The sequence below is a fragment of the Halolamina rubra genome (genome assembly GCF_000739555.1).
GTDB lineage: Archaea > Halobacteriota > Halobacteria > Halobacteriales > Haloferacaceae > Halolamina > Halolamina rubra.
In genome coordinates this window covers 1-40,747 of sequence record NZ_BBJN01000003.1, presented here as the reverse complement: position 1 = coordinate 40,747, position 40,747 = coordinate 1, and the positions used below count along the sequence as shown (strand labels likewise).

Here is a 40,747-nt window from a genome sequence, read left to right as displayed (position 1 = left end):
CGGCCGGGTGGCTTAGCTGGACATAGCGCCGCACTCATAGGGTATCGAGATTCGGTGCGGTACGCCTTGGAAGATCCGCAGCGCCCACGGGGCCCGCCGAGCCTCGGACCTGGGTCATGCGGAGATCGCGGGTTCGGAGCCCGCCCCGGCCATACAACATTTTGTTGTCATGTGTCGCCTCCCAACCGGGGAGCCGCGGCACTACCAACGTATCACTATCTGGACCTGAAGCCGCGGGGGTGAGCGCCTGATGCCCTGTGGCTGTTCCGGCTGCAGCGGCGACGTCGTCGCGTTCATCGCCCATCCCGAGCACGGCCGCCGGGCCGTCTGTGAGGACCACGTCAACGACTACCCCGTCACAGAGCGGGTGGGACGATGAGCGGCGACGATCACGTCCGCGTCACCCACCGGGTTCCGAGCCACGTTCGCGACGCCGCTCAGGATCGGACCGAGCACGGGGAACTGAGCGAGGAGGTTCGTAGCCTCTACCAGCGGATCGCGTTCGGCGAGGAAGCCGCCGAGCACGACACCGTCCGACGGGAGCTAGAGCGCGTCCGCGACGAAAAGGACGACACGCGGCGGCAGATCCGCGAACTGCAGGCTGAACTCGAAGAGCTCGAGCGCCGCGAGACGCGCCTGGAGGAGAAGCTCTCGAAGCATACCTCGCGCCAGGACAAGTACGAAGGCCACCTCGAGGCGCTGGAGACGCAACTCCGCGACGGGACACACATCTGGCCGGACCATCCCGGCGTCAAGCGCGCGGCGAACACGGCCGAGATGGAACCGGAAGAAGTCATCGAGGAGCTGCAGGAACGGAACCCGGAGGTGCCGGACTACGCGTTCCAAGACGCGATGCACGCGGATCGCGTTTGGACCGGATTCGGCGACGGGGGTGGTGAGTGATGCACGACGCCGTCCCTCACTACTCCACTATGCATATACATACATCACATACACATATGAACTTGGTAAGTTACAGTAGTACGGTCGAACGGGACGGAGGTGAGTCGGCGTGAGCACCGCTGAACCCAAACAGAACCTCACCGAGCAGTTCCTGCAGTTCTACCGAGACTACTACCGAGAGGAGATTGGGACACTCGCCCAGCTCTGGCCGCAGGAACAGCGGTCGCTCTACATCGAGTACAGCGACCTGTTCCGGTTCGAGCGCGACATCGCCGAGGACTATCTCGACGACCCTGACCAGATGCAGCAGTACGCCGAGGAGGCGCTGCACCTCTTCGACCTTCCTGCCGACGTCGACCTCTCGAGCGGCAGCGGCGCGAACGTCCGGCTAACGGACCGGGAGGGGATGCTCGACACCATCTCGATCGCCGACCTCGGCTCGGATCACATCGGTGAGTTCGTCGCGATCACGGGCCAGATCGAGAAGGTGACGAAGGTCACGCCCGATCTCGAGCGGGCGCACTGGGTGTGCCAGCGCTGCATGACGGCGACGCCGATCGACCAGGGCCACACGTCCGTCCAGGAGCCGCACGAGTGTGCTGGCTGCGAGCGGCAGGGGCCGTTCGAGCTCGACGTCGACCAGTCCGACTGGTCCGACCGCCGGAAGCTGAAGTTTGGCGAGCTCCCAGCGGAGCGCACCACCTCACGCGGCCAGCACCGTACCGTCTACGTCGCGGGTGACCTCTGCCACTACGGCGGCGAGAACGGGCTGGCCGACCGCGCCGGCGAGCAGGCGACGATCCTCGCGACGGTCAACGTCGACACGGACAGTCTCACCGGCCAGAACGCGACGACGGAGTCGGACATCTGGCTCGACGCCCACTCGGTCGTCTTCGAGGACGACGACCTCCACGACGTGGACATCGACGCCCATCGCGAGGAGTTCGAGTCGTTCGCTGCCGAGGACAACGCCCCCGACCTGTGCGCCCGGTCGATCGCGCCGGAGCTGCTCGCCGAGGGCGACGACGAGATGGAGGCCGTGATGGACGCTTCGGTCGCCTGGCTGTTCAACGGCTACCGTGTCGACCCCGAGGGCAAGGGCACGTTCCGTGGCGACCTCCACTTCGCGCTGATCGGCGACCCTGGCAAGGGGAAGTCGACGCTGCTGGCTGCGCTGAACGACATCGCCCCCAAGTCGGTGTTCCGGTCGGGGACTGGGCTGTCGAAGGTGGGGCTCACCGCTGCGGCCGTCCAGGAGGAGTTTGCCGGCACGTCCGAGTGGACGCTGGAGCCGGGGGTTCTGCCACGAGCCAACGGGGGCCACTGCATCATCGACGAGGTGGACGACGTCGTCGACGAGAAGACGAAGGCCATCCACGACGCCCTCGAGGGCGAGCAGATGGTCAAGGTCGACAAGGCTGGGATCGAGGCCGACCTCCCGAGTCGGACGGCGCTGTTCGCGAGCGGCAACCCGACCGACGGTCGGTTCGACCGCTACGAGCCCATCGCCGAACAGATCGACCTGGATCCGGCGCTGATCTCGCGGATGGACATCCTGCTGTCGGTGCAGGACATCCCCGATCCGGATCACGACGCCGACGTCGCCGACCATATGCTCGACACGTTCGACGAGCTCTCCCGCGCCGAGATCGCCGAGCGCGGTGGGCAGGTCGAACAGGTCGAGGAGTCGACAGCCGAGGGCCCGGTTCCAAAAGAGGTGCTCCGGGCGTGGGTGGCCTACGCTCGAGAGAACGTCTTCCCTGTTCTCACCCAACCGGCGAAGGAGAAGCTCAAGGAGTTCTACGTCGAAGTGCGCGACCTCAACGGCGGCCACTCCGAGGACGACGGCGACGACCCGATCCCGGCGACGCCGCGGACTCTTGAGGCCGGCATCCGCCTGGCCGTCGCCTTCGCTCGCGTGGGCCTTTCCGAGACTGTCGAGGTCGAGCATGCCGAGCGGGCGATCGACCTCTCTCGCCAGGTGGTCGGGATGAACTACGACCCCGAGTCAGGCAAGTTCGACGCCGGCCGCGTGGACACAGGCAAGCCGAAGTCCCAAGAAAACCGCCGGAAGGCGTTGAAAGCCCTGATTAAGGACCTACAGCCGGACGACTCCGCCGACGGTGTGGATACCGGCGATCTCCTCGACAAGGCCGAAGAACAAGGGCTGAACCGCGAGAAGTGCGAGAAAGATCTCGACTACTGGGACAAACGTGGTGAGATCTATCACCCGTCGATGGGTGAGGTGAGGTGGTCCTGATGGCGGATGGTCTCAGCACCCGCGAGCAGTACGAGCGCGTGGTCTCGATCGTCGACGCCAACACCGGCGGCAAACAGCGACCGATGGCCGCTCTCAGCACCATCCGGACGGTCGCCGGCTACGCAGGGATCGGCGCGGAGGACGTCGGCAAGCGCCTCGATCGCGCAGTCGCGAACGGCGACCTCGTGATCGTCGAGGGTCGCGTCTGCCAGGCGGAAGAGGAGCCCGTCCGGGCGGCGATCCGCTACGAGGGCAAGCGCGAGCACACGCGGAAGGATCGCCTCGCGAAGCTGAACCAAGCACTCCAGGGGGTGCTCGACGATGAGTGATCACAAGTACTCCGTCGACGACGGCCACTGGGACGAGGACGACGACCAGGAGGACGCCGAACCGACACTCGAGGTCACCCGCCACACGGTCACCATCGACGACTGTCGCGATGCCCACGACTACGAGCACGGCCTCGAGTGGACGTTCTCCATCGAGGACGGCGTCGTTACAGGCATCTACAAAGGCCACTGGCTGGAGGGCCGCACGCAGTCTGACCCGATGCTGTCGCCGTCGTGGGCCGAGGTGCCGACGGTGATCAAGGCGCACCTGGCGATGGAGCTCAACCTCGAGGGTGGGTGGGCGATCGAGACAGATCTGCCGGAGCACTACGGGGGTGACCGATGAGCTCCCGTAAAGGTGACCGCGCCGAGCGGGAGCTCTCAAACTGGCTCGAGGACGAGGCCGATTGGTACGCCCAGCGGACTGGATCATCGGGAGCGGCGACGGACCGCGCTCGACCGGACGTGATCGCCAGCCGTGATCACCGCCACAGTCGCTGGGGCCGCGTCGCCATGATCGAGGTGAAGGCCGTCGACGACGGCACGGTCCACCTCGACGCGCACGAAGTCGAGGAACTCCAGGAGGCAGCCAGCCGCGCCGGCGCCGGTGCCTGGGTAGTGATCCGGCCGAACTTCAACCGCCACGACCAGTGGCATGTCTACCCGCTCCACGAGCTCCACGAGACCGACGGCGGCAACTACTCGGTCCGCAAGAGCGACCTCCCCGGACGCCCCCTCGAGGAGGTGTTCGGCGCCGATGCGTGATCCGGACGCCCCGGCCTACGTCTCGCGCAAGAAGCTCGAGCGCTCGGACACCGCTGACGCGACCTGGCACTCCGACGAGGACTGCCACCAGGTCGAGGCGATGGACGAGGTCGTCGAGATGACCGTCGCCGAAGCGAAGGAAGAGTGCGCCCGCCAGGCACAGTGCTGCTCGACCATGCCCGCGCTGGAGGACCTCGACTGATGGAGCCACTGAGCGTCGACGCCGACCTGCCGCCGGCAGCCCGCCACGTCGCCCACGTCCTGCAGGAGCGCGGCCCATGCACGCAACCGGAGCTGGTCGAGATCACGACTCTCCCGGAGACGACCGTCGACGACGCCCTCGCCCGGCTCGTCGAGGAGGGGCTCGTCGATGTGACCCAGCGCTGGGGCGACGCCCGCGGACATCGCTACGAACTCGACTGACCCTCCCCATGTTCCCCCGAGATTCGGGGCAAGGCGGATCGTTTTAGGCCTTCGTGCCCACCGTCCAGATAGTTACCAGCCGTTGGCCAGTCAGCGACAAACCGGAGAGACGGGCCGTAGCCACTCCTGCCGCCGACCTGTACCATGCCAGAACACCCCTCAGAGTACCAAGAGCACGTACTGAACGCTCCGGACGTCTGCAGCAACTGCTTCCGACTCGTCCGCGTCGAGCGGGAGCGACCGGCGTCGGGCTTCCGCCCGGCGGAGACCTTCTACGCTCGCAACCAGGCGACGACGAGCGTCGAGCACGCACCCGCCGACACGGTCAGCGAGTCCGAAGCGGTCTTCTGCGCCTGCGGCGCCGAGTCGGCGTTCGACCGGATCTGGAGCTGGCGCGACGTCAATCGCGAGCGGTTCCACGAGCTCCTCAAGCACCTGCTCCGGAGTGCCGAGCGCAAGGGGCTCTCGATCGCCCGCCAGCCGGCCGCGGCCCACGCCCTCGCAAGCCACGAACAGCGCCACGAGCGCGACGACGCCCAGGTGCGCGTCGAGTGTGACGTCGACGCCGCCCTCGCCGACGGCCTGTTGGCCGGACTGCGGGTCGCCAACGTCCGCGCCGGCGCCGACGCCACGACTGTCTAGGCCCATGATCCCCCAGCGTGTCCGCTGTTCTCCGCTCCACCGAGAGGAGCGTATCGCGGACGTCGTCGACACCATCCTCCGAGCCGACGGCGAGCTGCTCTACCGCGTCGACATCGACGGCCACCACTACCGCGTGCTGGCTGCCGAGACCACACCTGCCCGACCTCTTCATGACTGAGGCCCTCACCGACGCACAACGCGAGTTCCTGGAGTGCCTCCCAGCGACGACGGCGGAGGTAGTGGACGAACTGGGGATCAAGCGCACGTCGGTGAAAGACCGCCGCGACGGCGTCCGCGACAAGGGCGTGGAGCTCGACTTCGACCAGAGCACCCACGTGTGGTCGATCGCCGGCGACGATGTCGACACCCAGGGCGATGACACTCCCGCCCTTCCGGACCTCGAGGACGTCGACGCCAAGGGCGACCCCGACGAGTCGGAGCTCACCGATCGCGAACGCTACGTCGCTCGCGAACTCCAGACCGGCGCCACGGTCGAGAGCCTCGCCGACGACCTGGACGAGCGCGAGTCGATCGTCGTCGAGTACCTCCGCGATCTCAAGCGCCAGGGCTGGGAGGTCTACGTCGACGAGACCGCGGAGCACGTCGCCATCGAGGGCGACCACACACTCCGATCGAGCGAGCACAAGGGCACACGAACGCGGAAAGCAAACCGGTGGTGGGAGAGCCGCCACAACGCACTCGCCCGTCGGTTCAAGGCTCTCGACGATCCCACGGCGGAGCTCGAGGCGACGCCGGGCCGGGAAGACTGGGTCACGCACCTGACCGATCTCCACGCCGGGGACTACGTCCGACAGGACGACGGCGAGGTCGTCTACAAAACGGCCATCGTCCCGGACGTGATCGACTACACGACCGAGCAGTCGATCTACCTCGCGGAGAAGCACGGCGCCGAGTACGACGTCGCCCACCTGCTGTGGGGCGGCGATATGGTGACCAACGAGGGGATCTACGAGGGCCAGTTCGAGGACCTGGACAGCTGGCTCGACGAACAGGTGGACGTCCTCCATGACCCGCTGCTCCGGCAGGTCAAGGCGTTCAGTAACCGCTTCGACACGGTAAACATCGTCTGCCAGGCCGGCAACCACGGCGACATGCGGGCGTCCGGGACGTCGAAGCAGGCCAACGCCGACCTACTCGTGTTCAAGTCCATCCGGAACACGGTCGCGGCGTTCCAACGCGAGTACGACGACCTACAGAACGTCAACTTCGCGATCGGACAGGCCCGTGGCTACCGGAACTTCCCGATGCGTGGCGGCCAGCTGACCGGCCACCTTCGCCACGGCGAAGACCGCGACCCGCAGGCGTCGACGAGCGCGCGACTGAAGGAGTGGATGTCGACACTCCTTGAGCACGACTACGACATCGCCTACCTCGGCCATCACCACGTCACCGGCATGATCCCCTGGGACGGCCCACCTATCGTCGCGACGGGGTCGCCGAAGCCAAGCGGGGAGTTCGTCGAGCGCCTCGGCGTCGGCGTTCCGAGTCGGTACCAGTCGATCGCGACGGTCCACGGCGTCAGCGACGACGGCATCACTGGCTTCTACCCCGTCGACGACCGGAAATTCGAGCCTTCATGAAGTGGGTCGACCAGCGCCGGTACATCGCCTTCCTCGTGCCGGGGCTGGCCGTCCGCTGCGCCGGCGACGAGCAGCTCTGGCTGGCGGATCCCACCACCCGCGATGCGTGGATCGCCGCCGAGCACCCCGTCGACCTCCGCGACTACCGCTGACCATGCCCCACAAACGACACACACGCGAACCAGCGATGCTCGACTCGTGCAGCAACTGCGGCCACGTCTTCCGAGCGGGCCGTCCCCACGACTGCAGCTCGGAGGGAGATGCCCAGGCCCCATGAGCACCCGCATCGACCCTCGCCCGTGGTACTGCGTGGGCGCCGCCGTGGACGAGTACAAGACGATCCTCACTGCCAACCCTGACCGCCTCCCGATGCTCAAGACGTTCAAAATCCTCCGCGCCCTGCTCGTCAACGTCGGCATCCTCACGTTCGGCGCCTACGCGATGTACCTCGGCGGCGAACCCACGCTCATCGGGCTGGTGACACTCCTGACGTTCGTCGGCTACAACGGGCTCGAGGCCAGCGACTACGCCTCGCTCGTCCGCGCCGTCGACGAACTCCGGAACGGTGGTGACTGACCGATGGAGCTCACCCTCGCCCAGCTGATCACGATCGTCCTCGGCGCCGTAGTCCTGGCGTCGACGGACCCCGCCGCACTCAGTCGCCTCGGGATGGCCTGGCTGTCGAAGAAGCTCGGCGTCAAGCCCCGCGACATCACCAAGGTCGACAACGCGACTGACGGTGACGCCGATGAGTGACCAACCCCGCCGCTTCGAACTCGTCCGCGACGAGGACGTCTCCGGTACCTCGGGAACGGGCGTCGTCGCCAACGGCGTCTTGTTCCCCGAGCCCAACGGCCGAGCCGTCCTGGGCTGGGACACCGACGTAAACAGCGTCGCTGTCTACGACAGCATCGAGGAACTCGAGGAGATCCACGGCCACGAGGGCCGCACTCGAGTGGAGTTCGTCGACGACGACCCATCCTGATCGCCCCGGAGCCATACGCCACGGCGCCGGGGAGCATCACAACCCGCAACCCACCAACCACAACCGATGCACACCACTGTGACCTCACGATCGCACCGAACGATAAGTACCGCCGAGTGGTCGGCCTCTACGGTCACGAGGAGGGCCTCGACGCCGCCGAGGACTCTCCGGCCGACTCCTACGAGGACTGGCCGGACGAGCATCGCGACGCCGCCGATGGCTACGTGGAGGTCGTCGACAGCGCTCCCGAGCCTGAAGATGTCGGCCTCGACACCGACCACGACCCGCTCTCGTGGAGTGACATCAGCCCTTCGCAGGATCCGGACCTCCTCGCGAAGATCGCGACCTACTTCGAGGGCATGGACGCCGACGAACCGAGCGACCTCCTGCGAGCGAAGTGCCGCCTCCTGGACGTCGACCTCTACGCCAAGGCACAGACGGCCGCGCGGCAGGAACTTCTCGAGTAGCGTCTCCCCCACACCATGACTGAGGACCTCACCAGCATCGACGGCGTCGGGCCAGCGATAGCGGAGCAGCTCCGCGAGGCCGACTTCGAGACCCCCGGCGACGTCCACGGCGCCGACGTCGACGAGCTCGCAGAGGTCCACCTGCTCGGTGAGGCATCCGCCCGGGCGATCCTCAACGAGGACGGTGGCGCGTCGAAGGGCCGAGACTTCGCCCTCAGCGAGGGGGACCACGAGGAGATCCTCGAGGCGGCCGAGACGGGCATGTCGATCCGCGGCTGTGCCCGCGCCGCCGGGGTGAGCCTCTCACAGCTCCAGCGCTACCTGGACGCCCACCAGGATTTCCGGGTCAGCTTCGAGCGGGCGCGTGCGCGAGGCGAGTCCGAGCTGATCGAGGGCGGCCTTCGCGACGACGAGGTCGACACGTCGATGGCGAAGTTCCTGCTGGCGAGCTCCTACGACTACAAGAAGACCGAGCGTCGCGAGGTCGAGGCGGACGTCGACCAGACCACGACTCACGAGCTCGGCGAGGACGAGAAGGAGATGGCGCTGGAGACGATCCGCGAGCTCCAGGAGCGTGAGTCTGCATGAGCGTCGAGCAACAGATCGCCGACGTCGCGACCGGCGACGATCCGGCGGGCAAGCGGGCGCTACTGAACCCGTGGGATCCCGACACGCCGGCGACGCTGCTCGACGCGGCGAACGAACTCTGCCGGGGCTACATGCGCGACGAGCGGGACGACTACCACCTGCTCGGCGACCACCACGGCGAGTGGCTTCGCCTCCTGGACGACGAGCGGAACCTCGTCCTCAACTGCCACCGTGACGGGCTGAAGACGACGGTCGTCCTCTGCTACCTGACGCTCCGGCTGGAGTTCGACGCCGGGTTCCGCGCTATCTGGGCGATGAACAACAAGACGATGGCGAAGAAGAAGACGGACCTCGAGTTCAACCGGTTCGTCGAGCGGAACCCCTGGCTGACCAACCTCCAGTCCGAGGACCGCGTCACCGACACCATCGACCTGAAGGAGTTCCCCAACGCGGCGACGCTGACGGCGACGTGGCTCGACGGCGGCGTCGACGGGGATCGCGCGCACCTGCTCGTCCTGGACGACCTGATCAAGGTGCGCGGCGACGGCGAGGCGGACGACGTCCGCGAGTGGGTCGAGGGGACGGCGACGCCGATGGTCAAGGACAACGGGCGGACCGTGATGATCGGCACCCGCAAGCGCGAGGACGATCTCTACCAGCACTACCGCTCGCTGCCTGCCTTCGCCGTGGCGGAGTTCCCGGCGATCCTCGAGTACTGGGAGGACGGCAACGCGACCGCGCAGGATCTCGACGACCGTCGGCCGCCGGCGGAGTACTACACCCAGGTGCCGGACCCCTGGCACGACGGCCAGTCCATGCACGTCCTCTGGCCGGAGGCGCGTGGGGCAGAGTGGTTAGCCGAAAAGCGCGCCGAGCGTGCGGACTTCCGCTTCTGGCGGGAGTACTGCCTCGCGTTCATCGGCGCCTCGGGCAACCTCGTCGACGCCGACGCCGTCAACGCGGCAGTCGACGACGGTGGCTGCTCGATCCGCAGTCGCGACCCGCCCCAGAAGTACCGCGCCGGCAAGGGCGAGGCGATCGTCGTCACGCACGACCCCGCCAACAGCCCCACCGGCGACGACTGTGCCTTTACTGTCTGGCTCCGCCGGCGTGGCGGCGAGCGCGTCCTCCTCGACGCCCGCTCCGAGCCGGGGCTCTCGCCCTCGCAGGTCAAGAGCCAGCTGCTGGCCTACGACCAGCGCTACGACCCGGCGGCGATCGCGATCGAGTCCAACGGGATCCAGGGGTACATCGTCGAGGACGCGATCGAATTCGATCCCCAGCTGGCTGCGAAGGTGACGGGGCTGGACACTGGGACCCAGAAGCACTCCTGGGAGAACGGCATCCCGCGGCTGCGGCGACTCGTCGACAACGGGATGCTGCACTTCTACCGCGATCACCGACCGACGGAGGACTTCATCACGGCGATGGAGTCGCTCGAACTCGACGACGGCCGCCTCGAGGGCCACACACCCGACCTGATCGCGGCGTGGTACATGGCGGAGAAGCTGCTCCGCCGGCTCGACGGCCGTGATGAGGGCGACGACGTCGATGACGAGGACGACACCAACGGAGTGAGCTACCTGTGACTGAGGAACCCAACGACGACAGCGGTGGCGAGGTCTCGCTGTCCATCTCGACGCTCGACGGCGGCAACACGTCGGCGATGGACAAGGCAAAGGAAACGACCCAGCTCGACGAGCGTCGCATCGCGACGGACGTCGGCAGAGGGATCGTCCCGCCGTACAACCCCGAGACGCTGGCGGCGTTTCAGGAGCTCAACGAGACCCACCAGGCCTGCCTGCGGATGAAGGCTCGCTACGAGGTGGGCTACGGCTTCGACATCGTCCCGCACCCGCAGGCTGACGAGCCGGACCCAGAGGGTGATGCCTACCAGGCCGTCGAGGACTTCTGGCGCGGCTCGGACTCACGCTGGCAGCTCGGGCCCGAGGGCACGGCGACGTCGACACCCGAGGAGGTGCTCGAGCTCTCCCGCCTGGACTACCACGGCGTCGGCTGGGCCGCCCTGGAGATCCTCGTCGAGGGCGACGGGACGCCGGTCGGGCTCGCGCACGTCCCGGCAACGACCGTCCGCGTGCGCAAGACCACGACCACCACCGAGACCGAGGACGGCGAGGAGGTCGAGGAGATCGAGAGTGGCCACGGCTACGTCCAGATCCGGCAGGGCCGGCGCCGGTACTTCGGCGAGGCCGGCGATCGCTACGGCGAGGATAAGCGCTTCGTCGACGCGAAGAACGGTGACGTAGCTGACTCCGCCGAGAAGCTGGACAACGAGCCGGCCAACGAGCTCATCTTCGTCCCGAACCCGACGCCGCTCAGCCTCTACTACGGGATCCCGGACTGGGTCGCGGCGATGCGGACGATGGCCGCTGACGAGGCCGCCCAGGAGTGGAACCACGACATCTTCGACAACCTGGGCATCCCCCACTACGCGGTCAAGGTCTACGGCGGCACGCTCACCGAGGACTCGAAGGACGAACTCCGGGAGCTCACGCAGAACCTGAAGGGCGAGCCCCACCGGACAGCCATCCTCGAGGTGGAGGACTTCGAGTTCGAGTCCGACAACCCGCTGCAGGAGGGCGACCCTAGCGACGTCGAGATCGAGTTCGAGCCGCTCGGGGCGACGGACTCCAACGACATGGAGTTCCACCAGTTCCGCGAGCGCAACGAGCACGAGATCGCCAAGGTCCACGAGGTGCCGCCGATCCTGATCAACGTGACGTCGACGTCCAACCGCTCGAACTCCGAGGCGCAGGTCCAGGAGTTCGCGGAGGGCGTGATCGCGCCGGAGCAGGCGAAGTTCGAGGCCCGCCTCTACAAGATCCTCCACCAGACCGCGCTCGGCGTCGACGACTGGACGATCAACTTCGAGCTCCGCGGTGCGGAGAACCCCAAGCAGGAAGCCAACCTATCCGAGAGCCGGGTTCGGGCGATGCGGCTCGCCGGCGTCGGTACCGTCAACGAGGCACGCGAGGAGCTTGGCCTCGAACCGTTCGACGAGGACGTCGGCAACATGACGCTCGCCGAGTTCGAGAGCGAGATGAACGACGACGCCGACGGTGACGGCGAGAGCGAAGCGGCGAAGTCCGCCCATGCGCCGCCGGAAGAGAACAAGGTCGGCGAGCGCGAGTGGTCGACCGTCCGGAGCCGCCTCGAGACCAAGAACGCCATCGAGCAGGCGCAGTTCAACAGCAGCAACCTCGAGGAGGGGCTGTACGATCTCGAGCAGCAGGAGCTCTACCTGAGCTTCAAGCGACCGGACGGCGCGAACTCCCTGTACGTCTACGTCGACGTCCCGCCGTCGATCTGGGCGTCGCTGAACAGTGCGGGGAGCCACGGCAGCTACCACTACAACCACATCCGGATGGAGTTCCCGTACATGGAGATCACGAACTTCCACGACCGACTACCGCAGGGACCGGCGCCGGACTCCGAGGACGTCCCGGAGGACATCCCCTCGATGTAGGCGACCCACGCGGTGCGATCTATCCCCGAGTGGACGGCGCGCGGTTCGACTCCGGGCCGGGGACCTTCGCCGGGGGCAGGGCGGCCCGGCACTCCGACGATGACTGATTCTTCAACCGACCGAGAGCGCGGCGAGAAGCGTGGCGTGGTGTCGACCGACGACGTCGACGCCGGCGACGCTGACGCCGACGCCAACGACGACGCGGAGGACTGACACATGACCGACCGAGGCGAACAGATCTCCAAGCGGGTCGACTACGTCGCGAAGGACGCCGGGGCCCAGACCGCAACGGGCGTCGTGATGGTCCCCTACACGGTCGACCACCACGGCGACTGGGAGCGCCCGGGGACGATCCGGGACTTCGCCGACCAGTTCGACGCGTTCGTCGACGCCGGCGAGGCCGACGGCGGCATCATGCACGCCGTCTGGCCGTCGGACTGGATGACCCTCGAACGCAACGAGGTGCTCGAGGAGGCCGAGACGATCGGCGGCAAGGAGGTGCCGGCCGAGGCGTGGGTCCAGACCTGGCAGTACAACGACGACGAGCTCTGGAGCCTCGTCGAGGACGACATCCTCGGCGGTCACTCGATCGGCGCCGATGCCGTCGACTGGGACTACAACGGCGAGGACCCCGAAGCGCTCCCCGAGGAGGTGGACATCCCCGACGAAGTGGACGTCGACGAGTACTTCGAGCTCGAGGATGGGATCGTCCGCGAGGTTTCCGCGGTGGACATCCCTGCAGTCACGGACGCCCAGATCCTCACGGCGTCGAAGGCCCGGGCGGCGACCGCACGGAAGCGGGTTGCCGACCACCTCGGCAACTACGACGCGTTCCTCGAGGAGATGCTCGAGCGCGGCCACGACGAGGCGGCCGCCGAGCGGGTGTGGGACGTGCTCGACCGTGCGGTCAACGTCGAGGGTGCCGGCGAGCCCGGTGCGAACAAGAGCCTCACGGACGCCGCCAGGGCGTTCGTGAACGAGCTCACTCGCGGCGCGCTCGGCTCGAACCAGTCTACTGGCCCGCAGGTACAGGCAGCCAAGGACGCCTCCGAGGGCGACACCTCGGACGATGGCGGCTCCGAAACGGAGGCCGCTGACGACACCACCATGAGTGACGACGAGCCCCCGGAGTGGGCTAAGGACCTGATCGAACAGACCAAGGAGAACGCTGAGCGGCTGGACGAGATCCAGTCCAGCGACGCAGAGAAGGACGACGATCCCCTCGAGGACGCCCCGGAGTGGGCGAAGGAGGTCGTCGAACAGACCGAGAAGAACGCCGAGCGGATCGACGAGATCTCGAAGCAGACTGGGGCGACGCAGTCCCAGCAGCTCGGCGGCGCGGAGCAGAGCGGTGGCGATGCCGGCATCGACAAGCGGGCGGCGTGGTTCACGCCGCAGAGCAAGCAGCACCTGCTGGCGGAGCAGTCTGGAGGTGACAACTGATGGCTACTCGAAACGGCGGCATGACCGGGGTGCGGAAGGACAATGAAGAGGCGCTGAAGGACGTCGCACCGGGCGACCTCTCCGGCGGCGTGATGCCGCGGGATCTCTTCGACGACTGGTACCAGCGGGTGCAGGACACTTCGCGCCTGCTGGACATGGTCCGGACGGAGGTCCTTCCGCGGCCCAAGATGGAGCTGGCCCGCATCGGCGTTGGCGATCGGATGCGTCGCGGCGCCGCCGTCGAGGAGGGGACCAGCAACGGCTCGGCAGCGGTCAACACTGACGGCATCGAGATGGACGCCGAGAAGGGCGTCCTCTCGTGGGACCTCCCCCGCGAGACCGTCGAGGACACCATCGGCCAGGTCGACGAGATCGTCCTGGACAAGATGGCCAACCAGTGGTCCATCGACACGCAGGACCTCGGGATCAACGGCGACTCAGGGAGTGCCGACGCCTTCCTCCAGCAGAACAACGGCTGGCTGAACATCCTCAACGGTCGCACCGACACCAACACCTACGACCACCAGGGCGGCGCGATCGACACGTCGCTGTTCCACGAGAGCCGCGCAGCGCTTCCGAACAAGTTCAAGCGCAGCGGCGAGGTGCAGGAGCCGGTGTACATGATGAACCTCTCGCACCTCGAGAACTACGAGTACGACCTCACCCAGCGTGAGGACCCGCTCGGCGCCGCCGTGCTGTTCTCGGAGGACGACATCACGCCGTTCAACTACGACGTCTACGGCTTCGCGGCCTGGCCTGAGGACACCGCGCTGCTAACCTACCCCGAGAACCTCATCTACGGGATCTGGCAGCAGACCGAGATCGAGGTGCTCGACGCGACCGACAAGACCGCGGAGAACGACCTCTTCGCGCGCTACTTCATGCGGACGCGTGACGACTTCCAGGTCGAGGACGAGGAGGGCGCCGTCCTGATTAACAACCTGCCGACCGCCTGAGGTGACTGACTGATGGCAGAACCCACAACCAACGCGGCCGTTCGGCGGGCCTTCGAGGGGCACCGGATCGTCCGGCGTGTCAGTTCGGACCCGGCGACAGCCGACCTCGAGGGCGGCGAGATCTGGTACCGAACGGATCTGGACGAGTACCGCGGGTACGAGGCCGGCACCGGCGTCGTGACCCTCAGCACCACCGCCGTCTGATCATGCCACGAGCACGCTACACGGCTGACGGCGGCACCTACCGCGTCGGCGGGATCAGCTTCGACCCCGGCGACGAGTACGAGGTTGATCACGAACTCGCCGACTACCTCAGTGATCACGACGACTTCGTCGTCAGCGTCGAGAAGGAAGCCTCTCCGGAGGAGGACGACGGAGACGCAGACGAGACGGACAGTGACGAGAACCAGGACGACGACGGCGACGAAGATGGCTTCGACGCCGAGGCGTTCGTCGATCGGACGCCGATGGACGATGTCGTCGACGACATCCACGCCGGCGAGGCCGACGAGCACCTCGACGAGCTCTCCGAACTCGACGACCTCCGCGTCGGTGTCCAGGACGCCATCGGCGAGCGCCGCGCGGAACTGGAGGGGTGACCCATGCCCTCGACAGAGGAGACGATCGACATCGAGACCAGCGGCAACGCCGTCGCGCTGCGGCTGCTCGGGGCGTCGATCGTCGACGTCCACATCCGCGGTGACGCGGCCGCCGACTACGTGGTCGACGTCCGCAAGAACGGCGGCTCGTGGATCCAGAACGTTCGAGCCGGGTACTCCGGCAGTGCCGACTACGACGACGTTCTCGAGACCGGTGCCGAAGAGCTCCGCGTCCGCTGTACGAGTGGTACCGGCGCCGCTGACCAGGCAACGATCACGCTGATGGGGAGCTGATCCGGCATGCCCGAGGGGTACTGCACGCTCGAGGACCTGAGAATCGCCCTGCAAGAGGCGGAGCTCCCTGGCGACCTCTCGCAGGACAAGCAGCTGGCCGTCCGCGCGATCGCGGCCCAGACCGAACCCCTGGAGAAGGAGCTCAAGCGGCACTGGTACGCCCCGAGCGGTGCCGACATCCTCGATGAGGCAACCGACATCGACATCCCGACCGGCCCAAAGACGCGCGACGACGAGGAGGACATCCCGACTGGGTCGGCGTTCCTCGTCGACGACGAGGGGCCGAAGCCAAAGACGTCCCAGGGCGACTACGCCAAGATCACGCTGGCGCGCCGTGACGCCGAGTCGATCGAGGCGCTGCACGTTCGGCAGGCGGACGGTACCTACGAGGACTGGGCAGCGTCGTCGGACTATTCCGAGGGGTCGTGGCCGCCGTCGGGCGAGGACTTCTACCTCCGCGTCAACAACGGGGGCTGGTCGCGGGTCTACCTGGACACGACGAACCTCCTCGAAGAAGACGAGGACGACGAGTACGTGCTGGACAGCTTCGCCAACGCGGTCTACCTCGAGTGGTCCTACGGACACGAAGGCATCCCCGACAACGTCCGGCGAGCAGTGGCGCTACGTGCTGCCGCGATGTTCGTCGACGAGGCTGCGATCCAGATCCCCGACAACGTCCGCGTGAGCAGCGTCGACGCACTGGCGGACAAGTTCGAGACTAGAGCCGACGAACTCCTGGAGGTCTACCGCTGATGGCCACGCTCGAGTCCGGGTTCGAGGGCAAACTCCGCGAGGCGCTGCTGGACGAGCTCCAGAAGCAGATGCTCGCCGACGACGGCCCGGTGTGGGGGGCTGTCGAGCGCTCCCACGAGGTCCTGATGGAGTACGGCCGCCGGCACGACTACGACGTCGGGCCCGTGATCGAGGCGCTCGCCGAACCAGCGATCCAGCGCCAGCCCGATCGGATCGTCGCGACCTGGGGCTGGTACCATCCGGCGGCGCCACACTTTGCCTGGGGGACTTCGGACCACACTGTCGACGGCGACCCTGTCCTCGCGTTCGTCTGGGAGGATGCGCCGCAGTCGGTCCACGAGAAGTGGCCCGACACCGACCGCGTCGACGGCGACCCGGTCGTGTTTCTCCCCGAGGCGGACGTCTCCGGGCTCCCTGAGTCGCGGTTCGTCCGCGAGGGGATCGACTGGCTCCGACGTGAGGTGACAGGATGACTGCCGAGGTCGACTGGGTGCTCGAGCAGTTCGAAAGCGTCGTCGACGCCCAGCCGGACAGCCACCCGCTCTACCGCGTCGATCGCGACCAGTCCCACGTCTACGAGACCGGGGAAGACCTCGACATGCAGACACCGATCCGGGAGCGGACGGGCGAACTGAAGAAGGCCAACTACGTCGGCGTCTCCCACGCCGATACGTCGACCAGCCCGATCGGCACGGAGTTCGACCTGGAGGTCGAGCGCATCGTCTCGGTGCGCGTCGAGGGGCTGCACCACAGCGAGTGGGGGCACGTCGATCCGGCTGGCTACGGCGGCGGCGGGTATGGCGCCGGCGGCTATGGTGTCAACCTGGGCGCTCGCTTCGACGACGCGACCGGCCTCGTGGCCGATCTGCAGGCCGCCCTCTGGACCGAGCGGCAGTGGCCCAACGTCCCGCGCGACGGGACGGAGTACACCCACCTGCTGGTGCGAGACTACGGCCCGCGACTCGACGAGTACGGCGACTACTACCGCTACGACTTCGAGGTGCTGTTCGACGGGTTCGAGGACCTACCGTAACGCGATTTTCCAACTTAACCATGTACGATACATCCACATACCGAGGTGAACAGGCATGACGGGCGCGGCGCCGGCGACCTGGCCTGGCTCCACGAGCCCGTCGACGACTACGCTGGGACGCCGAGCGACGCCGACTACAAGCCCGCCGGGAAGGACGTCACGATCGACAACCTCTCGATCGAGAACGCCCTCGAGCAGTTGCGGAACTTTAGCGCCGAGGCGGTCGACCAGGTGGCGACGACGTTCGAGGGCGCCATCAGCATCAGCGGCACGCTGACGCCGGGGACGATGTGGCTGCTCAACCACGTTTACGGCTCGCCGCCGTCGCAGTCCGGCTCGGGGCCCTACACCTACGAGTGGGCGCCGGACACGCAGCGCGCTCAGTCCGCCCGGTTCTACACCGGCCTGGACTACCTCTCGGGCTACGCCGAGCGAGCCCTCAAGGGCGTCGTCTTCCCGCAGTTCGAGATCACCAACCAGATCGGGGAGACGTCGACGTTCTCGGCGACGGCGTTCTACGCCGACGAGGAGTTCGCCTCGAGCGCGACGCCGGGCTCGGAACCGACAGTCGGCGACCCGTTCGTGTTCCACGGCGGCAACTTCAGCTACGGCGGCAGCTCCCTCGTGAAGATGCAGGAGGCGACGCTGTCGATCGAGACGAACGCCCGCCCGCAGCGTGGGTGGGAGCGCAAGCCCGTCGACGCCGTCCTGGGCGGCATCAACTACACACTCTCGCCGTCGAAGATCGTCACCACGACCGATCTGCTGACCGACGCCTACGGCAACAGTTCGGCGCCGGCGACGAGTCCCAACGCGCTCTCGTCGACGACGGCCACGCTAGATCTGAGCAACGACAGCGACGACCTGGCCCTCGACTGCGCGGGCGTCAAGACGGAGTCCTACGACTGGGAGAGCATCGGCAACCCCGACGAGGACAAGACCGAGGCGCCGGAGCTCAGCCCGACCGAGGTTCGGCCGGCGTTCACCACTGATCTCGCGGAGGCCCGCTGATGCCCGCGGACACCACCACCTACCGCGTCGACGAGCTCATCGACGAGCTGGACGAGCAACTCGACGCGATCGCCGACGAGGCCGCCAGCACCGACGATCCCGAGCAGCGCCAGGCGCTCGACCAGCAGGGGATGAACCTGGAGCAGCAGCTGACCGCGTTCGAGGAGTTGGCCGAGGAGCACGGTGAGCGTTCGGAGCTCACCATCGCCGAGTTCACCGCCGACGAGCGGATGCGCTTCGGCGACCTCCTCGAGGCCGCGCGTGAGCAGGCCGAGCAGCGTGCCGGGTTCGAGGCCGGCTCGAGCATGCGGGAGGTGTACTGGGTCGGCGCCGGCGTCGTCGACGCCCCATGGCTCGCCGGCGACGAGAACATGCAGGAGCGCATCGCGAAGACGCGCGCGGCGGCGGACTGGGACGTGATCCAGCACCTGCGGTCGAAGGTCACGGAGGCCAACACCAAGGGAAATCCGGAGCGGAAGAGCTACGCCGAGCGGCGCGCGGCGAGAGCGCAACAGAACGAGCCCAGCTGACGTTCATGATCATGCTCGTCGCTCGCGAGACTGGATCGGCACCAAGCGAGATCCGCGAGTCCTGGACCATGCAGGAGATCGAGGAGTTCGTGATTTGCCTGCCCGGCATCCGCCGGTTCGGCCACCCGCTGTTCGCCGCTAGAGGTGAACCCTGATGGAGTTCGACACTACAGCCCAATTCGACGCGATCGTCTCCGAGCGCTCGCTGTCGGACGCTCGCGACGACATCGAGTCCGAGCTGGGCGACGTCGAGGTGCAGGTGGCCGCCCAGGTCGACGGCGGCAGCAGCGGCGGCGGCAGTCGCTCGATGGTCGACGAGTTCGAGACCGAGCACCAGCTGAGCGAGCGGCGAAACGAACTCCTCGAGGACCTGCTCGACGCCCAGGAGCAGGACACCTACAACCGCGCTGCTCGCCTGGGTGGCGGCCTCGGCGGCGCCGCGCTCGCCGGCATGCTCGGCGTCGGCGCGATGGGGCTGTCCGCCCTCTCGCAGTTCGAGTGGCCCGAGATGCCACCGCTGAAGCCGCCAGACATCTCGCCCGTGCCCGTCGACGCGCCGTCGTCGATCCCGGTGGACGGCCCCGACTCGATCCCCGTCGACGCCCCCGAAGCCATCCCGGTGGACGTCCCCGAGCTCGACCCGCTCGAACTCGAGAAGCCCGACTGGATCCCGATCCCGATCGCCGGCCCAAGCTCTTCGCCCAGCGGTGACGGTACTGGCGACGGCACCGGGACTGGTGCGCCGGCGCCGACGCCAGACATCGACGAGATTCAGCAGCCCGGTCCTGGGCCTGGGGCTGCTCCAGCGCCGACGGGTAACCCGAACCCACAGCCCCAGCCGACCGGTGACGGCGACCTGCTTCCCGGGCTCAACGTTTCCCCTAGAGATGTGGCGATCGGAGCTGGAGGTGCGGCTGGGGCCGGGCTGCTGGCAAAAGCCATATCTGGCGCTGGCGATGCTGCTGGCGGCGCGGCGAGCTTCTTCGCCGGGCTCCCGGCCAACCTCGCTGCCCGCTCCGCCCGACGTTCTCAGGAGCGCCCGCGCGACCAGCAGACGTGGTTCGATCGACTCGTCGGCGACGCCCTCGAGGGGACCGGCCTCGGCGGGACGTCGACAGCGGCCGGCGCGGCAAGCGCTACCGGAGCGACTCAACTACTCACCCAGTCCGGCCAGCAACGCACTGACCCTGGTCGCGAGCGCTCTCAGCAGACGAAGATCGAGCACTCGCCGACGTACAACGTGCAGAGCCTTCGGGAGCTCGAGCGCCAGCAACGACAGGCGCGACGTGAGCTGGAGCAGCGGATCGACGATCTCCAGAACAGCCTGACCGGCGGCGTCAGGTAGCGTCCTTCGAGTGAGCTTCCTGGTACTGGATGAGTCGCGCTACTGCCCCAAACGCGAGGAACGACATGGCGAGGACCAGCATGTCCGGCTGGGTCAGCCCGAGATACATCCCGAGAACGGCGGCGCTGCCACCGAACACCCCCAGCCAGTTTCGCCGGGCGAACGCGACGACGTCCATGCGGCGACCAAGCACCCCCACCAGAATGAACCTTCCCCCATATGTCACTCCCAGCTGAAGACAAGTTCATCCGCCTGCGCATCACCGGTGATCCAGACGGGACCGGCACCCGCGAGGCGGTGTTCGAGTGGACGACCGGCGACGATCAGACGCCGTTTTCCATAACTGAGACCAAGCGCACCGAAACGCGCACCTTCGGCGGGACGCCGCTCACCTTGTTCAGCGATCTCACCGGCGTCGATCTGCCGACGGAGAACGCCGACGTCGCACTCGACTTCGGAAGCTCCACGTTCGCCCTCGAGCTCGGCGGCGTCGTCTACGCCGAGCAACAGCTGCCGGACGGCTCGGAGTGCCGGTGGGGAGACGGCGACGGCGGCTCGGGCACGCTCACCAAGACCGACGCCCAGGGCTGCCTGCCGGCGTACAAGTCGACCGTCCTCAGCTACTGGCTGCGAAACACGCGGCAGTCCTCCGTGGGGGACCCGCTGGACGAGTCCGACGCCGGCGAGCCGGCCACGCTCGAGACGCTGCAGTACCGCCCCGACGGCGTGTTCGACCCGATCGACGTCATCCTCGAGTCGCCGTCGATGAGCTACTCCTCGGGCACGCCCACGGTCGCCGACATCCAGCTGACCGCCGTCGAGGTGGCGAGCCTCGACCAGGCGCTGGACGCCCTCGCCAACGACGGTCGATAGCCCATGATCAGACGCCTCTACCGCACGCCCATCCCCGAGGGATCGTTCCGCAGCACTGGCGAGACCGCGCGCTCGGAGCTCGCGAAGCTGTCGGCGCTGACCGGCAGCGGCAGTGTCGAGAACACCGGAACCTCGCCGGGCGAGCTCACGCTCCAGGTGCAGTACCGCGGCCAGTACGCCGGCCGCCTCGCCCTCGAGCTGGCGGAGCTCCTCCACAGCGATGCGTTCACCGCCCTCCCCTACGCGCCCGAAAGCGGCAGCGCCGAGGACGACGGCTACTACAGCGCCGAGTCCGTCTCGCCCGGCCGGATCAGGCCCCAGACCGACCGGGCCGTCAACGTCGACGCAACGCTGGCCCGCGACGGAACGCCTGGGGACAGCATCCAGGGCGTCGCAACGAGTCAGGCGCAGGTCGCAAACGACTTCGGCAGTGATCAGACCACCCACATCGGGATTCCCGCGTCGGCGTCGATGGTGCGGTGGTGGGACGGCACCGCCGGCATCGAGTGGCCGGCGCCGATCGACACCCACACTGCGGAGTTCGGCACTCTCGAGATCTACGACGTCGACGCCAGCAGCTTCAGCGACCCGACGCTACTGTACAAGCCAGCCAGCCTCGACGCGATCGGCGACGTCGACGTCGGCGTCTGGGACACCTACGGCGCCAGCTCGAAGACGGACAGTAACGGCGTCGTCCAGTGGCAGCGCGTGTTCTCACCCCAGCACGACCCCCGCGGTGCGATCGTCCTCGAGAACGGCATCCTCCGCCTGACGCTCAACGACGTCGACGAGACGCTCACCGCGGAGTTCTGGACCGGCTACGGCGGTGGCGGGTACGGCGACGGGGACTACGGCGAGTCGACGTGGGACACCATCGACCTCCCGGCGTCAAACTGGGCGCCCGTCGACGTCGACGTCCGCCACATCTCGCCGGCTCGCCTCGAGGCGCGGATCCTCTGGAGTGACGGCAGCCAGCGCTATCCGCTGGACGCGATCCTCACCCGCGGCGCCGACAAGGTGCTGTTCGCCCGAACACCCAACGCGACGAGTGCGACGCCGTCGACGCTCGTCGACTACCTTGACCAGATCGCGAGCACGACGATCTACGACGCCGGCGAGCGCCAGACGCTGGTCGCTCGCGACGAGGTGAGCCAGTAATGTTGCATGCCCATACCTTCATGGTTGAAGGCATGTTCGGGATTGGACATGGGCCTCACACGACGGGTCTTACTCGCGGCGGCGTCGGCGATCACGACCGGCGACGCCGAGGCTGCGACGACGACCGAGACGCAGTCGGGATTCGGGTACGGCGAGGGTGCCTACGGGGAGGCCGGCTACGGCGGGATGCCCGCCGACTGCTTCATCGCGACGGCCGCCTGCGGCACCGACGGCCACGACGACGTGGTCGCCCTGCGACGGTTTCGCGACGACGTCCTCCTCCAGTCCCGCCCTGGCCATCTGGCCGTGCAGACCTACTACACACTGTCCCCGCCGATCGCCCGCTGGATCAGCCGGTCCCCCCGCCGGCGGGCTGCCGTCCGCCGCCTGCTCGTAACGCCCGCCAGCCGACTCACCACCGCCGCAACCGATGACTGACGAACACTACAACCAGCCCGCACAGGGTACCGAGAACTGGGACGACCCGCTCAACGAGAACTTCAGCGACCTCGGCGTCGAGGTCGCGAACGAAGTGGCCACCTGGAGCGACCTGCCCGCGACGACGGAGGTCAGCCAGAGCTCCGACGGCCAGTGGCCCGTCTACCGCGTCGAAGCTGACGACGTCTTCGTGCGCGTCACCGACAGCGCACAGGAGATCGTCGGCGGCCTCGGCAGCACGGATCACAAGCTGCCCGAGCAGCACGTCGAGAAGCTAAGTGCAGATGAAACACAAAGCGCGACCCCTGTCGAACCTGATTACGAGCAGGGGAGCCGTCATACCCAGCTCGGTGCCCATGCGAATCCTGTCTCGCCTAATATCCACTACCACGGGGCACAGTCGCGTGGTAACTTCCGCGTCCGATTCCAGAACGGGGACACGCTCGTTGCTAACCAAGCCAACAGTCCGTTTACGGTGTATCGGTCTACAGACCGAGGGGATACTTGGACGCAGAAGGGAGACCTCAACAGTAGGCCAAATGATGCGCTCGTCGAACTAAGTACCGGCACACTCATCGCTGTCTTAGATGACCAGACAGTTCAGCGGTCGACGGACGGCGGGAGCACTTGGACGCAGGTCGACACGCTCAACCAGAGCGACGGGCAAGTGCGCCCCAACGGCATCACCGAAACGCCGAACGGAACGGTCCTGTACGGCGAATACGGAAACACCAGTGGGGACACGTACCGCATCCGACGCTCCGCCGACGACGGCCAGACGTGGACCACCGTCCGTTCCGAGTCTATCTCTGGCGGTTCTGCACAGTTCCACTCGGTGATGGTTGACCCCCACGACACGGGCAAAATCGTTGCGTTCGTAGACGAGGTTTACCGGACACTCCTCTCCACCGACGACGGTCAGACGTGGACTGAGTTATGGGCGGACGACCGCGCCAAGCCGCTCAATTATATGTTCTTCGAGAACTCGATTGGGTGGGCGCAAGACCGCGGGACGAATAACGGCTGGGTACGCCGCCTGAGCCGTTCGGACTTTTACAACGGCAATCTTGGTCAACTGGAGCATATCGCCCGACCGACGAAGGATGTGGCACCGTACGAGGCGTGGCGAGTTGACCACGATATGTGGCTGCTCAGTTATGCCGCAGGGGACCGAAACAACGACGATTCATCGGAGCCAGTCGCACCGATGTTCTGGGCTGTCTGGGAGGATGGCCGCAGAGCCGCACCGTTGGGGCTGTTTTCACCAGCAGACCAAAAACTGGGCGTGCCGTCAGGCAAGGTCGAGGTACCGACACAGAAGTTTGACAGCCACGCAAACAGCCGGACGTATCTGAGCGTCGATGACTCTCAGTGGTCGCGTTCCAGCGTCCCAATCACAGTGACGCTTGGCGGTGGGGTTGGCAATCAAATGACCAATTCGCTCATGGACGCGATAATTCCCTACGAGGGGCGTGTCCAAGGTGCTGACTCTGGTGGTAGCGTACACAACATATTACGATGGGCGCAGAACCTCGTTCTCAGGAATCCACAAGCGCCGAACACGCCCGAAATACTCCTTCGTGATGATGATGAAATCTGGTTCCGACGAGACGGGTCCATTACAATGGTGTACGATGATGTCTGGCTGAATCTATACGGGAACGGTGTGAAGGACATCAGAAAAGGCGGTTCGTCAGCCCCCGGCCTCCGCTTCCTTGATGGTGCGGGTTTCTTCGTTGATAACAACGGGGAAATAGTCGCCCGCGACGAGGCAGGCAATGAAACCATCATTACGTGAACTTCGTGATAACGAACGTCGCTGTCTATTAGTCACTTCTGAAACCCACCTACCGCCCGTTGTCTTCCTGAGGGGCTGAAAGAAAGGTTGCGAAAAAAGAGGGCGTCGGCGCCGATCTACAGCCGGCGGATCGCCTTCTCGGTTCGCTTGCCTGACTCCGCGAGGTAGTTCTCGGCCGTCTGGTAGCTGGCCCAGCCCATCATGCTCTTCAGCGAGACGATGTCGATCTGCTTGGCCGCCCAGTGGCTCGCGCAGGTCGCCCGCAGCGCGTGCGGGTACGTCGAATCAGGGTCGACCTCCACGTCGGCAGCCTCGGCGGCTCGAGTGACGCGCCGGTTCACGACGCCCCTCGACGCTTCGAACTCGTCGAAGCGGTCGAAGTAGCGCTCGAGGACGATGCGAGCTCGCGTCGACGCCTCGAGCGGGATCTCCCGGGCCGCCGCCTCGGTCTTCGGCGACCACATCATCCGCTCGGCCTCGTCGATGCCGAGGCCGGGGTTGTGCTCGACCATCTGCTCGGCGGCGCCGCGGCAGTGGCCACAGATCCCGCCGTCACGGCCGTCAGTGCAGGACTCGTGCCGCGGGATCACGATCATGCCGCGGTGCCAGTCGATCCAGTCCTCCGTGAGGTGGGCGATCTCGCCGGCGCGCATCCCGAGGCGACCGGCGAGGAAGATGACCAGGCGCGACTCCAGCTCGAAGTAGTCGCCGTCGAGCCGGTGCGTCCCCTCGACCAGAAGTTCGAACTCGCGGTCGTTCAGGGCGTCCTCCTTGCTGTGCCGAGTGTCGTCGCTGTCGGCACGGTACATCCCGCCCTTCGGGGTCGGGGCGTCGACGCTCATCGGCGCCCCTCCGTCGACGGCGCCGTAGCTGTGGGACTATGCTTATCCGTACCGCTGTCGAACGTCCGAGTGCTTCGTTCCATGGCTGGGGCGAAGCAGCGGTCCGTGTCTCCGCACGGGCCGTTTCTGACGAGGACATCCTCGCCAGCCACGGCGTTACCCTGCTTCTTCTCAGGCGAGGCGACGCTCGAGTAAAAGCCTGTTCCCGATCCATGCTCAGCCACATCCACACCGACCGTACCGTCCTGCCGAGTGACGACGATCGCGACCAGCACGAGGTGGCGCAGTGACCTATCTCGTCGAGTCCTTCGAGGACCAGGACCTGTCGGCGTACAGTGGCGACACCGGCGCCGGCTCGATCGTACAGGGTGGCGTCGACGGCAGTTACTGTCTCAGTCTCACCGACGACACGACTGGGACTGTGGAGGTCATCGCCGACCCGTCGCAGTTCGCCAGCGCGCCGACGCGTGGCGACGACTTCGACGTGTTCGTCGGCAACACTGGCCACGACATCCGGGTGACGTTCTTCCGCGAGGACGCCAACAACTTCTTCGAGGTCGCGTGGAACGAGACCTGGGGGCGGTACGAACTGGACGTCGTCGACGGCGGGTCACGCACTAACCGCGTCGACGAGATCGGATCCTCAACTGGTCCGGGATCGTTCTCGCGATGGGCGATCACCTCGAGCTCGTCGTCGGTCTCGATCGAGATCTTCGACGATACCGGCACCAGTCTGGGCACGCTGTCGACGTCGAACTACAGCATCACTGGCGCCGGATGGAGCTTCATCACGAGCGGCGACTCGGGGTCCGGTTTTCTCAACGGTGGCGAGTTCGACTACCTCCACCACTCCGACGCGCCAGCAGTCCCTGACACGCCGACGGTCACGAGCCACACCGACACGTCGGTCACGATCGACTGGCCGAGTGTCAAGACTGCCGACTCCTACAACGTCGAACGCAGCGAGTCCGCGAGCGGGCCGTGGTCGGTCGTTGGCCAGCCAACCGGTAGCGGCTACCAGGACACGGGCCTAGAGAACGGCGAGGGGTATCACTACCGCGTCACGGCGGAGAACCCCAACGGCAGCTCCTCGGCGTCGGGGAGCGTCAGCCAGACCACGGACCTGCCAGCGGCGACGGTCGACTCGGTCAGTCGCACCGCCAGCAACGAGCTCACCGTCCAGTGGTCCCGCAACGACGACAACGCCGAGGGCGAGTGGGAGATCTACCGCTCGACCGCCAGTGGCCAGCTGGGGACGCTCGTCGCCGATGGTCTGGCGCTGTCCTCGCGAGAGTACACCGCGGCCGGCCCGGACGATGGTGAGCGCTACTACCTAACGGTCCGGCGGGTGACACCCGATGCGACCGCCGACGCCCAGGGCTCGGCTGTCACCGAGCTGCCCGCGCCGACGGGCGTGACCGTCGACGGCGTCACTGGTGACCAGATCTCCCTCAGTTGGACGGATAACGCCAACAACGGCGACTACCGCGTCCTCGTCTCTCGCGACGGTGGGTCGACGTGGACCACCGACGGGGACAATCTCGGCACCAACGCGACCAGCTACACGACGACGAACCTCCTCGACGGCGAGCAGTACACGCTGGCGGTCGAGGTCACCACCGAGCACACGGACAGTCGGAGCGGCACCGTCGACGCCACAACCGAGCTCCCCGACGAGGACCAGCCCGTCCTGGGGAACGGTGTCGAGGACGAGGTCGCCGTCGATCGCGAAACAGCGGTCAGCGACTACGGCGACGTCCGCCTGCAGATCCGGGAAACGGGTACGTCGTCGTGGGACTCGACCGCCACCGGCTTCGCCGAGCACCTGCTCGATCATGCGACGCTCTCGGACCAGTTCGCCAGTCGCGAAGACGGCGAGGAGTACGAGGTCCGCTGTCGGACTGAGACCGAGCACGTCACTGGCTCCTGGACGGATCCCGTCGCGATCGTCACGAAGTTCCCTGGCGCCGACAACCTGCGCGTCGACACGGCCGCGGAGACGTCGGTGGCGTTCCTGTGGGACGACAACGCCGACAACGAGGACGGCTTCCGCATCCAGCGTCGGGAACTGTTCCGCGATGGACCAGGCCGGTGGCAGGAGCTGGCTGATCTCGCCCCCAACACCACGAGCTACACTGACGATGCGGCTCTGCCGAACACCAGCTACGAGTACCGCGTCGAGGCCTACACTGACGACACGCAGGCGCTGTCACCGACGCTCGAGGTCACGACCGCCGACGACGGCGTGCCGACCGACGGCATCCCCGCTGAGGGGTGGCACGTCGTCGTCGAGACCGCTGCCGGGGCGCAGGTGGCGCCGACGATCGTGGGCGAGCCGGTTCATCGCCCCCGGCTCAATGATCTCCCGACGGTCGAGATTCCCGTGCCCGACGCAGCGCGGTGGGGTGACTCGGCGGAGTGGGAGCGCCAACCCATGCGGGTCTACTACGACGGCGAGCGCCTGCCGATCGAGCAGGTCCAGCGCGTCCGCCAAGAGCCCGGTCAGGCCATGCTGGTCGGCGTCGGTGGCGTGGCGCTGCGAGAGCGCGTGGCCGTCGACGTGATCGAACAGGACGCACACCTGACCGCCGAGGGGCTCATCCAGGACACACCCTACGCAGCACACGTCGACGACCCCGCGGCGACGACGACAGCCGATCTGCTCCAGCAGAGTGCCGACTCCGAGAGTGAGTGGGACGACCGCTTGGCGACGGCAGTCACCGCAGATGGGCTTTACGAGACCACCAGCACGGGGCAGCTTCAGACCCGCCAGACGGCATACCTCGGCGAGGCTGAAGACGGGTCCTATCAGAACGGCGACCGCGTGATCGACCAGAACTCGGACAAGTGGTCGGCCAACGAGATCATCGCGTTCGACGGCGCCGGGGCCGCAACGTACCACCAGACCGATGTGACGACGGATCACGACATCCCGGCCGACCAGGTCGGCATCGCAGTCCGGTCGCAGGTTCCGAACGACGGCCATCCGGGATTCACACTGACGATCGACGGCGTCCTCGTCGAGAACGTCTCCGCGGATGCGTTCACCGGCAGCGAGACCGAGCCCGACTGGTTCGACGCCAGCGTGACTGGCGACCTTTCGGGGCCGCTGTCGGCTGGCTCCCACACTATCGAGGTGGACTTCGACGACCCCAGTGACGCCAGCAACCCCAGCTTCTACCTTGATTGTGTCCTGCTCTACGACGTCCGCGCCGATCCGGGGCTGGGCAACTCGGTCATCGACGGGGTGCTCCAGAATGTCCATGAGTACCCCAGCGCCGTCCCGATCCAGACCGCCGACGCCCAGTCCGTCCGCCAGGTCGTCGGCGGCCGCCTCGAGGCCGACATCAACGACACCTCCGGCGCACAGGCCGTCGCGATCAGCAACGACTCCGGGGCGACCTGGATCGAGGCCGCAAACAGCAGCACGGTCGAGGGGGCGTTCGCCGATGGGTCGACGTCCATCCGCGCGCGGTTCACCCTCGGCGGCTACGATGCCGACCCGTCGACGTCTCCGGCCGGGCGGACGGCACCGCAGGCGGTCGACCTCTACAGCCTCTATGCAGACCTCGAGGACACGCCGCTACTCGCGAATCGCTCCTGGGACCAGACGCTACTGACCGTCCTGCAGGACATCGCCAGCTACGGCAACTTCATCTTCGAGGTAGTCTGGGACGAGTCGGCGGGGTCGATCGCCGTCGAGTGGACCCAGGCCGGCCAGCGAACGGCGACGGTCGACCCGTCGCTGGTGGACTACCAGGTCGAGACGGACTACAGCAGGATCCACCGCCGCGCCGTGATCTACGGCACGGGCGTCCCGGAGGCGTCGACGATCACCGCCCAGCACGACACCTGGGTCGGCCTCGAGCACGACTGGCTGCACGAGACCGGCGAGGTGGTCGAGAGCGTCGCCGACGGCACCACCTACGAACGGTCGGTCGACTACGAGCTCCGGCCGAACGAGGGCGAGCTCAAGGCGCTCTCGACGGGCAACATCGCCGACGGTGCGGAGCTCCGCGTCAGCTACGACAAGCGCATCCGCGGCACGTTCGAGAGCGGGGACTACGTCGGCGAGTACGAGACCTTCGTCGACGACGTCCCCGCGATCACGACGACGCGCAACGCCGATGCCGCGGCGCTGGCGATCGTCCAGGAGGCGAGCGATCCGCTCGTGACTGCAAGCGTGACGATCGACCGCGAGCCAGGCGTCTCGCTGGTCGAGGCGATCGACCTCGAGCAGCTGCCCGTCGACGAACCGCTCGAGGTGTGGTCCGTGGACAACCAACCCGGCCGGGTGACGATGCAGCTCGGCTCGCGCGAAGAGGTCAGCGAGACCGTCTCCCGGATCCAGGAGCGGCTGGGTGCAACGTCGCGGAAGGTCTGAGCAGGTTCCACCACTATGATCGACACCCCCATTTCGGTAGTCGCACCGCTCGTCGCAACCGCCGCGCTGCTCGGCGTCGCGTGGGCGCTCCGACAGCCGCGCTCGGGCCGCCTGCTTGGGCCCGCGGCGGACTTCTGGGAGTACGGCCGGCGGCTCCTGCTGCCGCTGCTGGACCGCCTGCTGCGCCGACACGCGCCCGGCCAGCACTACGCGGCCTACCAGCTCTCCCTTGACGAGGTCGTCGGGACGATCGACGCCACGCCCGAAGCGGTCGAGCAGCTTCTTTGGGAGAGCGGAGCGAAACGGATGCCGCTCGCGGCGCTGAAGACCCTCCCCGACGGCCGCGTCGAGCGTGGATCCTGGGCCTACCGCGACTCGCTGCTTGCCTCGAAGCAGATTCACGTGATGCTGTTCTCGGCTGGCGAGGGGCGGACGCTTGTCGCGGCGCACGAGGAGGCCAACGCACTCAACCCAGCGGTCGCGATGGATCACTACCGGGGCCGCGGATACGACGTCCCCGCCGGCGAGCGCGCTGTTCGCGAGCGCCTCGACGAGGGCGTGTGGGCAGAAGAGTAGTCAGTCGTCGACGTCGATCTCGTACACTGGCGCGTCGTTGCTGGCGGCGATCGACTCAGCGTCGGTGTCACTCCCATGCAGCCGCACTGCCGCGGAATCGTGTTCGTTCCGCGCGAGCACGTACTGCTTCTCGCCGACGTGGACGATCGCGTCGACCTCCGCGGGTTCTCCGTGGAGGTGGAACTCCCCGTTCTCACTCATCGTCGGCCCCCTCCAGGAGCTCGTCCCGTGCCTGCTGGAGTTCCTGGACGTCGTACTTCTCGCTGGCGCCCTGATCGCCGTGTCCCTCCTTCGCGAGTTCTCGGAACGCGCCGCGGATCACCGGCTCCGGCGCGTCCGGTGAGACACCCAGGATCTCGTGCGGTTCGCGATCGAGGCCGTCATCTGCGGCGCCGGCGACGATCGGCTCCTCGCCCTCGCCCGGCGGGAGCTGCGCGGCGGCGAACTCGTCCTGCCCGGTCACGACGGGGCGATCGCCGCGCTTGCGCGTCTCCTTGATCCAGAGGTAGGCCGACCGCAGGTTCGCAGTCTTGCTCTCGTAGGCGTCGCATGCCACCGCGTGATCGACGCCGTCGGCCGTCCAGCGGACGACGACGCCCGGATCACCGCCCGAACCAGTCACATCGTCGAGGCGCCAGTGGTCGACGTCCATGCGCTCCATCTCTTTCTTCAGGTCGCGTTTGGACTTCCGGAACCCGGTGGAGAACTTCGAGGCGGTGTCGCGCTCGCCGGGCGACGTGCGTTCGAACCCATCCGGCCAGTCGACCTCGTAGGCGCTCTTAGCCATCTCGCTCCACCCCCAGCGCGGCAGCCAGCTCGTCGAGCGCCTCGTCGATCGCCTCCTGGTCGACGCGATCGCGGGCCTCGAGGAGCTCCCGGAACGCCTCGCGAGCTGCGGTGGCGTCGACGCCGCCGACCACGCCGATCTCTTCTCGCCCGCGGTCCGTGATCTCGTAGAGCCCCCGCGTCACTTGACGCACGTAGCCCGCCCGCCCGAGTCGGGTCAGCACCGTGTTGGTGTCGCCCTTGTCGAGTCCGGTCTCGTTTCGGATCAGGTAGGGGTTGGCGCGGCCGTCCGCGAGGACCTCGAGCACCTCCCGGTCGCGGTCGTCCAGTTCGTCCATATCCTCCGTTGCAAGGCTCATGCCTTAACGCCTGATACTCTACGTAGTTACTTAGAACTTCTCCCACACTTACGGAGTAAGAACTAAGTAAGTAGGGCTTGTAGGTGTAACTGAGCACGGGACGTGGCCGCTGAGAAGTGGCCCGGGGCGCTGGCACGCCCCTGACCGTGCTGTCAGAAACAGCATGACCGACAACGAACGCGACACCCAAGACGGTATCGACCTGCCGAGTAGCGCCTACGAACTGGGCGTCGACGCGACCGGCGCGACGCACTATCACTCTGCCATGGCCCACAAGGTGTGGGTTGTCGAGAACGACGAGATCTCGATCAGCTTCGACGTCGACGACATCCAGGACTACCGCGCCCATGTCGCCGACACCCGCGGCTGGGACGAGATCCACCTCAGCGACAAGGGCGCCGCCGGTACGCTCGTCGACCTCGTCGAGGAGGCGATCGAGGGCGGCCGCAACGGGGTGAGCGCCTGATGCCGCCGACGATCACCATGAGCGACGGCACTGAACTCAGCCCGAGCGATCTCGACGACACGCTGCTGCGCGCGCTGCGCGAGCCCATGTTCGTCTGTGTCGCCCACCCAGACGCTCGGGGTGAACACGAGGTCGTCGTCTACAACGAGGACCGGGAGTACTGCGTCAACGTCGACGTGGGCCACTGCACCTGCCCGGCCCAGCAGTACCACCACGGCCCCAACGAGCCGTGCAAGCACCGGATCCGTGCTCAGTTGGCGCTCGGCGAGCGCGAGGTGCCCGAGTGGGTCCAGCTCGAGGCCGTCGACATCTCGCTCCGGAAGCGCCTCGCCGAGATGGAGGTAGACCGATGACGGCGCTCGGAGCTGGCGAGTCGGTGGACATGGAGACCCGCGTCGACGGCGGTCCGACGATCACGCGGGACACGCTCGTCGACGACGCCTACGCGGTCAGCGGAGCGGGCGGCGAACTGAGTCGCGACGAGATCCGCCGGCTGGCCGAGCTGGCTGGCCTGGAGGTGGACGATGCCTGAGCGCCTCCCGTTCGACGAGTATCACGACGCTCGTCGGAAGCACGAGCGGCTCGCCGAGGCCCGTGCAGTCGCCGGTCCCGAGCCAGCAACCGATATGGAGGGCCGTCGATGAGCATCGCTGCTCGATCGCTCCGGTGGCTTGGCGGCAAGGCCGAGGTCCGTCGCGACGGCTCGAGTGTGATCCAACCGCGCTACTGGCTGCACAAGGTGATCGGTGCGAAGCTGCACTGGCTGGCCGACCGGCTGGAGGGCGACGATGTCTGAGGAGGACGTCTACCAGGAGGCGATCGAGACCTGGGGCGAGGACGTCCAGGTGCAGATCGCGATCGAGGAGGTGAACGAACTCGGCGCGGAGCTCTCGCGCCACCTGCGCGGCCGGGGGAACTCCGCCGCGATCTGCGAGGAGATCGCCGACGTCGAGATCATGCTCGAGCAGCTCCGGCACGTGTTCGGAGACAGCCCGGTCGACACCGCGAAGGACGCCAAGCTTGGCCGCCTCCGTGACAGGATGGAGGCCGACGATGAGTGACGAGACGGCGGTGGAGGTTCCCAAGGAGGTGCTGGAGGAGCTGGTCGAAGCGTCCTCGGCGCTCCTCGAGGCCAGGCAGCCGGACGAATACGGGCGGACCGAGGAGGAATCCCGCGCCAACCTACGGGATCTCGCGAGCGCGAAGGACGACGCCGAAGCAGCACTGGCGGAGGTAACCGACGATGAGTGAGCTCCTCCGCGTCCTCGCCGAAGAGGACGTCGACGACGAGGCGCTCCAGGAGGCCGCCGCTGCTGCCCACGCCGTCCTCGAGACCCGAGACATCGGCGTCGAGGGCGTGGCGCCGGTGCTACACGAGGACGCGCGAGACGCTGGCCAGCGGGCGATCGACGAGGCGGTCGACGGTCGCGACGCCCCGCGACTGACGCTCGTGCTGTCACCACCGACCGGCACCAGTCGGCGGCTGCGGATCCGCCCGCATCCCGATCCGGGACTCCCGGCGCTACTCCGCGAGGACGAGCAGGACGGCTGCTCGTGGCGGACGCAGGGGTCCGAGGCGCTCGAGGGGGTCGAAATCGACGGCGACGTCTGGCACGAGGCAGATGCCGACGGTGTCGAGCCGGAGGTGGGGCCATGAGTCGGCGCTCCTTCGCCGATCCGAGCACCGAGTTCGAGCTCGTCGCGTCGCGCACACCGATCTCCGAGGACGGCTACAAGATGGGCGAGCCGAAGCTCGTCCGCTGTAGCGAGTGTGGCGCCGACGTGTTGCTGACCGAGGATCCCTCGCCAGGCATCGACGAACTGAGCCACTCGCCTGGCTGCAGCCAGCGGTTCGTGCGCTCGCGCTGGTGGCAACAGCAGTTCCGCAGCGACTGAGCGCACGTCCTTCTGCAGTCCTTAACCAACAATCCAGCCAGTTGCAACGCTGGTGTTGGTTAAGCCTCTCCGGCACTGCGCACCTGTTATAAAACTCCGGGGAGGGGTGTTGCGTTTGCAACCCCCCTTCTCGGACTTATACGGTGCACCGCCCCGTCGGTGAGGGTATGCGTGGCCCGGCACCGTCCGGAAGTCCGATCGGAACCGGCAGATTCCACAGCTGGCGGGAGGTTTATCAGCGATCGGAACCGGTCGGAACCAACCGGAATACCGCTTTTACGGTGTGGTGTGTCGGGTCACGTATGCGCCGCGCTGTCCCCGTCGACGATCGACGCTCGGCAGCCGCGGCGCTGCCCGGTGGGCGAGTCAGTCAGAAGCGGAGATCACTCGGCGTCGTCGGCGGGCTCGAGCTCGGAGGCGTCGAGCTCCTCGTCGAGGTAGGCCTCGCCGGCGTCGGTGATGCCGAAGAGGCCGTGGTGGACCTTTTCGAGCAGACCGTACTTAGCCAGCTTCGCACACCGTTCGCTGGTGTACTGGCGAGTGGGACCGCCGAAGTCGGAGATCGCCTTCGGCGTGAGGTTGCCACGGTCCCGGATCAGTTCGAGGATCCGGTCGTCGGCCGGAGTCATCCACTCCGCTGGCTGACGCATCGTAGTCGTGTCTGCTGTTGCGGTGCTCATAGGCCCACCGATAAGGGAGTGTACAGCACCCGAGTTAATCAGTCCTTCCCCATAGAGAAAGCAGAGATTAACAACTGTCAGTAAGCTATTTAGGGGAGGCAGGTATAGACGAAGGTGACCCACCAAAATGCCGACGCGTTGCAGCGCGTCGGCGGTGGGTCGGCCCCTACCCTGGGGCTCAACGCAAGCAACCCGGAGCCGACCCATGTCCGAATCAGACACGCGGGGTAATCAGCGTAACCCCACAGACCGCGGTAGTAGTACCGAGAGCGACACCAATCGTAATGCAGCGCCTACCGGAACCCACGCGACGGATCTGACTGCGTTCCAGCGGGACATCCTCGCGATCCTCGCTGAGGAGGCACGCTACGGCCTCGCGATCAAGGAGGCCCTCCAGGAGTACATGGACGAGGAGGTCAACCACGGCCGCCTCTATCCGAACCTCGATGAGCTCGTCGACGACGGGCTGGTCGAGAAGAGCGAACTCGACAAGCGGACGAATCTCTACGAACTCACCACCGACGGGGCGCACGTTCTGCGGAATCACGTCCAGTGGCTCGGCCGCGCGTTCGACGGAGGTGACGCCTGATGGAGCACGTCGACGACGCTCACTCGTCAGTCCAGAACGCGCTGCAGGCCGTCGCCAGTCTCGAACTCGGCTCTCTCAACGAGACCGAGCGCGAGCACGCCGGCGCCGCGATTCTGCACCTCCGCGATCTCGACGAGGCGCTGGCCCAACGGTCGGCGATCGACGCCGAGCAGCTCGGGATGGGGGTGCCTGGTAACCGTCGCGAGCTCGAGACCGGACCCCACGAGCACGAGGTGGAGGCCGATGCCTGAGCAGGTCAGCAAACTGTTCGCCCGGCTGGCCGGGCTCGCCGACGCCGAAGGCGCCGTCCCTGAAGATGGGTCGGGCATCGACGGCGTCTGGATAACGATCGTCCCTGCAATAGACCGCGATCGCGACTGGACGGTCGCGATGAACGCCGACACCGAAGAGCGCCACAACGCCGAGGACGTCCCCGCCGAGGGAGACCGCACCTCGCTCCAGCCGGGGACTGCGATGGTGTGGCTCGGCGAATGGCCCGCCGGCGTACTGAACCCGCACGGCGGCCAGATCGTCGTCGAACAGGCCGATGCGGGGCCGCAGAGTCTCGAGGACGAATTGATCGCCGACGTTGACGCGCGGATCGAGGAGGTGGGCGCCTGATGCGCTGCCCCGACTGCTACGGCCGGACATCGACGCCGGGGCGCTGTCCGAACTGCCGTGCCGAGCACAACGCCCAGGCCGTCGATCACGACCACGACGCCGATCCCACCTGCGCAGGCTGTGGCGAGTTCGCCCCCAACGGTGGCTACTCCGACGCCCGCCCAGGCATGTGGTTCTGCAGCGGTTGTTCGGGCCTCGAGCTCCGCCAGTCCCAGCGCGCTGCCGTCGCCGCGGAGACGCCCGACGCCCTCAACGGCGCCGTTCGCTGGGCCGTCAGCAACGGCGCCGACGACTACCCGGACACCGATCCGGGCGCGCTCGAGGCGGGGTTTGAGACGGCGTCGACGCGCGTCGCGGCCGACGGTGGCCAGCAGCTCTGCGGCCACTGTGAGGAGCCGCTCGACCGTAAGGCCGACGACCCGCCGCTGACGTTCGAGGGCGAGGACGTCCACTGGGACTGCCTCGACGAGGCGATGGAGGCGGCAGACGATGCGGATTGGGACACCGACGCCGAGGTCGCTGCTGACGGAGGTGAGGCCTGATGCACGCCGCCAGCCTGTTCCTTACCCTCAACGAGGCACGCGACCCGACGATCGAGTCGAAGATGGACGGCGAACTGCCGGCCGTCGACGCAGAGGGCGTCCAGTACCTGGACGGTCGCGAACTCTACTTCGGGACCGCCGCGGACTACGTCGAGGAGCAGATTCAGAAGGTCCACATCGACCACGGAAAGATCTCCACCTCTCGCGAGGACGTCATCAACCGGAAGATGGTGGAGTTCTACGCCGACGTCGCCACCGACCCCGGCTTCATCGGCGTCTCGTCGGTTAGTGACGGCGAGTGGCTGGTCAAGCGCATCGCAGCCAAGACCGGCGTCGAAGTGACCGAGACGCGCGTCGACGTCGACGAGTTCGCCGCGCGGATCCGCGAGGAGGCCGAGGCGCCCAACGCCTGGAACGTCAGCCGCCAGGAGGATTACGGCGGCGGGATGGAGGAGACCTCCATCGACTACCACCGCTCGGCGGACCTCGAGGCTGCCCAGAGCGGGACCATCGGCCTCGGCTTCGAGTACTTCTGGGACGACACGCGCGTCGAGGGGATCGTCTACGAGAGCGGCTACGTCGCCCTCTACACCGACACCATCGCCGAAGTGTTCGGCGCGTGGGTCCGCGAGGAAGTGCTTCCACACCTCTACATCCCCGACGTCGACGACGAGGAGACCGACCAGGCGACGCTCACCGAAGACGAGCAGGACAGGGCCGAGGTGGCCGCCACCGACGGCGGTGGCGAGGACCAGCAGAGCCTCGACGACCTGGACACCGTCAACGATCCGGACGGGGGTGGTGCCTGATGGCGGCCGACAGCGCCGACGCGGTCGACACGCCCGACCGCTACGAGCGCCTCGCAGAGCTCGTCGACGCGATCGAGAGCGAAGGCACCCAGGTGACCGACACCGACACGCGGATTTTGCACGACGACACCCTCCGCGCGACGATCGAGGTCGAGATCGACGAGGGGCGTCTGGAGTCAGCCCACAGGCCGACGCTACGTGGCGCGCGGCCACCCACGGTCTCGATCGAGATGCAGGGGGCCGAAAAAGCGCTCGAGGATACCGACATGGACGCCGAGGAGATCGTCGACGAACTCGAGGAGGAGGCACCCGAGGCCCCTCGGGAGTTGTTGTCGGTCAGCGGCGTCGGCGAACGGAAGGCGCGCCTGCTGGCCGGCCACGGCTACAAGACGATCGAGGATCTCGAGGCTGCCAAGCAGTCCGATCTGACGGAGGTCAGCCGAGTCGGTCCTGCACTGGCCGCGCGGATCAAGGCCGATGTCGGCGGTGCCGATGTCTTTGATCACCTCGGGGATGGCGAGCAACACGAATGCAGATTCGCCGATGAGAGTGAGGACCAGAACACCGACGAGACCAACGACTCTGCCGTTGGCGAGCGGGAGGTCGAGCCCGATGTGGACGACGAGACCGTTGACGCGGTTGAAGACGCGACCGACGACGAGGACGAACAGGACGACCAGGCGGCCGCAGGCGAGTCCGCCGCCGACCCACTGGCCAAAGAGATCATCTCGATCCTCGAGGCCGAGGGTGAACTCCGGAGCAGCGACCTCCGGGATCGCGTCGACGGCAACCAGACCGAGTTCTACGCCGCCTGCGACGACCTGAAAGAGGCCACCCGGCTTACCGTTCGCGACGATCCGGACGACGGGCGCCGGAAGCTCTACTCGCTCGCCGATGATCAGGACGACGGCCCCGAGTGGAACGGTCGCGATCCGGAGTCGATCGTCGCCGACAGCAGTCTGCCCGCGCGTGTCGTCCTGGAGGACATCCTCAACGCCGTCGCGGATGCGTCGACGGTGATCGAGGCCGCCGAGACGCTGGACGTCGACGTCGACAACCTCGAACCCGTCTGCTGGCACCTCACCTTAAAGCAGCCCGACAGCCTCGAGATCGTCGGCGACATCGAGGACCGGATCAAGACCGTCCAGGAGGTGGCCGATGTCGAGTAGCACCGACTCGGCTGCCCGCGACGAGATCGAGGAGGTGATCCGCCGCCACTCCGCGGACCTCGACGCCGAGGACCTCCGGGACATCGCCGACCGGCTCGAGACGACTGCCCAGAAGTGGGAGGGGGTGAGCCTCTGATGGCGGACGCCCAGTCGTCCGGCGCCGGGTGTGCCACGCACCGCTGTGCCAACTGCGACCGGCTGTTTCCGAACGCCCCCCACGGTACCGACTGCCCGCGTTGCGGGAGCGTCGCGCTCTGCACGTTCGACGACGTGGAGGTGTGTCGATGAGCATCGCCCCCACGCGCTGGATGTCGTACATCATCGTGGCCGCGGGCACCGTGACGCTGTTCGGCGCGCTCGCGACGATCCTCCACCACGCCGAAGAGATTGGGCTCGCCGCCGCCGCGATCGCGCTCGCCATGCTCGGCCTCATGAGGTGGTCCCGGTGATGCCGAAGATCACCGCCCACCTCGGCGCCGTTCGCTGGCCGATGCGTGGCAACGCCGTCGAGCACCCCCACCACGCCTGGCTGCGCGGCGAGGAGCTCGACATCGCCGAGGCGCCCCACGGGCACGCTCGCGTCCCACGGCACGACGAGGCCCGCTACGACCGAGAGTCCGAGACCGTGATCTTCCGGCGCGGGAACCGGCTCGTCACCTGCTACAGCGTTCGCGAGGAGATGATCACCAACGACCACGGCGAAGCGGTTCGCCAGGCCGTCGAGGCGCAGTTCGGCCCCGTCGAACAGACTCGATCAACCACTGAGCGGTTTACCAAATACGACCGATGAGTACGAGACACCAACCAACGGACGGCGACCCCGAGCGGAAGAGCGAGAGTGAGAAGGACGAACTGCTCGAGCGCCTGGCCGAGCGAGTCGCCGACGACGATCCGGAACTGAGTGCCGCCCTCGAACTGGCGAGTCAGGCGTCGCCGGAGGAGAGCAACTGATGGAGGGCGTCAACGTCCAGGTCGGACCGGCGCTCCTCGACGACCTGCTTCCCCTCGAGGAGCTCCGCGCGTTCGTCCCGGTCGTCGGCCTCGAGCAGCTGGTCGTCGAGTCGCGAAAGGACGCGATCGACGAGCGCTTCCTGTTCGGCGGCCTCCTGACTGAGGACCTGATCGCACTGTCGGCAGCGCGAGCGGTCGGCATCGTTCAGCGCCTCGCAACGGACGCACTCGACCATGTCCGGGCCGTCGTCCTCGACGTCGACGTCGACGCCGTGGGCTTCGGCGATCGCCCGGTCGCTCTGGTCGGAGAAGACGGTGATGTAGCGAGCGGCCTTGTCGGAACCGGTGACCCAGCCGTGGTGATCCTCGAGGAAGGCCTGGTTGACGTTCTGGCTGGCGAGATAGCTGGCCGAGGACTTCCGGAACCGCGTGGGCGTCGGCGTCGCCGGCAGGTCGAGATCGACACGTCGGGCGGCGTTTTTCAACGCGTCGCGCAGGTAGTTCCGCGAGACACGCTCGGGCCGGTCCATCCGCGTCCAGAGGTAGTCGTCGCGATCGCCGGGGTGGCGCTCGAGCCAGTCGCGGACGAAGGGGACGGAGCGGACGATCGTCGGCGATCGACTACCGTTCTTCCCGTTCTCGATGGTGACAGTCAGCCCGTAGTCGCCCTCGGAGATGTTGCCGACCTGGAGCTCGTGGAGCTCGGAGGTCCGCGGGCCCAAGTCCCAGCAGAGAGCGACCAGCGCCTCATCGCGGACGTTGTTACAGCCCTCGAGCATCGGCTTGATGTGATCGTCCCAGCGCAGCATCTGCGCGGGGTCGGGCGCGGGATCGTAGTTGCTCGGGTAGCCAGCGGGCACCCAGTCGAGACACTCCGGGAGCTCGTCGACACCGAGGGAGTGGCGGCCGAAGGCGCGGAAGGCCTGTCGGTAGCCACGGTTCGTCTCGGGGTTGTCGTAGGTGCGGTTGATCCAGCGGACGACGTCCTCGGCGGCGTCACGATCCTCGAGGGCGGCCGCGAGCGTGCCGGGCTCAGTCTCGCGGGCGATCTTGACGGCGCGCATCAACACGTCGCTGTGGTGGCTGTCGGAGACGCCGGCGTTGCCGACGAGCTCCATGTGGTGGTGGGCGTCGAGGATCGCCTCGGCGTCAGCATCACCGAGGCCATCCCGCTCGCGACAGCGCTCAACGTTGCGCTTGATGGCTGTCTTCGGCTGGTCGGTCATACGACTACGCTCACCTGCGGGCCATGTAAACATCATGTTCGGAGCCCGCCCCGGCCTTCTCACGGTTCTCGACGACGACGAGCGAACGGTGTGAACGAGGAGTCCGAGAACCGTTGTCGGGCCGTCGCGGGCGGAGAACCCGGAACGGTCGCCGTGAACGGCGCCTCGCG

62 protein-coding genes and 1 tRNA gene are annotated in these 40,747 nt (G+C 67.1%); 56 read left to right on the top strand and 7 right to left on the bottom strand.

The window, feature by feature from the left end; genetic code table 11:
- The first annotated feature begins 1 nt into the window (after window position 1).
- The 32 genes from ACP95_RS15470 (at window position 2) to ACP95_RS00660 (ending at window position 20,414) form a co-directional block, all read left to right on the top strand.
- Window positions 2-152 (top strand) — tRNA-Met (locus ACP95_RS15470).
- 98 nt (window positions 153-250) lie between these two features.
- Complete coding sequence (locus tag ACP95_RS16415; protein WP_272913158.1) at window positions 251-379, top strand: hypothetical protein; 129 nt, start codon at window positions 251-253, stop codon at window positions 377-379.
- Entirely contained in the window at window positions 376-903 is a 528-nt protein-coding gene (locus ACP95_RS00785; protein WP_049979384.1) for a hypothetical protein, read from the top strand. Before ACP95_RS16415 ends, ACP95_RS00785 begins: the two co-directional genes overlap by 4 nt.
- Before the next feature lie 109 nt (window positions 904-1,012).
- Window positions 1,013-3,163 (top strand): AAA family ATPase, encoded by a 2,151-nt coding sequence (locus ACP95_RS00780; protein ID WP_049979383.1) that lies wholly within the window; start codon window positions 1,013-1,015, stop codon window positions 3,161-3,163.
- Window positions 3,163-3,492 (top strand): hypothetical protein, encoded by a 330-nt coding sequence (locus tag ACP95_RS00775; protein WP_154018399.1) that lies wholly within the window; start codon window positions 3,163-3,165, stop codon window positions 3,490-3,492. The genes ACP95_RS00780 and ACP95_RS00775 overlap by 1 nt, the downstream gene beginning before the upstream one ends.
- Window positions 3,485-3,838, top strand: coding sequence for a hypothetical protein (locus tag ACP95_RS00770; protein ID WP_049979381.1), 354 nt, complete (start codon window positions 3,485-3,487; stop codon window positions 3,836-3,838). Before ACP95_RS00775 ends, ACP95_RS00770 begins: the two co-directional genes overlap by 8 nt.
- Window positions 3,835-4,257, top strand: coding sequence for a hypothetical protein (locus ACP95_RS15050; RefSeq protein WP_082224514.1), 423 nt, complete (start codon window positions 3,835-3,837; stop codon window positions 4,255-4,257). Before ACP95_RS00770 ends, ACP95_RS15050 begins: the two co-directional genes overlap by 4 nt.
- Window positions 4,250-4,459 (top strand): hypothetical protein, encoded by a 210-nt coding sequence (locus tag ACP95_RS00760; protein ID WP_049979379.1) that lies wholly within the window; start codon window positions 4,250-4,252, stop codon window positions 4,457-4,459. The genes ACP95_RS15050 and ACP95_RS00760 overlap by 8 nt, the downstream gene beginning before the upstream one ends.
- Window positions 4,459-4,680 (top strand): MarR family transcriptional regulator, encoded by a 222-nt coding sequence (locus ACP95_RS00755; protein WP_049979378.1) that lies wholly within the window; start codon window positions 4,459-4,461, stop codon window positions 4,678-4,680. Before ACP95_RS00760 ends, ACP95_RS00755 begins: the two co-directional genes overlap by 1 nt.
- A 144-nt stretch (window positions 4,681-4,824) precedes the next feature.
- The gene (locus ACP95_RS00750) at window positions 4,825-5,322 is read left to right on the top strand and encodes a hypothetical protein (RefSeq protein ID WP_049979377.1); all 498 of its coding nucleotides are present in this window, start codon (window positions 4,825-4,827) and stop codon (window positions 5,320-5,322) included.
- 4 nt (window positions 5,323-5,326) lie between these two features.
- Window positions 5,327-5,500 carry a hypothetical protein gene (locus ACP95_RS15465; protein WP_154018398.1) on the top strand — a complete coding sequence of 58 codons (174 nt, stop codon included), beginning with the start codon at window positions 5,327-5,329 and terminating at the stop codon, window positions 5,498-5,500.
- Window positions 5,493-6,923 carry a hypothetical protein gene (locus ACP95_RS00745; protein WP_049979376.1) on the top strand — a complete coding sequence of 477 codons (1,431 nt, stop codon included), beginning with the start codon at window positions 5,493-5,495 and terminating at the stop codon, window positions 6,921-6,923. The genes ACP95_RS15465 and ACP95_RS00745 overlap by 8 nt, the downstream gene beginning before the upstream one ends.
- Window positions 6,920-7,075: a hypothetical protein gene (locus tag ACP95_RS15460; RefSeq protein WP_154018397.1), complete on the top strand. Its 156-nt coding sequence runs from the start codon at window positions 6,920-6,922 to the stop codon at window positions 7,073-7,075. Before ACP95_RS00745 ends, ACP95_RS15460 begins: the two co-directional genes overlap by 4 nt.
- Before the next feature lie 121 nt (window positions 7,076-7,196).
- Entirely contained in the window at window positions 7,197-7,499 is a 303-nt protein-coding gene (locus tag ACP95_RS00740) for a hypothetical protein (protein ID WP_049979375.1), read from the top strand.
- A gap of 3 nt (window positions 7,500-7,502) precedes the next feature.
- Complete coding sequence (locus ACP95_RS15455) at window positions 7,503-7,679, top strand: hypothetical protein (protein ID WP_154018396.1); 177 nt, start codon at window positions 7,503-7,505, stop codon at window positions 7,677-7,679.
- Window positions 7,672-7,908 carry a hypothetical protein gene (locus ACP95_RS00735; protein ID WP_082224516.1) on the top strand — a complete coding sequence of 79 codons (237 nt, stop codon included), beginning with the start codon at window positions 7,672-7,674 and terminating at the stop codon, window positions 7,906-7,908. The genes ACP95_RS15455 and ACP95_RS00735 overlap by 8 nt, the downstream gene beginning before the upstream one ends.
- 116 nt (window positions 7,909-8,024) lie before the next feature.
- Complete coding sequence (locus ACP95_RS00730) at window positions 8,025-8,375, top strand: hypothetical protein (protein ID WP_049979373.1); 351 nt, start codon at window positions 8,025-8,027, stop codon at window positions 8,373-8,375.
- A 15-nt stretch (window positions 8,376-8,390) separates the two neighbouring features.
- Entirely contained in the window at window positions 8,391-8,963 is a 573-nt protein-coding gene (locus tag ACP95_RS15045; protein ID WP_082224513.1) for a helix-hairpin-helix domain-containing protein, read from the top strand.
- Window positions 8,960-10,552, top strand: a complete 1,593-nt coding sequence (locus ACP95_RS00720) for a phage terminase large subunit family protein (protein ID WP_049979372.1) — start codon at window positions 8,960-8,962, stop codon at window positions 10,550-10,552. The genes ACP95_RS15045 and ACP95_RS00720 overlap by 4 nt, the downstream gene beginning before the upstream one ends.
- Complete coding sequence (locus ACP95_RS00715) at window positions 10,549-12,450, top strand: phage portal protein (protein WP_049979371.1); 1,902 nt, start codon at window positions 10,549-10,551, stop codon at window positions 12,448-12,450. The genes ACP95_RS00720 and ACP95_RS00715 overlap by 4 nt, the downstream gene beginning before the upstream one ends.
- A 216-nt stretch (window positions 12,451-12,666) precedes the next feature.
- Complete coding sequence (locus ACP95_RS00710; protein ID WP_049979370.1) at window positions 12,667-13,893, top strand: XkdF-like putative serine protease domain-containing protein; 1,227 nt, start codon at window positions 12,667-12,669, stop codon at window positions 13,891-13,893.
- On the top strand, window positions 13,893-14,849 hold the full coding sequence (locus tag ACP95_RS00705; protein WP_049979369.1) for a hypothetical protein: 957 nt from the start codon (window positions 13,893-13,895) through the stop codon (window positions 14,847-14,849). Before ACP95_RS00710 ends, ACP95_RS00705 begins: the two co-directional genes overlap by 1 nt.
- A gap of 12 nt (window positions 14,850-14,861) precedes the next feature.
- On the top strand, window positions 14,862-15,053 hold the full coding sequence (locus ACP95_RS00700; RefSeq protein ID WP_049979368.1) for a hypothetical protein: 192 nt from the start codon (window positions 14,862-14,864) through the stop codon (window positions 15,051-15,053).
- A gap of 2 nt (window positions 15,054-15,055) precedes the next feature.
- Window positions 15,056-15,448 carry a hypothetical protein gene (locus tag ACP95_RS00695; RefSeq protein ID WP_049979367.1) on the top strand — a complete coding sequence of 131 codons (393 nt, stop codon included), beginning with the start codon at window positions 15,056-15,058 and terminating at the stop codon, window positions 15,446-15,448.
- A 3-nt stretch (window positions 15,449-15,451) separates the two neighbouring features.
- A complete protein-coding gene (locus ACP95_RS00690; RefSeq protein WP_049979366.1) occupies window positions 15,452-15,742 on the top strand; it encodes a hypothetical protein in 291 nt (96 codons plus the stop codon).
- A gap of 6 nt (window positions 15,743-15,748) precedes the next feature.
- On the top strand, window positions 15,749-16,495 hold the full coding sequence (locus ACP95_RS00685; RefSeq protein WP_049979365.1) for a hypothetical protein: 747 nt from the start codon (window positions 15,749-15,751) through the stop codon (window positions 16,493-16,495).
- Entirely contained in the window at window positions 16,495-16,968 is a 474-nt protein-coding gene (locus tag ACP95_RS00680) for a hypothetical protein (RefSeq protein ID WP_049979364.1), read from the top strand. The genes ACP95_RS00685 and ACP95_RS00680 overlap by 1 nt, the downstream gene beginning before the upstream one ends.
- The gene (locus tag ACP95_RS00675; protein WP_049979363.1) at window positions 16,965-17,528 is read left to right on the top strand and encodes a hypothetical protein; all 564 of its coding nucleotides are present in this window, start codon (window positions 16,965-16,967) and stop codon (window positions 17,526-17,528) included. The genes ACP95_RS00680 and ACP95_RS00675 overlap by 4 nt, the downstream gene beginning before the upstream one ends.
- 45 nt (window positions 17,529-17,573) lie before the next feature.
- Window positions 17,574-18,539: a phage tail tube protein gene (locus tag ACP95_RS00670; protein WP_049979362.1), complete on the top strand. Its 966-nt coding sequence runs from the start codon at window positions 17,574-17,576 to the stop codon at window positions 18,537-18,539.
- Entirely contained in the window at window positions 18,539-19,069 is a 531-nt protein-coding gene (locus ACP95_RS00665; protein WP_049979361.1) for a hypothetical protein, read from the top strand. The genes ACP95_RS00670 and ACP95_RS00665 overlap by 1 nt, the downstream gene beginning before the upstream one ends.
- A 5-nt stretch (window positions 19,070-19,074) precedes the next feature.
- A complete protein-coding gene (locus ACP95_RS15450) occupies window positions 19,075-19,224 on the top strand; it encodes a hypothetical protein (RefSeq protein ID WP_154018395.1) in 150 nt (49 codons plus the stop codon).
- Complete coding sequence (locus ACP95_RS00660; RefSeq protein WP_049979360.1) at window positions 19,224-20,414, top strand: hypothetical protein; 1,191 nt, start codon at window positions 19,224-19,226, stop codon at window positions 20,412-20,414. The genes ACP95_RS15450 and ACP95_RS00660 overlap by 1 nt, the downstream gene beginning before the upstream one ends.
- Here the strand turns inward: ACP95_RS00660 and ACP95_RS00655 are convergent.
- The gene (locus tag ACP95_RS00655; protein WP_049979359.1) at window positions 20,407-20,592 is read right to left on the bottom strand and encodes a hypothetical protein; all 186 of its coding nucleotides are present in this window, start codon (window positions 20,590-20,592) and stop codon (window positions 20,407-20,409) included. The two genes, ACP95_RS00660 and ACP95_RS00655, sit on opposite strands and share 8 nt — an antisense overlap.
- 41 nt (window positions 20,593-20,633) lie before the next feature.
- Between ACP95_RS00655 and ACP95_RS00650 the strand changes: the two genes are divergently transcribed.
- The 4 genes from ACP95_RS00650 to ACP95_RS00635 are packed head-to-tail and all read left to right on the top strand — an operon-like array spanning window position 20,634 to window position 24,681.
- On the top strand, window positions 20,634-21,287 hold the full coding sequence (locus ACP95_RS00650; protein WP_049979358.1) for a hypothetical protein: 654 nt from the start codon (window positions 20,634-20,636) through the stop codon (window positions 21,285-21,287).
- A 3-nt stretch (window positions 21,288-21,290) separates the two neighbouring features.
- A complete protein-coding gene (locus tag ACP95_RS00645) occupies window positions 21,291-22,445 on the top strand; it encodes a hypothetical protein (protein WP_049979357.1) in 1,155 nt (384 codons plus the stop codon).
- Between the two features lie 48 nt (window positions 22,446-22,493).
- Window positions 22,494-22,883: a CFI-box-CTERM domain-containing protein gene (locus ACP95_RS00640; RefSeq protein WP_049979356.1), complete on the top strand. Its 390-nt coding sequence runs from the start codon at window positions 22,494-22,496 to the stop codon at window positions 22,881-22,883.
- Window positions 22,876-24,681, top strand: coding sequence for a WD40/YVTN/BNR-like repeat-containing protein (locus ACP95_RS00635; RefSeq protein WP_049979355.1), 1,806 nt, complete (start codon window positions 22,876-22,878; stop codon window positions 24,679-24,681). Before ACP95_RS00640 ends, ACP95_RS00635 begins: the two co-directional genes overlap by 8 nt.
- A gap of 116 nt (window positions 24,682-24,797) precedes the next feature.
- On the opposite strand, the gene ACP95_RS00630 is transcribed toward ACP95_RS00635, so the two are convergent.
- Window positions 24,798-25,523, bottom strand: coding sequence for a site-specific integrase (locus tag ACP95_RS00630; RefSeq protein ID WP_049979354.1), 726 nt, complete (start codon window positions 25,521-25,523; stop codon window positions 24,798-24,800).
- Window positions 25,524-25,809: 286 nt separating this feature from the next.
- Between ACP95_RS00630 and ACP95_RS00625 the strand changes: the two genes are divergently transcribed.
- On the top strand, window positions 25,810-29,907 hold the full coding sequence (locus ACP95_RS00625; protein ID WP_049979353.1) for a fibronectin type III domain-containing protein: 4,098 nt from the start codon (window positions 25,810-25,812) through the stop codon (window positions 29,905-29,907).
- Between the two features lie 15 nt (window positions 29,908-29,922).
- Window positions 29,923-30,483, top strand: coding sequence for a hypothetical protein (locus ACP95_RS00620; protein ID WP_049979352.1), 561 nt, complete (start codon window positions 29,923-29,925; stop codon window positions 30,481-30,483).
- On the opposite strand, the gene ACP95_RS00615 is transcribed toward ACP95_RS00620, so the two are convergent.
- From ACP95_RS00615 to ACP95_RS15930, 3 genes are read right to left on the bottom strand one after another with little or no spacing between them, the layout of a single operon-like run.
- Window positions 30,484-30,684: a hypothetical protein gene (locus ACP95_RS00615; RefSeq protein ID WP_049979351.1), complete on the bottom strand. Its 201-nt coding sequence runs from the start codon at window positions 30,682-30,684 to the stop codon at window positions 30,484-30,486.
- On the bottom strand, window positions 30,677-31,270 hold the full coding sequence (locus ACP95_RS00610; protein WP_049979350.1) for a J domain-containing protein: 594 nt from the start codon (window positions 31,268-31,270) through the stop codon (window positions 30,677-30,679). The genes ACP95_RS00615 and ACP95_RS00610 overlap by 8 nt, the downstream gene beginning before the upstream one ends.
- Complete coding sequence (locus ACP95_RS15930) at window positions 31,263-31,628, bottom strand: hypothetical protein (protein ID WP_202593743.1); 366 nt, start codon at window positions 31,626-31,628, stop codon at window positions 31,263-31,265. The genes ACP95_RS00610 and ACP95_RS15930 overlap by 8 nt, the downstream gene beginning before the upstream one ends.
- 163 nt (window positions 31,629-31,791) lie before the next feature.
- Here ACP95_RS15930 and ACP95_RS00600 point away from each other — a divergent pair, with 163 nt between their 5' ends.
- From ACP95_RS00600 to ACP95_RS00570, 8 genes are all read left to right on the top strand, one after another.
- Window positions 31,792-32,094 carry a hypothetical protein gene (locus ACP95_RS00600; RefSeq protein WP_049979349.1) on the top strand — a complete coding sequence of 101 codons (303 nt, stop codon included), beginning with the start codon at window positions 31,792-31,794 and terminating at the stop codon, window positions 32,092-32,094.
- A 17-nt stretch (window positions 32,095-32,111) separates the two neighbouring features.
- Window positions 32,112-32,447: a hypothetical protein gene (locus ACP95_RS00595; protein WP_154018394.1), complete on the top strand. Its 336-nt coding sequence runs from the start codon at window positions 32,112-32,114 to the stop codon at window positions 32,445-32,447.
- Window positions 32,444-32,626, top strand: coding sequence for a hypothetical protein (locus ACP95_RS00590; RefSeq protein ID WP_049979347.1), 183 nt, complete (start codon window positions 32,444-32,446; stop codon window positions 32,624-32,626). The genes ACP95_RS00595 and ACP95_RS00590 overlap by 4 nt, the downstream gene beginning before the upstream one ends.
- A gap of 108 nt (window positions 32,627-32,734) precedes the next feature.
- Window positions 32,735-32,890 carry a hypothetical protein gene (locus ACP95_RS15445; protein WP_154018393.1) on the top strand — a complete coding sequence of 52 codons (156 nt, stop codon included), beginning with the start codon at window positions 32,735-32,737 and terminating at the stop codon, window positions 32,888-32,890.
- Complete coding sequence (locus ACP95_RS00585) at window positions 32,883-33,155, top strand: hypothetical protein (protein WP_049979346.1); 273 nt, start codon at window positions 32,883-32,885, stop codon at window positions 33,153-33,155. The genes ACP95_RS15445 and ACP95_RS00585 overlap by 8 nt, the downstream gene beginning before the upstream one ends.
- Window positions 33,148-33,345 (top strand): hypothetical protein, encoded by a 198-nt coding sequence (locus tag ACP95_RS00580; protein WP_049979345.1) that lies wholly within the window; start codon window positions 33,148-33,150, stop codon window positions 33,343-33,345. Before ACP95_RS00585 ends, ACP95_RS00580 begins: the two co-directional genes overlap by 8 nt.
- A complete protein-coding gene (locus ACP95_RS00575) occupies window positions 33,338-33,751 on the top strand; it encodes a hypothetical protein (protein WP_049979344.1) in 414 nt (137 codons plus the stop codon). Before ACP95_RS00580 ends, ACP95_RS00575 begins: the two co-directional genes overlap by 8 nt.
- Complete coding sequence (locus ACP95_RS00570) at window positions 33,748-33,990, top strand: hypothetical protein (RefSeq protein WP_049979343.1); 243 nt, start codon at window positions 33,748-33,750, stop codon at window positions 33,988-33,990. Before ACP95_RS00575 ends, ACP95_RS00570 begins: the two co-directional genes overlap by 4 nt.
- Window positions 33,991-34,373: 383 nt before the next feature.
- Here ACP95_RS00570 and ACP95_RS00565 read toward each other — a convergent pair whose 3' ends face one another.
- Window positions 34,374-34,670, bottom strand: coding sequence for a MarR family transcriptional regulator (locus ACP95_RS00565; RefSeq protein WP_237560367.1), 297 nt, complete (start codon window positions 34,668-34,670; stop codon window positions 34,374-34,376).
- A gap of 205 nt (window positions 34,671-34,875) precedes the next feature.
- Between ACP95_RS00565 and ACP95_RS00560 the strand changes: the two genes are divergently transcribed.
- From ACP95_RS00560 to ACP95_RS15425, 10 genes are all read left to right on the top strand, one after another.
- Window positions 34,876-35,259, top strand: coding sequence for a PadR family transcriptional regulator (locus ACP95_RS00560; protein WP_082224512.1), 384 nt, complete (start codon window positions 34,876-34,878; stop codon window positions 35,257-35,259).
- Window positions 35,259-35,510 (top strand): hypothetical protein, encoded by a 252-nt coding sequence (locus tag ACP95_RS00555; protein WP_049979341.1) that lies wholly within the window; start codon window positions 35,259-35,261, stop codon window positions 35,508-35,510. Before ACP95_RS00560 ends, ACP95_RS00555 begins: the two co-directional genes overlap by 1 nt.
- A complete protein-coding gene (locus ACP95_RS00550) occupies window positions 35,503-35,880 on the top strand; it encodes a hypothetical protein (protein ID WP_049979340.1) in 378 nt (125 codons plus the stop codon). The genes ACP95_RS00555 and ACP95_RS00550 overlap by 8 nt, the downstream gene beginning before the upstream one ends.
- Complete coding sequence (locus ACP95_RS00545) at window positions 35,880-36,422, top strand: hypothetical protein (protein ID WP_049979339.1); 543 nt, start codon at window positions 35,880-35,882, stop codon at window positions 36,420-36,422. Before ACP95_RS00550 ends, ACP95_RS00545 begins: the two co-directional genes overlap by 1 nt.
- Window positions 36,422-37,231: a hypothetical protein gene (locus ACP95_RS00540; protein ID WP_049979338.1), complete on the top strand. Its 810-nt coding sequence runs from the start codon at window positions 36,422-36,424 to the stop codon at window positions 37,229-37,231. Before ACP95_RS00545 ends, ACP95_RS00540 begins: the two co-directional genes overlap by 1 nt.
- Window positions 37,231-38,400 (top strand): helix-hairpin-helix domain-containing protein, encoded by a 1,170-nt coding sequence (locus tag ACP95_RS15925; protein WP_049979337.1) that lies wholly within the window; start codon window positions 37,231-37,233, stop codon window positions 38,398-38,400. Before ACP95_RS00540 ends, ACP95_RS15925 begins: the two co-directional genes overlap by 1 nt.
- Window positions 38,390-38,536 carry a hypothetical protein gene (locus ACP95_RS15435; RefSeq protein WP_154018392.1) on the top strand — a complete coding sequence of 49 codons (147 nt, stop codon included), beginning with the start codon at window positions 38,390-38,392 and terminating at the stop codon, window positions 38,534-38,536. Before ACP95_RS15925 ends, ACP95_RS15435 begins: the two co-directional genes overlap by 11 nt.
- A gap of 148 nt (window positions 38,537-38,684) precedes the next feature.
- Window positions 38,685-38,849: a hypothetical protein gene (locus tag ACP95_RS15430; RefSeq protein ID WP_154018391.1), complete on the top strand. Its 165-nt coding sequence runs from the start codon at window positions 38,685-38,687 to the stop codon at window positions 38,847-38,849.
- The gene (locus ACP95_RS00530) at window positions 38,849-39,190 is read left to right on the top strand and encodes a hypothetical protein (RefSeq protein ID WP_154018390.1); all 342 of its coding nucleotides are present in this window, start codon (window positions 38,849-38,851) and stop codon (window positions 39,188-39,190) included. Before ACP95_RS15430 ends, ACP95_RS00530 begins: the two co-directional genes overlap by 1 nt.
- Window positions 39,187-39,351: a hypothetical protein gene (locus ACP95_RS15425; RefSeq protein WP_154018389.1), complete on the top strand. Its 165-nt coding sequence runs from the start codon at window positions 39,187-39,189 to the stop codon at window positions 39,349-39,351. Before ACP95_RS00530 ends, ACP95_RS15425 begins: the two co-directional genes overlap by 4 nt.
- Here the strand turns inward: ACP95_RS15425 and ACP95_RS00525 are convergent.
- The gene (locus tag ACP95_RS00525) at window positions 39,324-40,577 is read right to left on the bottom strand and encodes a tyrosine-type recombinase/integrase (RefSeq protein ID WP_082224511.1); all 1,254 of its coding nucleotides are present in this window, start codon (window positions 40,575-40,577) and stop codon (window positions 39,324-39,326) included. The genes ACP95_RS15425 and ACP95_RS00525 overlap by 28 nt on opposite strands.
- Between the last annotated feature and the right edge of the window lie 170 nt (window positions 40,578-40,747).

Bases quoted from the DNA above. Each gene is read 5' to 3' on its own strand.
- ACP95_RS16415 (WP_272913158.1), top strand. From the start codon at position 251: ATGCCCTGTGGCTGTTCCGGCTGCAGCGGCGACGTCGTCGCGTTCATC.
- ACP95_RS00785 (WP_049979384.1), top strand. From the start codon at position 376: ATGAGCGGCGACGATCACGTCCGCGTCACCCACCGGGTTCCGAGCCAC.
- ACP95_RS00775 (WP_154018399.1), top strand. From the start codon at position 3,163: ATGGCGGATGGTCTCAGCACCCGCGAGCAGTACGAGCGCGTGGTCTCG.
- ACP95_RS00770 (WP_049979381.1), top strand. From the start codon at position 3,485: ATGAGTGATCACAAGTACTCCGTCGACGACGGCCACTGGGACGAGGAC.
- ACP95_RS15050 (WP_082224514.1), top strand. From the start codon at position 3,835: ATGAGCTCCCGTAAAGGTGACCGCGCCGAGCGGGAGCTCTCAAACTGG.
- ACP95_RS00760 (WP_049979379.1), top strand. From the start codon at position 4,250: ATGCGTGATCCGGACGCCCCGGCCTACGTCTCGCGCAAGAAGCTCGAG.
- ACP95_RS00755 (WP_049979378.1), top strand. From the start codon at position 4,459: ATGGAGCCACTGAGCGTCGACGCCGACCTGCCGCCGGCAGCCCGCCAC.
- ACP95_RS00750 (WP_049979377.1), top strand. From the start codon at position 4,825: ATGCCAGAACACCCCTCAGAGTACCAAGAGCACGTACTGAACGCTCCG.
- ACP95_RS15465 (WP_154018398.1), top strand. From the start codon at position 5,327: ATGATCCCCCAGCGTGTCCGCTGTTCTCCGCTCCACCGAGAGGAGCGT.
- ACP95_RS00745 (WP_049979376.1), top strand. From the start codon at position 5,493: ATGACTGAGGCCCTCACCGACGCACAACGCGAGTTCCTGGAGTGCCTC.
- ACP95_RS15460 (WP_154018397.1), top strand. From the start codon at position 6,920: ATGAAGTGGGTCGACCAGCGCCGGTACATCGCCTTCCTCGTGCCGGGG.
- ACP95_RS00740 (WP_049979375.1), top strand. From the start codon at position 7,197: ATGAGCACCCGCATCGACCCTCGCCCGTGGTACTGCGTGGGCGCCGCC.
- ACP95_RS15455 (WP_154018396.1), top strand. From the start codon at position 7,503: ATGGAGCTCACCCTCGCCCAGCTGATCACGATCGTCCTCGGCGCCGTA.
- ACP95_RS00735 (WP_082224516.1), top strand. From the start codon at position 7,672: ATGAGTGACCAACCCCGCCGCTTCGAACTCGTCCGCGACGAGGACGTC.
- ACP95_RS15045 (WP_082224513.1), top strand. From the start codon at position 8,391: ATGACTGAGGACCTCACCAGCATCGACGGCGTCGGGCCAGCGATAGCG.
- ACP95_RS00720 (WP_049979372.1), top strand. From the start codon at position 8,960: ATGAGCGTCGAGCAACAGATCGCCGACGTCGCGACCGGCGACGATCCG.
- ACP95_RS00710 (WP_049979370.1), top strand. From the start codon at position 12,667: ATGACCGACCGAGGCGAACAGATCTCCAAGCGGGTCGACTACGTCGCG.
- ACP95_RS00705 (WP_049979369.1), top strand. From the start codon at position 13,893: ATGGCTACTCGAAACGGCGGCATGACCGGGGTGCGGAAGGACAATGAA.
- ACP95_RS00700 (WP_049979368.1), top strand. From the start codon at position 14,862: ATGGCAGAACCCACAACCAACGCGGCCGTTCGGCGGGCCTTCGAGGGG.
- ACP95_RS00695 (WP_049979367.1), top strand. From the start codon at position 15,056: ATGCCACGAGCACGCTACACGGCTGACGGCGGCACCTACCGCGTCGGC.
- ACP95_RS00690 (WP_049979366.1), top strand. From the start codon at position 15,452: ATGCCCTCGACAGAGGAGACGATCGACATCGAGACCAGCGGCAACGCC.
- ACP95_RS00685 (WP_049979365.1), top strand. From the start codon at position 15,749: ATGCCCGAGGGGTACTGCACGCTCGAGGACCTGAGAATCGCCCTGCAA.
- ACP95_RS00680 (WP_049979364.1), top strand. From the start codon at position 16,495: ATGGCCACGCTCGAGTCCGGGTTCGAGGGCAAACTCCGCGAGGCGCTG.
- ACP95_RS00675 (WP_049979363.1), top strand. From the start codon at position 16,965: ATGACTGCCGAGGTCGACTGGGTGCTCGAGCAGTTCGAAAGCGTCGTC.
- ACP95_RS00665 (WP_049979361.1), top strand. From the start codon at position 18,539: ATGCCCGCGGACACCACCACCTACCGCGTCGACGAGCTCATCGACGAG.
- ACP95_RS15450 (WP_154018395.1), top strand. From the start codon at position 19,075: ATGATCATGCTCGTCGCTCGCGAGACTGGATCGGCACCAAGCGAGATC.
- ACP95_RS00660 (WP_049979360.1), top strand. From the start codon at position 19,224: ATGGAGTTCGACACTACAGCCCAATTCGACGCGATCGTCTCCGAGCGC.
- ACP95_RS00655 (WP_049979359.1), bottom strand. From the start codon at position 20,592: ATGGACGTCGTCGCGTTCGCCCGGCGAAACTGGCTGGGGGTGTTCGGT.
- ACP95_RS00650 (WP_049979358.1), top strand. From the start codon at position 20,634: ATGTCACTCCCAGCTGAAGACAAGTTCATCCGCCTGCGCATCACCGGT.
- ACP95_RS00645 (WP_049979357.1), top strand. From the start codon at position 21,291: ATGATCAGACGCCTCTACCGCACGCCCATCCCCGAGGGATCGTTCCGC.
- ACP95_RS00640 (WP_049979356.1), top strand. From the start codon at position 22,494: ATGGGCCTCACACGACGGGTCTTACTCGCGGCGGCGTCGGCGATCACG.
- ACP95_RS00635 (WP_049979355.1), top strand. From the start codon at position 22,876: ATGACTGACGAACACTACAACCAGCCCGCACAGGGTACCGAGAACTGG.
- ACP95_RS00630 (WP_049979354.1), bottom strand. From the start codon at position 25,523: ATGAGCGTCGACGCCCCGACCCCGAAGGGCGGGATGTACCGTGCCGAC.
- ACP95_RS00620 (WP_049979352.1), top strand. From the start codon at position 29,923: ATGATCGACACCCCCATTTCGGTAGTCGCACCGCTCGTCGCAACCGCC.
- ACP95_RS00615 (WP_049979351.1), bottom strand. From the start codon at position 30,684: ATGAGTGAGAACGGGGAGTTCCACCTCCACGGAGAACCCGCGGAGGTC.
- ACP95_RS00610 (WP_049979350.1), bottom strand. From the start codon at position 31,270: ATGGCTAAGAGCGCCTACGAGGTCGACTGGCCGGATGGGTTCGAACGC.
- ACP95_RS15930 (WP_202593743.1), bottom strand. From the start codon at position 31,628: ATGAGCCTTGCAACGGAGGATATGGACGAACTGGACGACCGCGACCGG.
- ACP95_RS00600 (WP_049979349.1), top strand. From the start codon at position 31,792: ATGACCGACAACGAACGCGACACCCAAGACGGTATCGACCTGCCGAGT.
- ACP95_RS00595 (WP_154018394.1), top strand. From the start codon at position 32,112: ATGAGCGACGGCACTGAACTCAGCCCGAGCGATCTCGACGACACGCTG.
- ACP95_RS00590 (WP_049979347.1), top strand. From the start codon at position 32,444: ATGACGGCGCTCGGAGCTGGCGAGTCGGTGGACATGGAGACCCGCGTC.
- ACP95_RS15445 (WP_154018393.1), top strand. From the start codon at position 32,735: ATGAGCATCGCTGCTCGATCGCTCCGGTGGCTTGGCGGCAAGGCCGAG.
- ACP95_RS00585 (WP_049979346.1), top strand. From the start codon at position 32,883: ATGTCTGAGGAGGACGTCTACCAGGAGGCGATCGAGACCTGGGGCGAG.
- ACP95_RS00580 (WP_049979345.1), top strand. From the start codon at position 33,148: ATGAGTGACGAGACGGCGGTGGAGGTTCCCAAGGAGGTGCTGGAGGAG.
- ACP95_RS00575 (WP_049979344.1), top strand. From the start codon at position 33,338: ATGAGTGAGCTCCTCCGCGTCCTCGCCGAAGAGGACGTCGACGACGAG.
- ACP95_RS00570 (WP_049979343.1), top strand. From the start codon at position 33,748: ATGAGTCGGCGCTCCTTCGCCGATCCGAGCACCGAGTTCGAGCTCGTC.
- ACP95_RS00565 (WP_237560367.1), bottom strand. From the start codon at position 34,670: ATGAGCACCGCAACAGCAGACACGACTACGATGCGTCAGCCAGCGGAG.
- ACP95_RS00560 (WP_082224512.1), top strand. From the start codon at position 34,876: ATGTCCGAATCAGACACGCGGGGTAATCAGCGTAACCCCACAGACCGC.
- ACP95_RS00555 (WP_049979341.1), top strand. From the start codon at position 35,259: ATGGAGCACGTCGACGACGCTCACTCGTCAGTCCAGAACGCGCTGCAG.
- ACP95_RS00550 (WP_049979340.1), top strand. From the start codon at position 35,503: ATGCCTGAGCAGGTCAGCAAACTGTTCGCCCGGCTGGCCGGGCTCGCC.
- ACP95_RS00545 (WP_049979339.1), top strand. From the start codon at position 35,880: ATGCGCTGCCCCGACTGCTACGGCCGGACATCGACGCCGGGGCGCTGT.
- ACP95_RS00540 (WP_049979338.1), top strand. From the start codon at position 36,422: ATGCACGCCGCCAGCCTGTTCCTTACCCTCAACGAGGCACGCGACCCG.
- ACP95_RS15925 (WP_049979337.1), top strand. From the start codon at position 37,231: ATGGCGGCCGACAGCGCCGACGCGGTCGACACGCCCGACCGCTACGAG.
- ACP95_RS15435 (WP_154018392.1), top strand. From the start codon at position 38,390: ATGTCGAGTAGCACCGACTCGGCTGCCCGCGACGAGATCGAGGAGGTG.
- ACP95_RS15430 (WP_154018391.1), top strand. From the start codon at position 38,685: ATGAGCATCGCCCCCACGCGCTGGATGTCGTACATCATCGTGGCCGCG.
- ACP95_RS00530 (WP_154018390.1), top strand. From the start codon at position 38,849: ATGCCGAAGATCACCGCCCACCTCGGCGCCGTTCGCTGGCCGATGCGT.
- ACP95_RS15425 (WP_154018389.1), top strand. From the start codon at position 39,187: ATGAGTACGAGACACCAACCAACGGACGGCGACCCCGAGCGGAAGAGC.
- ACP95_RS00525 (WP_082224511.1), bottom strand. From the start codon at position 40,577: ATGACCGACCAGCCGAAGACAGCCATCAAGCGCAACGTTGAGCGCTGT.